54 protein-coding genes (2 of these 54 cut by a window edge) are annotated in these 56641 nt (G+C 74.1%); 42 read left to right on the top strand and 12 right to left on the bottom strand.

Annotated features, from left to right (window positions below; translation table 11 throughout):
* A protein-coding gene (locus DQE82_RS10000) for a DUF3040 domain-containing protein (RefSeq protein ID WP_030500228.1) crosses the window boundary here: on the top strand, positions 1 to 252 show its 3' portion. 147 nt of this gene lie to the left of the window's left edge; 252 of the gene's 399 nt are visible here — the last part of the coding sequence; its start codon lies off the left edge, out of view; it ends in the stop codon at positions 250 to 252.
* 748 nt (positions 253 to 1000) lie between these two features.
* Here DQE82_RS10000 and DQE82_RS09995 read toward each other — a convergent pair.
* Genes DQE82_RS09995 through DQE82_RS09985 form a run of 3 tightly spaced genes read right to left on the bottom strand, consistent with a single transcriptional unit; the run spans position 1001 to position 5841 of the window.
* Positions 1001 to 3469, bottom strand: a complete 2469-nt coding sequence (locus DQE82_RS09995) for a DUF3488 and transglutaminase-like domain-containing protein (protein ID WP_043329454.1) — start codon at positions 3467 to 3469, stop codon at positions 1001 to 1003.
* Positions 3470 to 3485: 16 nt separating this feature from the next.
* On the bottom strand, positions 3486 to 4784 hold the full coding sequence (locus DQE82_RS09990) for a DUF58 domain-containing protein (protein WP_030500230.1): 1299 nt from the start codon (positions 4782 to 4784) through the stop codon (positions 3486 to 3488).
* A 1-nt stretch (position 4785) separates the two neighbouring features.
* Complete coding sequence (locus DQE82_RS09985; RefSeq protein ID WP_043329458.1) at positions 4786 to 5841, bottom strand: MoxR family ATPase; 1056 nt, start codon at positions 5839 to 5841, stop codon at positions 4786 to 4788.
* A 400-nt stretch (positions 5842 to 6241) separates the two neighbouring features.
* Here DQE82_RS09985 and leuS point away from each other — a divergent pair, with 400 nt between their 5' ends.
* The gene (leuS, locus tag DQE82_RS09980; protein WP_069089023.1) at positions 6242 to 9082 is read left to right on the top strand and encodes a leucine--tRNA ligase; all 2841 of its coding nucleotides are present in this window, start codon (positions 6242 to 6244) and stop codon (positions 9080 to 9082) included.
* Positions 9083 to 9128: 46 nt separating this feature from the next.
* Here leuS and DQE82_RS09975 read toward each other — a convergent pair whose 3' ends face one another.
* Genes DQE82_RS09975 through DQE82_RS09965 form a run of 3 tightly spaced genes read right to left on the bottom strand, consistent with a single transcriptional unit; the run spans position 9129 to position 11795 of the window.
* Entirely contained in the window at positions 9129 to 9806 is a 678-nt protein-coding gene (locus tag DQE82_RS09975) for a TVP38/TMEM64 family protein (RefSeq protein WP_369830121.1), read from the bottom strand.
* A 29-nt stretch (positions 9807 to 9835) separates the two neighbouring features.
* A complete protein-coding gene (locus tag DQE82_RS09970) occupies positions 9836 to 10558 on the bottom strand; it encodes a type 1 glutamine amidotransferase (protein ID WP_043329464.1) in 723 nt (240 codons plus the stop codon).
* Positions 10548 to 11795, bottom strand: coding sequence for a MurT ligase domain-containing protein (locus DQE82_RS09965; RefSeq protein ID WP_064446416.1), 1248 nt, complete (start codon positions 11793 to 11795; stop codon positions 10548 to 10550). Before DQE82_RS09965 ends, DQE82_RS09970 begins: the two co-directional genes overlap by 11 nt.
* A gap of 355 nt (positions 11796 to 12150) precedes the next feature.
* Between DQE82_RS09965 and mraZ the strand changes: the two genes are divergently transcribed.
* The 25 genes from mraZ to DQE82_RS09840 all read left to right on the top strand — a co-directional run bounded on the left by mraZ (position 12151) and on the right by DQE82_RS09840 (position 38433).
* Entirely contained in the window at positions 12151 to 12582 is a 432-nt protein-coding gene (gene mraZ, locus DQE82_RS09960) for a division/cell wall cluster transcriptional repressor MraZ (RefSeq protein WP_013287610.1), read from the top strand.
* Positions 12583 to 12786: 204 nt separating this feature from the next.
* Positions 12787 to 13896, top strand: a complete 1110-nt coding sequence (gene rsmH / locus DQE82_RS09955; protein WP_043331095.1) for a 16S rRNA (cytosine(1402)-N(4))-methyltransferase RsmH — start codon at positions 12787 to 12789, stop codon at positions 13894 to 13896.
* Positions 13893 to 14474, top strand: a complete 582-nt coding sequence (locus DQE82_RS09950; RefSeq protein ID WP_043329466.1) for a hypothetical protein — start codon at positions 13893 to 13895, stop codon at positions 14472 to 14474. Before rsmH ends, DQE82_RS09950 begins: the two co-directional genes overlap by 4 nt.
* Positions 14475 to 14477: 3 nt before the next feature.
* Positions 14478 to 16691, top strand: coding sequence for a penicillin-binding protein 2 (locus tag DQE82_RS09945; protein WP_064445225.1), 2214 nt, complete (start codon positions 14478 to 14480; stop codon positions 16689 to 16691).
* A 52-nt stretch (positions 16692 to 16743) separates the two neighbouring features.
* Entirely contained in the window at positions 16744 to 18306 is a 1563-nt protein-coding gene (locus tag DQE82_RS09940; RefSeq protein ID WP_187694459.1) for a UDP-N-acetylmuramoyl-L-alanyl-D-glutamate--2,6-diaminopimelate ligase, read from the top strand.
* Positions 18303 to 19712: a UDP-N-acetylmuramoyl-tripeptide--D-alanyl-D-alanine ligase gene (murF, locus tag DQE82_RS09935; protein WP_043329471.1), complete on the top strand. Its 1410-nt coding sequence runs from the start codon at positions 18303 to 18305 to the stop codon at positions 19710 to 19712. Before DQE82_RS09940 ends, murF begins: the two co-directional genes overlap by 4 nt.
* Positions 19709 to 20836: a phospho-N-acetylmuramoyl-pentapeptide-transferase gene (gene mraY / locus DQE82_RS09930; protein WP_043329473.1), complete on the top strand. Its 1128-nt coding sequence runs from the start codon at positions 19709 to 19711 to the stop codon at positions 20834 to 20836. The genes murF and mraY overlap by 4 nt, the downstream gene beginning before the upstream one ends.
* Before the next feature lie 231 nt (positions 20837 to 21067).
* Positions 21068 to 22483: an FtsW/RodA/SpoVE family cell cycle protein gene (locus DQE82_RS09925; protein WP_176722845.1), complete on the top strand. Its 1416-nt coding sequence runs from the start codon at positions 21068 to 21070 to the stop codon at positions 22481 to 22483.
* The gene (gene murG, locus DQE82_RS09920; RefSeq protein ID WP_043329477.1) at positions 22483 to 23589 is read left to right on the top strand and encodes an undecaprenyldiphospho-muramoylpentapeptide beta-N-acetylglucosaminyltransferase; all 1107 of its coding nucleotides are present in this window, start codon (positions 22483 to 22485) and stop codon (positions 23587 to 23589) included. The genes DQE82_RS09925 and murG overlap by 1 nt, the downstream gene beginning before the upstream one ends.
* 31 nt (positions 23590 to 23620) lie before the next feature.
* Entirely contained in the window at positions 23621 to 25099 is a 1479-nt protein-coding gene (gene murC / locus DQE82_RS09915) for a UDP-N-acetylmuramate--L-alanine ligase (RefSeq protein ID WP_113972529.1), read from the top strand.
* The gene (locus DQE82_RS09910) at positions 25096 to 25914 is read left to right on the top strand and encodes a cell division protein FtsQ/DivIB (RefSeq protein ID WP_069089027.1); all 819 of its coding nucleotides are present in this window, start codon (positions 25096 to 25098) and stop codon (positions 25912 to 25914) included. Before murC ends, DQE82_RS09910 begins: the two co-directional genes overlap by 4 nt.
* Positions 25915 to 26141: 227 nt before the next feature.
* Entirely contained in the window at positions 26142 to 27257 is a 1116-nt protein-coding gene (gene ftsZ, locus DQE82_RS09905; protein WP_030500246.1) for a cell division protein FtsZ, read from the top strand.
* A gap of 9 nt (positions 27258 to 27266) precedes the next feature.
* Positions 27267 to 28013: a YggS family pyridoxal phosphate-dependent enzyme gene (locus DQE82_RS09900; protein ID WP_030500247.1), complete on the top strand. Its 747-nt coding sequence runs from the start codon at positions 27267 to 27269 to the stop codon at positions 28011 to 28013.
* 193 nt (positions 28014 to 28206) lie between these two features.
* Entirely contained in the window at positions 28207 to 28908 is a 702-nt protein-coding gene (locus DQE82_RS09895) for a cell division protein SepF (RefSeq protein ID WP_043329483.1), read from the top strand.
* Positions 28909 to 28936: 28 nt separating this feature from the next.
* Positions 28937 to 29242: a YggT family protein gene (locus tag DQE82_RS09890; protein ID WP_030500249.1), complete on the top strand. Its 306-nt coding sequence runs from the start codon at positions 28937 to 28939 to the stop codon at positions 29240 to 29242.
* A 41-nt stretch (positions 29243 to 29283) separates the two neighbouring features.
* Positions 29284 to 30090: a DivIVA domain-containing protein gene (locus tag DQE82_RS09885; RefSeq protein ID WP_043329484.1), complete on the top strand. Its 807-nt coding sequence runs from the start codon at positions 29284 to 29286 to the stop codon at positions 30088 to 30090.
* Between the two features lie 72 nt (positions 30091 to 30162).
* Positions 30163 to 30927 (top strand): hypothetical protein, encoded by a 765-nt coding sequence (locus tag DQE82_RS09880; protein ID WP_113972528.1) that lies wholly within the window; start codon positions 30163 to 30165, stop codon positions 30925 to 30927.
* Between the two features lie 2 nt (positions 30928 to 30929).
* On the top strand, positions 30930 to 31238 hold the full coding sequence (locus DQE82_RS09875; protein ID WP_043331102.1) for a DUF167 domain-containing protein: 309 nt from the start codon (positions 30930 to 30932) through the stop codon (positions 31236 to 31238).
* A gap of 22 nt (positions 31239 to 31260) precedes the next feature.
* Positions 31261 to 32766 (top strand): potassium/proton antiporter, encoded by a 1506-nt coding sequence (locus DQE82_RS09870; RefSeq protein ID WP_113972527.1) that lies wholly within the window; start codon positions 31261 to 31263, stop codon positions 32764 to 32766.
* Between the two features lie 224 nt (positions 32767 to 32990).
* Positions 32991 to 33410 (top strand): TraR/DksA C4-type zinc finger protein, encoded by a 420-nt coding sequence (locus DQE82_RS09865; protein WP_030500254.1) that lies wholly within the window; start codon positions 32991 to 32993, stop codon positions 33408 to 33410.
* A 66-nt stretch (positions 33411 to 33476) separates the two neighbouring features.
* Complete coding sequence (gene lspA / locus DQE82_RS09860; RefSeq protein ID WP_113972526.1) at positions 33477 to 34079, top strand: signal peptidase II; 603 nt, start codon at positions 33477 to 33479, stop codon at positions 34077 to 34079.
* Positions 34076 to 35020 (top strand): RluA family pseudouridine synthase, encoded by a 945-nt coding sequence (locus DQE82_RS09855; protein WP_064445235.1) that lies wholly within the window; start codon positions 34076 to 34078, stop codon positions 35018 to 35020. The genes lspA and DQE82_RS09855 overlap by 4 nt, the downstream gene beginning before the upstream one ends.
* A 2-nt stretch (positions 35021 to 35022) precedes the next feature.
* A complete protein-coding gene (locus tag DQE82_RS09850; protein ID WP_113972525.1) occupies positions 35023 to 35877 on the top strand; it encodes a hypothetical protein in 855 nt (284 codons plus the stop codon).
* A 140-nt stretch (positions 35878 to 36017) separates the two neighbouring features.
* Positions 36018 to 37556 carry a hypothetical protein gene (locus DQE82_RS09845; RefSeq protein ID WP_064445237.1) on the top strand — a complete coding sequence of 513 codons (1539 nt, stop codon included), beginning with the start codon at positions 36018 to 36020 and terminating at the stop codon, positions 37554 to 37556.
* A gap of 49 nt (positions 37557 to 37605) precedes the next feature.
* Positions 37606 to 38433 (top strand): DUF2567 domain-containing protein, encoded by an 828-nt coding sequence (locus tag DQE82_RS09840; RefSeq protein ID WP_064445238.1) that lies wholly within the window; start codon positions 37606 to 37608, stop codon positions 38431 to 38433.
* Here the strand turns inward: DQE82_RS09840 and DQE82_RS09835 are convergent.
* Positions 38399 to 39103, bottom strand: a complete 705-nt coding sequence (locus DQE82_RS09835) for an LON peptidase substrate-binding domain-containing protein (protein WP_043329490.1) — start codon at positions 39101 to 39103, stop codon at positions 38399 to 38401. The genes DQE82_RS09840 and DQE82_RS09835 overlap by 35 nt on opposite strands.
* Positions 39104 to 39211: 108 nt before the next feature.
* On the opposite strand from DQE82_RS09835, the gene hisD reads away from it, so the two are divergent.
* From hisD to hisF, 12 genes are all read left to right on the top strand, one after another.
* Complete coding sequence (gene hisD / locus DQE82_RS09830; protein WP_043329491.1) at positions 39212 to 40537, top strand: histidinol dehydrogenase; 1326 nt, start codon at positions 39212 to 39214, stop codon at positions 40535 to 40537.
* On the top strand, positions 40534 to 41607 hold the full coding sequence (locus DQE82_RS09825; protein WP_113972524.1) for a histidinol-phosphate transaminase: 1074 nt from the start codon (positions 40534 to 40536) through the stop codon (positions 41605 to 41607). Before hisD ends, DQE82_RS09825 begins: the two co-directional genes overlap by 4 nt.
* Positions 41604 to 42215 carry an imidazoleglycerol-phosphate dehydratase HisB gene (gene hisB / locus DQE82_RS09820; RefSeq protein WP_043329493.1) on the top strand — a complete coding sequence of 204 codons (612 nt, stop codon included), beginning with the start codon at positions 41604 to 41606 and terminating at the stop codon, positions 42213 to 42215. The genes DQE82_RS09825 and hisB overlap by 4 nt, the downstream gene beginning before the upstream one ends.
* A 5-nt stretch (positions 42216 to 42220) precedes the next feature.
* Entirely contained in the window at positions 42221 to 42382 is a 162-nt protein-coding gene (locus DQE82_RS30790; protein WP_166456842.1) for a hypothetical protein, read from the top strand.
* Positions 42382 to 43005: an imidazole glycerol phosphate synthase subunit HisH gene (gene hisH / locus DQE82_RS09815; RefSeq protein WP_043329494.1), complete on the top strand. Its 624-nt coding sequence runs from the start codon at positions 42382 to 42384 to the stop codon at positions 43003 to 43005. Before DQE82_RS30790 ends, hisH begins: the two co-directional genes overlap by 1 nt.
* A gap of 19 nt (positions 43006 to 43024) precedes the next feature.
* Positions 43025 to 43345 (top strand): hypothetical protein, encoded by a 321-nt coding sequence (locus DQE82_RS09810; protein WP_043329495.1) that lies wholly within the window; start codon positions 43025 to 43027, stop codon positions 43343 to 43345.
* A gap of 19 nt (positions 43346 to 43364) precedes the next feature.
* Positions 43365 to 44093, top strand: a complete 729-nt coding sequence (gene priA, locus DQE82_RS09805) for a bifunctional 1-(5-phosphoribosyl)-5-((5-phosphoribosylamino)methylideneamino)imidazole-4-carboxamide isomerase/phosphoribosylanthranilate isomerase PriA (RefSeq protein ID WP_069089036.1) — start codon at positions 43365 to 43367, stop codon at positions 44091 to 44093.
* Positions 44090 to 44512 (top strand): RidA family protein, encoded by a 423-nt coding sequence (locus DQE82_RS09800; RefSeq protein ID WP_043329499.1) that lies wholly within the window; start codon positions 44090 to 44092, stop codon positions 44510 to 44512. Before priA ends, DQE82_RS09800 begins: the two co-directional genes overlap by 4 nt.
* A gap of 80 nt (positions 44513 to 44592) precedes the next feature.
* A complete protein-coding gene (locus DQE82_RS09795) occupies positions 44593 to 45039 on the top strand; it encodes a MarR family winged helix-turn-helix transcriptional regulator (RefSeq protein WP_043331106.1) in 447 nt (148 codons plus the stop codon).
* 1 nt (position 45040) lies between these two features.
* Positions 45041 to 45466 carry an organic hydroperoxide resistance protein gene (locus DQE82_RS09790; protein ID WP_064445243.1) on the top strand — a complete coding sequence of 142 codons (426 nt, stop codon included), beginning with the start codon at positions 45041 to 45043 and terminating at the stop codon, positions 45464 to 45466.
* Positions 45463 to 46464 (top strand): NADP-dependent oxidoreductase, encoded by a 1002-nt coding sequence (locus DQE82_RS09785; protein WP_064445244.1) that lies wholly within the window; start codon positions 45463 to 45465, stop codon positions 46462 to 46464. The genes DQE82_RS09790 and DQE82_RS09785 overlap by 4 nt, the downstream gene beginning before the upstream one ends.
* An 86-nt stretch (positions 46465 to 46550) precedes the next feature.
* On the top strand, positions 46551 to 47318 hold the full coding sequence (hisF, locus tag DQE82_RS09780) for an imidazole glycerol phosphate synthase subunit HisF (protein WP_043329502.1): 768 nt from the start codon (positions 46551 to 46553) through the stop codon (positions 47316 to 47318).
* 7 nt (positions 47319 to 47325) lie between these two features.
* Here hisF and DQE82_RS09775 read toward each other — a convergent pair whose 3' ends face one another.
* Positions 47326 to 47787 carry a hypothetical protein gene (locus tag DQE82_RS09775; RefSeq protein WP_043329504.1) on the bottom strand — a complete coding sequence of 154 codons (462 nt, stop codon included), beginning with the start codon at positions 47785 to 47787 and terminating at the stop codon, positions 47326 to 47328.
* Positions 47788 to 47903: 116 nt separating this feature from the next.
* Positions 47904 to 48539 carry a YitT family protein gene (locus tag DQE82_RS09770; RefSeq protein ID WP_043329506.1) on the bottom strand — a complete coding sequence of 212 codons (636 nt, stop codon included), beginning with the start codon at positions 48537 to 48539 and terminating at the stop codon, positions 47904 to 47906.
* Positions 48540 to 48598: 59 nt separating this feature from the next.
* On the opposite strand from DQE82_RS09770, the gene DQE82_RS09765 reads away from it, so the two are divergent.
* On the top strand, positions 48599 to 50050 hold the full coding sequence (locus DQE82_RS09765; RefSeq protein WP_064445245.1) for a PLP-dependent aminotransferase family protein: 1452 nt from the start codon (positions 48599 to 48601) through the stop codon (positions 50048 to 50050).
* Between the two features lie 72 nt (positions 50051 to 50122).
* A complete protein-coding gene (locus DQE82_RS09760) occupies positions 50123 to 51430 on the top strand; it encodes a low temperature requirement protein A (RefSeq protein ID WP_181373758.1) in 1308 nt (435 codons plus the stop codon).
* Between the two features lie 71 nt (positions 51431 to 51501).
* Here DQE82_RS09760 and DQE82_RS09755 read toward each other — a convergent pair whose 3' ends face one another.
* From DQE82_RS09755 to DQE82_RS09745, 3 genes are all read right to left on the bottom strand, one after another.
* The gene (locus DQE82_RS09755) at positions 51502 to 53328 is read right to left on the bottom strand and encodes a long-chain fatty acid--CoA ligase (protein ID WP_043329509.1); all 1827 of its coding nucleotides are present in this window, start codon (positions 53326 to 53328) and stop codon (positions 51502 to 51504) included.
* Between the two features lie 139 nt (positions 53329 to 53467).
* Complete coding sequence (locus tag DQE82_RS09750) at positions 53468 to 54418, bottom strand: terpene synthase (protein ID WP_043331108.1); 951 nt, start codon at positions 54416 to 54418, stop codon at positions 53468 to 53470.
* Positions 54419 to 54546: 128 nt separating this feature from the next.
* Positions 54547 to 55176 (bottom strand): TIGR03085 family metal-binding protein, encoded by a 630-nt coding sequence (locus tag DQE82_RS09745; RefSeq protein WP_030500278.1) that lies wholly within the window; start codon positions 55174 to 55176, stop codon positions 54547 to 54549.
* A 193-nt stretch (positions 55177 to 55369) separates the two neighbouring features.
* Here DQE82_RS09745 and DQE82_RS09740 point away from each other — a divergent pair, with 193 nt between their 5' ends.
* Positions 55370 to 56641 carry the 5' portion of an ABC transporter ATP-binding protein gene (locus tag DQE82_RS09740; RefSeq protein WP_181373759.1) on the top strand. Its footprint extends 597 nt past the window's final position, so the window shows 1272 of its 1869 coding nt (coding positions 1-1272); the start codon lies at positions 55370 to 55372; the stop codon falls past the right edge of the window.

Below are 56641 nucleotides of genomic sequence, written 5' to 3'. Positions count from 1 at the left end.
GCTGGTCTGGCCCTGTTGATCTATGGTGCCGTGATCAAGATTCCCGCGGTGGCCGTGGCGGGTTTCGTCGTCATGCTGGCCTCGTTGGGCTACGCGGTGCAGTCGCACCGCCGATCCCAGTCGCCCGACCTGCACGTGGTCGGCGGCACAACGAGCCGGCGTCGTCCCCGTGGCCGCAGCAGTGGCCGCCGGGGCTCCTTCCTCGACCGGATGGAGGACCGCTGGCGGCAGCGCCCGGAGGGACACCGCTGACCGTGCTCCGCCCCGGACCGGGGCGGATGTCGCGGCGACGCCCGTCGGCGTGCGCTTCGTCGTGCCCGCTCCACGGCGGCGGGTGCGCGTAGCCGTCGATCGCGCCGTGCCTGTTGACGTCTGGTGCCGGCCGGTGTGGCGGTGGCCCTGGACTTCCCGGCCGCGGCGTGAGTGCGCCCCTCTCCGCGTACCAGCGACAGTGCCGATGTCTCCTCTGCCCGGTGCGCCGGCCGGCGCTTCGCAGCCGATCGTCATCGCCGCGCCCGACCTGCGTGGCGGCTCGGGTTCCCGGCAGTCGACCGGTGGTCGGCCTCCGCGTCGGCTCCGGCACCCGCGCCGCCCCGCCGCGTTTCGAAGTCACCGGTCAGCCCCCGTGGCGACGCCCTTCCTTGATCCGCTCGGCGAGTTGCCTGTTCCGGTGTGCCGGGGCGAGCGGCAAGGGCTCCGCGGTTGGTTCCACGGTGCATACTTCGCCGAAGTCGACCCCTGCCGCTCCTGACTATCCACGAGCAGAGATGGATCTCCCGAAGCGCGGGAAACGCGAAGATCTTGGTACGAAAGGGCTGTTATAGGGGCCGTTTCCTACCAAGATCTCAAGCGCCCTCGCTCCCCACCCCGCCAGCCCGCTGAGCAGTCGGTGATCAAGGAGTTTGTGTCCGGTCGGAGGCCTCGCGGAGACACAAACTCCTTGATCAACGGGCCGGGGGCCGGGGGCCGGGGGACGGGCCGGGGGGACGGGGCGGGGCGGTCAGCGGGCCGTGCGGCCCGCCAACAGGCGGCGTGGGCTCCAGCGCAGCATCTGCGTCCGGGCCTGCCCGCTCGTGGTGACGATCCGCGCCGACTGCTCGGCCAGGGCGGTCCGCCAACGCTGGATCACCGACGGGGGCAGCAGCGCGGCCAGCAGCCGGGTGCGGCGGTCCGCCCCGGCCGCGAGCGCGCCCCGGACCGTCCGCAGCGCCGGTTGCAACTCCGCGCCGGCGAGCGGGTCCCGCGCGTACCGGGCCCGCTCCTCGGCCCGGCCCAGCAGCCGTACCCCGGTTGCGGCGTCGCCGTTCTCGGTGAGCGCCTCCCGGGCCAGCCGCTCGGCGGTCGCGCGGGGGGTCTCCGTGCGGTCCACCCGGACGTGGAAGTCGACGAGCGTGTCGAGCAGCTCGTCCCAGGCGGCGTGCGCGTCGGCGCGGGCGGACTCGGCGTCCACGCCGACGACGACCTCCCGTGCCTCGCCCCGCTGGCCGGGCACCGCGAGCGCGGTGGCCGAGGGCGCCCGGACCCGGACGCGCCGGCGGCGGCGCAGGGTGGAGCGGCGCAGCCCCGGTACGGCGAACAGCGCCAGCAGCGCCAGCGCCGCGGCCAGCCACCACGGCCACACCCGGTTCTGCTCGGCCGGGTCACCTCCGCCCAGGGACAGGCCCTGGTCGGTGTCCTTGTCGAGCCGGTCCGCCTCGTTCGGGCCGGCCGACGGGTCGGCGGCGCCGGGAGCGACGGTGCTGCCGGGCGACGGGGTGACCTCCTCGGGGGCGTCGGTGTCCGGCGCCCAGGCGGAGCGGACCGAGCCCTGCACGCTCGCCGCCGGGGTGGCGTCGAACGGCACCCAGCCGATCCCGTTGCCGAAGTTGACCTCGGTCCAGGCGTGCAGGTTGCGGTTGGTCAGCACGTACGTGCCGCCGTCGGACTTGCTGCCGTTGGTGAAGCCGACAGCCACCCGGGCCGGAATGCCGGCGGCCCGGACAAGCCAGGCCATCGCCGCCGCGTACTGCTGGCAGTAGCCGACCTTGGTGGCGAGGAAGTCGGTGATGTCCTGCCCGCTGCTGCCGTCGCGGGTGGACAGCGAGTAGGTGAAGCCGTTCTCCACGGAGAAGTACTCGTAGATCGCGCGGACCTTGTCGTAGTCGTTCGACTTGCCCCTCACCAGCTCGCCGACGAGATCCTCGACCTCCGGGACCGACGGCCGCTCGGTCTGCTGGCGCTTCACCGGGCTGTCCGCGGGCAGGGACGGGGCGGCGCGCAGCGCCGCCGGGCTGAACGTCGAGCGCACGTACTCGAACGAGTAGCTCTTGCCGCGGGCGTTCTCCCGGTTGGAGAAGACGATCTGCTGGCTTGAGTCGTACAGCCAGTTGCCGTTGAGGTCGTCCGCCTTCACCGGATCGGCGTAGACCGGCAGCAGCGGCATGTTCAGGTTCTTCGACACCTCGACGGTGGCCTTGTAGCGCTGCCGCTCGACGCCACGCGGGGTGCGCTCGCTCGGGTCGGGCAGGCCGCGGGTGACCGGCCGCCCGGTGGGCACGCGCGCCTGGAAGCCGCTCGGCCGCAGGTCGTCGACCACGCCGAGGCGCAGGTAGAACGGGCTCGGCTCGTTGGTGCTGACCTTCACCAGCTCGGTTTCCTGGCTCTGGTTGAGCTGGCCGCTGAGCGCTGCGAACAGGTCGATCCGGCCCGGGCTGCCACCCTGGCCGGGCCGGCCGTTGCCCTCACCGGGCCCGGCGCCGACGTTGTTCATCAGCCCGCCGGTCATCCCGGGCACGGCCAGGGGCAGGGCCACCGCCACCGCCACGCCGACCACTGCCAGCCGGCGGCCCGCCGCGGCCAGCGGCGACGCCTCCCAGACGTCGACGTCGCGTCCCTCACCGGTGAACCGGCGGCCGAACCGGCGTACCCGGTCGACGTTGTCGGTGACCAGCAGCCACAGGTAGCCGGCGGCGCCCACCACGAACGGGGTGGCGGGGACGCTGTCCAGGTAGACCGCCACCGGCACCGAGTAGATGGCGAGCATCGGCAGGCCGGCCAGCGCCGGCCGGCGCAGCCCGACCGAGAGGACGTCCACCACCACGGCGACCGCGCCGATGCCGAGCACCGCGAGGAACAGCAGCGAGTCGACGTCGGGCACCTTCACGCCGTACGAGCGCATGTCCTCCAGCGACGCCTGCGTCAGCTCGCCGAAGTGGGCGAACGTGCCCGGGGCCGGGATGAACGCGAGCAGCTCGGCGCCGCTCGGGAAGATCCACGTCAGGCCCAGGGTCAGGCCGGCGAGCATCGCCAGCACCTGGCCCCACAGCGGCGCCCGGGCCAGCCGGCTCAACGCGGCCGAGCCGGCCACCACGGCGACCACGATGGTGGCCTGGATCAGCCACGTCCAGCGTTCGAAGATCGCCGACAGCGGGGCCGCCGCCAGCAGGGTCGCCGCCGCGGCGACGAACCCGATGTTGCGATGGGGGGTCACGGGAGCTTCCTTCCGGTCATCGCATGCCTCCGGCGACCGTCTCGGCCAGGGCCGCCCGCAGCGCGAATCCCTGCGATCCGCGCCCGGCCTGCGGCCACAGCACCGGCAGACGGCTGCCGTGCTCCACCCCGATGACCCGCCAGCCGCTCTGCAGCAGCGCGAGCGCGGCGGCGCCGTGCGCCCGTTCCGCCTCGGTGCGGGCCTTCGGCGGCAGGTTCAGCCAGGTGTTGCTGTCGAGCAGGAACGCCACACAGGTCGCCCCGTTGCCGCGCAGCCCGGCCAGCAGCTCCGCCTCGGCGGCGCCGAGCGTGCCGAGCAACGCGATGATCAGGCCGCCGTCGGCCCGCTGCCGGACCTGCTGCACCAGCGTGGTGATCTCGCCGCGCCGGTCCAGGTGCACGTCGGCGAGCTGGTCCAGGAGCAGGCCCTCACCGCCGGCCTCGGTCGCCGCGACGTCGGCGCCGTTGCCGGTGACCAGGCGCAGCTTGTAGCCGGCCTGGCGCAGGTGCACGGCGATGCTGGCGGCCGCCGAGACCGCCCACTCGAAGCTCGCCGTCGGTCCCTCGCCCCGGTGCCCGGCGGCCCGGGTGTCCAGCACGACGGTGGCGCGGCTCTCCCACGGCTGCTCCTCGCGGCGCACCATCAGCTCGCCGGTGCGGGCGGTCGACTTCCAGTGCACGCGGCGCAGGTCGTCGCCCATCCGGTACTCCCGGGTGGCGGCGTCGTCCTCGCCGTGTACCGCTACCGAGCGGGCCCGGCTGTCGCCGCTGCCGGCGTACTCGCCTGGTAGCCGCACCGACGGCAACGGAGTGACCTGCGGGATCACCGTGAGGTGGTCGGTGCTGGGGAACGAGCGGGTCAGCTCGCACAACCCGAACGGGTCGGTCAGCCGGATCACCAGCGGGCCCACCTCGTAGCGGCCGCGCACGTCCGCCCGGACGGTGTACGCCACGGAGCTGGCCTGGTGCGCGCCGAGCCGCTCCAGCACCACCCGGGGGCGGCTGCCCAGCGCGTACGGCAGGCGGTCCTCCAGCAGCAGCGTGCCGGTGGGCAGCCGGGACAGGTTCTGCAGCCGCAGCACCACGCGGGAGCTGGCCCCGACCGGCACCCGGTGCGGCTCCAGCGACCTGTTGCAGGCCAGCTTGTACCGGCTGCGCCCGACGTACGCGGCGGCCAGCAGCGGCAGGACGGCGAGCAGGACCGCCACCCGGAGCAGGTCCTTCTCGCCCAGGATGCCGGCGGAGATCGCCGCGGCCACCGCGGCCGCCAGGAAGGAGCGGCCGCGGGTGGTCAGCCCACGCAGGCCGTCGCGCACGTCACGGCCTCCGCGGCTCGTACGGCCCGCGGCCGTTGTTGCCGCCGCCGGGGCGGGTGTCGTACGGCGAACGCTGCCGGTCGTGCGGGAGCGGCAGGCGGTGCACCAGCTCGGAGACGATCGCGTCGGTGGTGCGCCGGGCCAGCTGGGCGTCGGCGGTCGGGATGATCCGGTGCGCCAGCACCGGCACCGCGAGGACCTGGAGGTCGTCCGGCAGCACGTAGTCGCGGCCCTCCAGGGCGGCCACCGCGCGGGCGGTGCGCAGCAGCTGGAGCGTGGCCCGCGGGGATGCGCCCAGGCGCAGGTCCGGCGCCTCCCGGGTGGCGGTGACCAGGTCGATCGCGTACTGCTTGACCGCGTCGGCGACGTGCACCTGCCGGACGTGACCGATCAGCCGGCGGACGGTGGCCGCGTCGGAGACCGGCCGCAGCCCCGACAGCGGGTCGGTGGCGCCGTGCCCGTCGAGCATGGCCAACTCGGCGCGCGGGTCCGGGTAGCCCATGGCGATGCGGGCGGTGAACCGGTCGCGCTGCGCCTCGGGCAGCGGGTACGTGCCCTCCATCTCGATCGGGTTCTGCGTCGCGATCACCATGAACGGCGTCTGCAGCTGGTAGGTGACGCCGTCGACGGTGACCTGGCGCTCCTCCATGCACTCCAGGAGCGCCGACTGGGTCTTCGGCGAGGCCCGGTTGATCTCGTCGCCGACCACCAGGTTGGCGAAGACCGCGCCGGGGCGGAACTCGAAGTCGTGCGTCTCCTGGTTGTAGACGCTCACGCCGGTGACGTCGCTGGGAAGCAGGTCGGGGGTGAACTGGATCCGCCGGACCGAGCAGTCGATGGACCGGGCCATCGCCTTGGCGAGCTTGGTCTTGCCGACGCCGGGCACGTCCTCGATGAGCAGGTGGCCCTCGGCCAGCAGCACCGCCAGGGCGAGCCGGACGGTGGCGGTCTTGCCCTCGATGACCTGCTCGATGTTGGCCACGATGGCCTCGCTGGCGGCGCGGAACTCGTCGTGCGGCAGCAGACCGCCCACCTCGTCCCAGGTCTGTTGTGTCACGGGCCTCCTCCTCGTCGCCTGGACGGCAGCTCTTTATAGAGCACCTGGACCCGCCGTTGGGTTCGCGACGCCGAGCCACGTCTGCCGCAGTAATCTCACTGGCCTCTCAGGCTAACCATGTTTGTCGTTACTGCCGACTCCCGCAGGTGGTCGGTCGGTTACGCCCGGAATATTCGCCGGACCGGGGGACCGGCCGCTCCGGGCGGAACGGGCGCGCCGCCGCCGAGGGCTGCGAGGTACACTGCCTGCATGGCCGGGTTCTTCCTGCTTCTTACCGAGCCGTGTTGATGCGCTGAACGCGCGACAGCACGGCCGCCCCTCCTGCGCGAGGGGCTTTTTTGTGCCCGCAGCAGACCGCCCACAATTTTTCGAATCGCCCGATCCGCGCCGAGGAGACGCCATGAGTGAGGCAGCCGCACCGGCGACCGACATTCCCCCGTTCCGGTACACCGCCGCACTGGCCGACGAGATCGAACACCGCTGGCAGGACACCTGGGAGCGGGACGGCACCTTCCACGCGCCGAACCCGACCGGCCCGCTGGCCGACCCGGGTCATCCGCGCGCGGGCGCCGAGAAGCTGTACGTGCTGGACATGTTCCCGTACCCCTCCGGCGCCGGCCTGCACGTCGGCCACCCGCTGGGCTACATCGGCACCGACTGCTACGCCCGCTACCAGCGGATGGCCGGGCGCAACGTGCTGCACGCGATGGGCTTCGACGCGTTCGGCCTGCCCGCCGAGCAGTACGCGGTGCAGACCGGCACCCACCCCCGCACCACCACCGAGGCGAACATCGAGCGGTACCGGGCGCAGCTGCGCCGGCTGGGGCTGGGCCACGACGAGCGGCGGTCGGTGGCGACCATCGACACCGACTTCTACCGCTGGACGCAGTGGATCTTCCTGCAGGTCTTCAACTCCTGGTACGACACGGACGCACGCAAGGCCCGGCCGATCGCCGAGCTGATCGCCGAGTTCGAGGGCGGCACCCGCGCCACCCCGGACGGGCGGCCGTGGGCCGAGCTGTCCGTGGGGGAGCGGCGGCGCGTCGTGGACGACCACCGCCTGGCGTACGTCTCGGAGGCGCCGGTCAACTGGTGCCCGGGGCTGGGCACCGTGCTGGCCAACGAGGAGGTCACCGCCGACGGCCGCTCCGAGCGCGGCAACTTCCCGGTCTTCAAGCGCAACCTGAAGCAGTGGATGATGCGGATCACCGCGTACGGGGACCGGCTGCTGGAGGACCTGGACACACTGGACTGGCCGGAGCCGATCAAGCTGCAGCAGCGCAACTGGATCGGCCGGTCGACCGGCGCGCACATCGACTTCCCGACCGCCGCCGCGCCGGTGCGGGTGTTCACGACCCGGCCGGACACCGTCTTCGGCGCCACCTACATGGTGCTGGCCCCCGAGCACGAGCTGGTCGACGTGCTGACGCCGGCCGCCTGGCCGGAGGGGACGAAGGACGCCTGGACCGGCGGGCACGCGAGCCCGCGTGAGGCCGTCGAGGCGTACCGGAAGGCCGCCGCGGCCAAGACGGACATGGAACGGCAGGCGGACAGCAAGGAGAAGACCGGCGTCTTCGTCGGCGCCTACGCGACCAACCCGGTGACCGGCGGGCAGATCCCGATCTTCATCGCCGACTACGTGCTGGCCGGGTACGGCACCGGCGCGATCATGGCGGTGCCCGCGCAGGACGAGCGGGACTGGGACTTCGCCGAGGTCTTCGAGCTGCCGATCGTGCGGACCGTGCAGCCGCCGGAGGGCTTCGCCGGCAAGGCGTACACCGGGGACGGCCCGGCGATCAACAGCGCCGCGCCGGAGCGCGGCATCGACCTGGACGGCCTGGGCGTCACCGAGGCCAAGGCGCGGATCATCGAGTGGCTGGAGGCGAACGGACACGGCGCCGGCGCGGTCACCTGGCGGCTGCGCGACTGGCTGTTCTCCCGGCAGCGTTACTGGGGCGAGCCGTTCCCGATCGTGTACGACGAGACCGGCGCGCCGATCGCGCTGCCCGAGTCGATGCTGCCGGTCGAGCTGCCCGAGGTGGAGGACTTCTCGCCGAAGACGTTCGACGCCGACGACGCCGACAGCAACCCGGAGACCCCGCTGTCGCGGCGGCGCGACTGGGTCGAGGTGGAGCTGGACCTGGGTGACGGGCCCAAGCGCTACACCCGCGAGACCAACGTGATGCCGCAGTGGGCCGGCTCCTGCTGGTACGAGCTGCGCTACCTGGATCCGACCGACTCGCAGCGCTTCGCCGACCCGGAGAACGAGGCGTACTGGATGGGGCCGCAGCGTCCGGGTGACTGCGGCGGCACCGACCTGTACGTCGGCGGCGCCGAGCACGCCGTGCTGCACCTGCTGTACGCGCGCTTCTGGCACAAGGTGCTGTACGACCTGGGCCACGTCTCGTCGTTCGAGCCGTTCCGCCGCCTGTTCAACCAGGGCATGATCCAGGCGTACGCGTTCGTCGACCCGCGCGGCGCGTACGTGCCCGCCGAGGAGGTCGTCGAGGTCGACGGCCGCTGGTTCCACGGCGAGACCGAGGTCCGGCGCGAGTACGGCAAGATGGGCAAGTCGCTGAAGAACGTCGTCACCCCGGACGACATGTGCGCGGCGTACGGCGCCGACACGTTCCGGGTGTACGAGATGTCGATGGGCCCGCTGGAGGTGTCCCGCCCGTGGGAGACCCGGGCCGTCGTCGGCTCGTACCGGTTCCTGCAGCGGGTCTGGCGCACCGTCGTCGACGAGCAGACCGGGGAGCTGCGGGTCACCGACGCGCCGGCCGACGAGGCGACCCGGCGGCTGCTGCACAAGGCGATCGACGGGGTCCGCGCCGACATGGACGGGATCCGGTTCAACACCGCCATCGCCAAGCTGATCGAGCTGACGAACGGCCTGACCCGGCTGGCGGAGACGCCGCGTGAGGTGGCCGAGCCGCTGGTGCTGATGGTCGCCCCGTTCGCCCCGCACATGGCGGAGGAACTGTGGCGCAAGCTGGGTCACGAGGAATCCCTGACGTACGCGGACTTCCCGGTCGCCGACCCGGCCCTGCTGGTGGCCGAGTCGGTCACCTACCCGGTGCAGGTCAACGGCAAGGTCCGGGGCCGGATCGAGGTGCCGGCCGACGCGTCCGAGGAGACGGTCCGCGCGGCGGCGCTGGAGGCGGTGGCCGGCGCGCTGGCCGGCAAGGAGCCGCGCAAGGTGATCGTGGTGAAGGGCCGGATGGTCTCGGTCGTCGTCTGACCCGGCGGGTGGGCGTGTCCACACGCGGGACACGCCCACCCGCCGGTCAGGTCGCGCGGCGTCGCCGTTCGGCCCGCCACCAGCGGTGGACGATCAGCACGCTGGCGATCAGGCCGAGGCTCGCAGGCGCCGCCGCGTACCAGTTGATCGACCCGGGCGTGGTCACCGCCGCGCCGATCGCCGCGTAACCGATGGCGGTGGGGGCGGAGGCGATCACGCTGCCGGCCAGGAACGGCCCCACCCGGGCGGCGGTGGTGCCGTAGCCGTAGCTGACCAGGCCGAACCCGGCGATCGGCAGCAGCCGGACGGTGATCACGCCGAAGACGCTCTGCCGGGCGAACCAGCCGTCGAGGCGGGCCAGCCGGCCGCGTACCCGCTCGGCGACGAAGTCGCGCCCGAGCACCCGCCCCACCGTGAAGCCGAGGGCCGCCGCCAGCAGCGCCGCGCCGAGCGCGTACGCGGCGCCCTGCACCGGGCCGAAGATCGCGCCCGCGGCCAGCGTGACGAACGTGCGCGGCACCAGAGCCACCAGCAGCAGCGCGCCGCCGAGAACCGCCGCGGGCGGGCCGTAGCCGCCGAGCGAGTCGGCGAGCCGGGGCAGGTCGGCCGGATCCGGCCGCGGCACCAGCAGCAGCGTCACGCCGAACCCGGCGAGCAGCAGCAGGAGCAGCCCGAACCGGCGCGCCGAGGGCTGCCGCAGCAACCCGGCGAGCCGGCGGGCCACCGGTCGCCGCCCCGGCCGGGCGGCGTCGGTCACGGCCTCGGGGCGGCGGCCACCGCGGTGCGGCGTTCGGAGCGGAGCCGGTCGGCCCAGGTGTCGTCGAGCGGCGGAAGCTGGTGGATGCCGGTCGCCCAGCGCAGCAACAGGTCGGCCAGGTCGGGGTTGCGCGCCAGCGCCGGGCCGTGCGAGTAGGTGCCCAGCAGCTTGCCCCGCCACGCGCCCTCGGTGGCGCCGTCGTTGCCGACGCCCGTGGTGACCCGGGCCAGCGGGGACACGCCGGGGCCGAGGTGGGTACGGCCGCCGTGGTTCTCGAACCCGGACAGGTGCGGGATGCCCAGCCGCGGGTCGACCTCGCCGGCCAGCTCGCCGACGGCCCGGGTGGGACCGCGGTCGGAGGAGAGGTCGAGCAGCTCCAGGCCGGCGCACTGGGTGCCCTTGGCGAAGAAGGAGGTGCCGAGCAACTGGTAGCCGGCGCAGACGCCGAACACCACCGAGCCCTGGGCCACCGCCCGGTGCAGGCCGCCGTCGGCGATCAGGCGCTGGGCGCCGAGCGCCTGCGGGCCGTCCTCGCCGCCGCCGAGCAGGTAGATGTCGGCGGTGGCGGGCAGCCGCTGGTCGGAGCGGACCTCCAGCACCTCGACCGGCATGCCGCGCAGCTGGGCCCGGCGGGCCAGGATCAGCGCGTTGCCCCGGTCGCCGTAGGTGGACAGCAGGTCGGGATAGATCCAGACGATGCGCAGGCTCTCAGTTGACACGGTCCAGCTCCGCTCGGATGTCCTGGAAGGCGGTGTAGTTGGCGATGACCTCCAGCCGGCCCGGCGGCACCGCGCGGACCGCCTCGTCGAAGCTGCGGACGTGCTGGAACGGCACGCCGTTGACCTCGAGCCGCACCGCCAGGTCGTACGCCCGGTCGCCGGTGATCAGCACCTGCCGGCCGGTCAGCGGGGAGAAGTCCACGTCGAACAGCCAGGACGTGTCCAGCCCGTCGGGGTCGCGGGCGTTGATGGACAGCAGTGTCGGCGCGACGTCGGCCATGTCGAACGCCTCCAGCCAGCTCGCCGGGTTCTTCGCCAGCAGCAGCCGGATGTTGCGCCCGTCGCGGTTCACCTGGGCGTAGCGCCCGGCCACCGAGGTGACGGTGCCGAGCCGGGAGACCGCGTCTACCGGGCGTACGCCGAACTCGGCGGCGACGGCCAGGGCGGTGGCCGCGTTGCCGAGGTTGACCTTGCCGGGGAGCTGAAGCTGGATCTTGTGCCAGGCGCCGGTGGGGTCGAGCACGCCGTCGTCCTCGACCGTCCAGTTCGGCTCGGGGCGGCGCAGCGGGCAGCCGGTGCACCACCACTGCTCACCGGAGCGCTGGATGGTGGAGCCGCACTCGGGGCAGACCCAGGAGTCGTCGTGCCAGCGCTGCCCGGCGCTGAACCAGGTGACGTGCGGCGGCACGTGGCCCTGGGCCGGGTCGGCCGGCGGGGTGGCGGCCCACACCACCATCGGGTCGTCGGCGTTGGCGACCACCCGTACCCGCGGGTGCCGGACCAGGGCGGCGCGCCAGAGCTGCGCCATCATGGCGACCTCCTTGGCGCGGTCGAGCTGGTCGCGGGAGAGGTTGAGCAGCGCCACCACGTGCGGCTCGGTCGCCTCCAGCACCTGGGCGAGGTAGTGCTCGTCCACCTCCAGCACCGCGTACGGCGTGCTGCCGGCCTTGGCGAGCGCCGAGGTGTGGCCGGTGGGCATGTTCGCGCCGAAGGAGTTGGTGGCGACCCGGCCCAGCACGCCGACCGCGGCGGTGGTGAGCCGGGTGGTGGTGGTCTTGCCGTTGGTGCCGGACACCAGGGCGATGGCGCGCCCGGCCGAGAGGTGGGCGAGCAGGTCCGGGTCGATCTTGAGGCCGATCCAGCCGCCGATCACCGAGCCGTCGCCACGGCCCGCGGCCCGCGACAGTGCCGCGGCGGTGCGCGACACGGAGCTGGCCACCTTTGCCCGCAAGGGCATCTTCGCGTCCGTCACGCGAGCGAGGTTACCGGACCGCCACCTCCACCAGATCGCCGCCGACGGCGAACCGTTCGGCCGGGGACGTTCCGGCGGACGGGTGGAGCGCGCGGGGCCGGACGGCGTCGGTCGATGTCGGGTAGCGGACGGTGCCGGGCGCGCCCCACCCCCTCCACTCCGCCCCACCCGCGTTGACGTGCGGTTTTGCGCGCGGAAACGCCACGCCGCGCGGGCGATTCTGGTTGCAGGTGGAGGGAAGTGGAGTAGAGTGGGGCGCGATGGTGAGGCCGGGAGGGCCACACCGGCCCGGGGGGTCAGCGGCGCCGCGAACGCCGCTCAGGGCGAGGGGGTTGGGCCGATGTTCCTCGGCACCCACACTCCGCGCCTGGACGACAAAGGCCGGTTGATCCTGCCGGCGAAGTTCCGGGACGAACTGGCGGGGGGTGTCGTGATCACCAAAGGGCAGGAGCGCTGCCTCTACGTCTTCCCGATGCCCGAGTTCCAGCGGATCGCCGACCAGTTGCGCGCGCAGCCGATGACGAGCAAGGCGGCCCGGGCCTACAGCCGGGTCTTCTTCGCCAGCGCGCACGACGAGGTGCCGGACAAGCAGGGGCGGGTCACCATACCCGGCCACCTGCGGTCGTACGCGGCACTGGACCGGGATCTGGTCGTGATCGGAGCGAGCACCCGGGTGGAGATCTGGGACAAGGCGGCCTGGGAGGCCTACCTCGCGGAGAGCGAAGACGACTTCGCCGACATCGAGGAGGGGGTGCTGCCCGGCGGTCTGTAGGGCGTGACGGCGCCCGACGTACTGCGAGATCTCCAGCCGCTTTCGAGTTCCTGGCACCCCTTCCCCGGTGCCAGGCGCACGATCCGACACGGAGGGCCGCGGCCTCCGGCGGGCGGGAGCGGATGGGGATCTGGCGGTATGGCGAGGCGTCGTGGCGACGACGGACACGTGACGGAACGGTTGGCGAACGGGGTGGGGGTCGAGATGGGGGAGCTACGCGGCACGCACGTGCCGGTGCTGCTCGAGCGGTGTCTCGAGCTGCTGGCCCCCGCACTGGGCCGGCCCGGTCGCACCGTCCACGTCGACGCCACGCTCGGCCTGGCCGGGCACGCCGAGGCGGTGCTCACGGCGCATCCGGACACGGTGCTGATCGGCCTGGACCGGGACACCGAGGCGCTCGCCCACGCGCGGGTCCGCCTGGCCCGGTTCGCCGACCGGATCCACCTGGAGCACGCCGTCTACGACGAGCTGCCCGAGGTGCTCGACCGGCTCGGTTACCCGGCGATCGACGGGGTGCTGTTCGACCTGGGCGTCTCGTCGCTGCAACTGGACGCGCCCGACCGCGGGTTCGCGTACGCGCAGGACGCGCCGCTGGACATGCGGATGGACCAGACCCGGGGGGTGACCGCCGAGGAGGTGGTCAACACCTACTCCCACCCGGACCTGGCCCGCCTGCTGCGGGTGTACGGCGAGGAGAAGTTCGCCGGGAAGATCGCCTCGGCGATCATCCGGGAACGGGAGCGGGCCCGGATCACGTCGTCGGCCCGGCTGGCCGAGCTGGTCCGGGAGAGCATTCCGGCGCCAGCCCGACGAACTGGCGGACACCCGGCAAAGAGAACGTTTCAGGCTTTACGGATCGAGGTAAACAGAGAACTGGCAGCGCTGGAGACAGCGCTGCCGGCCGCTCTGGACAAGCTCACAGTGGGCGGCCGCATGGTGGTCCTGTCCTACCACTCGCTGGAGGACCGGCTCACCAAGCACGCGCTCGCCGACCGGGTCCGCAGCAAGGGCCCGGTCGACCTCCCGGTCGAACTGCCCGGGTCGGGCCCGACGTTCCGGCTGTTGAGCCGGGGCGCCGAGCTGCCCGGGGAGGCGGAGGTGGCCGCGAACCCGCGCGCCGCCTCGGTGCGGCTGCGGGCAGCGGAACGGCTCGACCCGGAGGCGGCCCGGCAGGGGCGTACCGACCGCGAACGGTACCGCCGCCGGGTGAAGGCGATGCACCAACCGGGGACGGGGTCACCGGGGTCCGGGACGGACCCCGCGTCGGCTCCGGGGGACGGGATCGGGACGGACGAAGAGGGGGAGGGGACATGAACGTCGAGAAGCGCGACGGCCGGGGAGCCGTCGGGCAGCGCGCACCGCGGTCGGGGGGCCGGACCGCGGCGCAGCGCACCACGCGGGCCACGACGGCGACCGACCGCCGGGAGGACACTCGCGCCCGGGGGGCGCGCGAGTTCCCGACGCAGGGCAGCGCCGCTCTGCGGCCGGCCGAGCGGACCCGGGTCACCGGCACGCCGGCGCCGCGCCTGCGGGTCGCCCCGCCGGCGCCGATCCGGGTGCCCCGGGCGCCTTTCGTCGCACTGATCCTGGTTCTCGTGGTCGGTGGGGTGCTGGGCATCCTGGCCGTCAACACCAAGATCAATGAGAACGCCTTCAAGCTGGAGAGGCTCCAGCAGCAGCAGGCCAAGCTCGACGTGGACGAGCAGGAGCTCAAGAAGGAGATCGCCAACCAGAAGGCGCCCGGCAACCTGACCGCCAACGCCCGCAAGCTGGGCCTGGTCGAGTCCGAGGACCCGGCCTACATCCGGCTGCCGGACGGGCAGACCATCGGGGTGCCGCACCCCGCCCAGGGCGCCCCGTCGGTCACCAGCCAGCAGGGCAACGGAGGCTGAGCGGTGCCGCCGAGATCGGAGGATCCGCGCCGGGACGCCACGGGCTCCCGGCGCGGATCGTCGCGGGGGTCGGAGCCGCGCGAGCCGGGTCTCGGCGGGATCTCCGACGCCCGGGCGTACACCCCACGCGGACGGACCGTGCGCGAGGGCGGCGGCGCCGAGCAACGGCGTACCCCCCGCAGCACCCGGTCCGGCGACCCGTTCCGGCCCGCGTTGCAGGTGCTCGACGGCGGCCGGGCCGGGCGTGCCGGCACGCGCGAGCCCACGGGTGACGGCGCCCGGACCGGCCGCCGGGCCACCGCCGCGGGCGGCCGGGCCGGCGTGGTGCGGACCGTCTCGTCCCGGCCCGTGCGGGAGCCGTTCGACGACGAGGAGGACGCGCCGCCGCCGCGCCGCCGGTCCCAGCCGCGCCGTCCCGCCGCCCAGCCGCGCCGACCGGTCCGCAAGCCGCGCCGGCCCCCGCGGCTGGGGGACCCGCGCCGGCGGCTGCGCCTCGGCACGCTGCTGGCGCTGACGTTGTTCGCCAGCATCGGCGTGCGGCTGGTCTACCTCCAGACCGTCGACACCCCGGCGTACGCCGACGGCGGCCTGCCCAACCGGCTCGCCGTGGTCGAGCTGCCGGCCCCGCGCGGGGCGATCCTCGACCGCAACGGTGAGCCGCTGGCGCACAGTGTGGAGGCCCGGTACGTGTTCGCCGACCCGACCCGGGTCAAGGACCGCGCCGCCACCGCACGGGCGCTGTCCCCGTTGCTCGGCGTGCCCGCCTCGGACCTGGCCGAGAAGATGCGCGAGCGCAACCTGCCCGGCACCGACACCCCGTTGCAGTTCGTCTACCTGGCCCGGGGCGTCGAGATCGGCACCGCGAAGCGGATCATGGCACTCGACCTGGCCGGCATCAACGTGCACCGGGACGAGCGGCGCGAGGTGCCCGGCGGAGACCTGGCCGCGAACCTGCTCGGCTTCGTCGGCCAGGACATGAACGGCCTGGAGGGGCTGGAGGCCAGGTACGACGACGTGCTGCGGGGACAGGCCGGCAAGCGGACCTACGAGGTGGGCCAGGGTGACCTGGCCGCGCCCATCCCGGGCGGCTACAGCCGGACCACCCAGCCGAAGCCGGGCAGCTCGCTGCAACTCACTGTCGACCGGGACCTGCAGTTCATGACGCAGCGGATCCTGGCGAAGCAGACGGAGAAGGTAAAGGGCAGCGTCGGCGCTGCGGTGATCATCGAGATCCCCAGCGGCGAGGTGCTGGCCCAGGCCAGCCAGCCGACGTACGACGCGGCCAACCCCACCAAGGTCACCTCGCCGTCGGACCGGGACGACGCGGCCACCACGTTCGTGGTCGACCCGGGCTCGATCCACAAGGCGATCACGTTCGGCGCGGCGCTCCAGGAGGGCGTGATCACCCCGGACACCGCGTTCCCGGTCGCCAACACCATCGAGCGGGGCGGGGTCACCTTCCGCGACACCCACCCGGTCGACGGCCGCACCATGAGCATCCCCGGCATGCTCGCCTTCTCGTCGAACGTCGGCACGATCGAGATCGGCGAGAAGCTGGGCAAGGAACGGCTCTTCGACTACCAGAAGCGGTTCGGGCTGGGCCAGGTGACAGGCGAGGGCATGCCGGGTGAGGCGGCCGGCCGGCTGCTCCCGCCGGACCAGTGGAGCGGCTCGGCGTACGGGTCGGTGCCGATCGGGCACAGCGTGGACGCCACGCCGCTGCAGATGGCCGCCGCGTACGCGGCCATCGCCAACAACGGCACGTACGTGCAGCCGCACCTGGTCAAGGAGACGATCGGCGCGGACGGCACACGCAGCCCCGCCGCGACGCCGACCACCCGGTCCGTGCTCAGCCCCGCGAACGCGGCCGCGCTGCGCCGGATGATGGAGGCGGTCACCACCGTCGACGGCCCGGAGGGGCAGGCCACCGGGCTGGCCGCCGCTGTGCCCGGCTACCGGGTGGCCGGCAAGACCGGCACCGGGCTGCGCTACGACAACGGCAAGCAGCAGCCCGGTGAGGTCGGCTCGTTCATCGGCATGGCCCCGGCGGAGAACCCCCGGTACGTGGTGGCGGTCTTCGTGTGGAGCCCCGGCGGCGGTGGCGGCGCGGTGGCCGCGCCCGCGTTCCGGGAGATGATGGGCTTCACTCTCCGCCACTACCGGGTGCCTCCGTCGCTGACCAACAAGTCCCCGAAGTTCGAGGTCTTTCCGCGCTGAGCCGGGACGGCGGGACATCATCGGTGAGTGGCGACGAACCACCGGGGCGGCTGTGCGGTCGGAACCGGACGACCGGGTAGGGTCTGACGCCGTGCCCGGCAATCCACGTCCCGCCACCGTGCGTCCCGTACGGCTCGGCGACCTCGCCGCCCGCGTGGCGGTGACCCCGCCGGAGGGGGCCGCCGAGGTGGCTGTCACCGGCGTGACCCACGCCAGCCAGGAGGTCCGCCCCGGCGACCTGTACGCGGCCCTGCCCGGCGCGCGGCGCCACGGCGCGGAGTTCGCCGCCGCCGCCGCCGAGGCGGGCGCGGTGGCCCTGCTCACCGACCCGGCCGGCGTGGCGCTGGCCGCCGGCGCCGGCCTGCCCGTGCTCGTCGTCGACGACCCGCGCGAGGCGCTCGGCGAGGTGGCCGCGACGGTCTACGGCGACCCGACCGCCGGCCTGACCGTGATCGGCGTGACCGGCACCGCCGGCAAGACGTCCACCAGCTACCTGGTCGAGTCCGGGCTGCGCGCCGCCGGGCGCGTCACCGGCCTGATCGGCACCGTGGAGACCCGCCTCGGCGACCTGGTGATCGACAGCGTCCGGACCACCCCGGAGGCCACCGACCTGCACGCCATGCTCGCGGTGGCCCGCGAGCACGGGGTGGACACCGTGGTCATGGAGGTGTCCAGCCACGCCCTGGCGATGGGCCGCGTCGGCGGCGTCCGCTTCGACGTCGGCGGCTACACCAACTTCGGCTCCGACCACCTGGACTTCCACGCCGACGAGGCGGACTACTTCGCGGCCAAGGCCCGGCTGTTCGACGGCCGCTGCCGGGTCGAGGTGCTCAACCACGACGACCCGGCGCTGCGCCCGCTGTACAAGCCGGGCACGGTCACCTACTCGGCAGCCGGCGACCCGGACGCCACCTGGTGGGCCGAGGGCATCGACGGCGAGGGGTACGCGCAGCGCTTCACCCTGCACGGGCCGGACGGGCTCGCGCTGCCCACCGGGGTGGCGCTGCCCGGCCGGCACAACGTGGCGAACGCGCTGCTGGCCGTCGCGCTCCTGGTCGCCGTCGGGGTGGACGCGGAGACCGCGGCGCGCGGCGTGGCCGCCTGCGGCGGCGTGCCCGGGCGGCTGGAACTGGTCAGCGGCGACGCCCCGGTACGCGGGGTGGTCGACTACGCGCACAAGGCCAACGCGATCGAGGCGGTGCTGACCGCGCTGCGCGACCTGACCGGCGGCCGGCTGATCTGCGTGCTGGGCGCCGGCGGCGACCGGGACCGGGGCAAGCGGCCGGTGATGGGCGGCGTGGCCGCGCGCGGCGCCGACGTGGTGCTGGTGACCGACGACAACCCGCGGACCGAGGACCCGGCCGCGATCCGGGCCGAGGTGCTGGCCGGCGCGTACGCCGCCGCGACCCCGGCCCGCGTCATCGAGGTGCCCGGGCGGCGGGCGGCGATCGAGGAGGCGGTCCGGGTGGCCGAACCGGGTGACGTGGTGGCGGTGCTGGGCAAGGGCCAGGAACGCGGCCAGGAGATCGGCGGCGAGGTGCTGCCGTTCGACGACCGGGTGGAGCTGGCGGCGGCGCTGCGCGCCCGCTTCGGTGACCTGGTGGGTCAGCGGTGATCCCGCTGACGCTGGCCGAGGTGGCCACCGCCGTCGACGGCCGGCTCGTCGGCGCCGACCCGGACGCCCGGGTCACCGGCACCGTCGAGTTCGACTCCCGCAAGGTGAGCCGGGGCGGCCTGTTCGTGGCCTTCCCCGGCGAGCGGGTGGACGGCCACGACTACGCGGCCGGCGCGATCTCCTCGGGCGCGGTGGCGGTGCTCGGCACCCGGGAGGTGCCGGGCGTGCCGATGGTGCTCGTCGGCGACGCGCTCGACGCGATGGGCCGGCTGGCCCGCGCCGTCGTCGACCGGCTGCCCGGCCTGACCGTGATCGGGCTGACCGGCTCGTCCGGCAAGACCACCACCAAGGACCTGATCGCCCAGGTCGCGGTCCGGCTCGGCCCGACGGTGGCCCCGCCCGGCTCGTTCAACAACGAGCTGGGGCACCCGTACACGGCGCTGCAGGCCACCCCGGAGACCCGCTTCCTGGTGATGGAGAAGGGCGCCCGCGGGGTGGGGCACGTCCGGTACCTGTGCGACGTGGTGCCGCCCCGGATCTCGGTGGTGCTCAACGTCGGCGTGGCGCACCTGGGCGAGTTCGGCTCGGTGGAGGCCATCGCGCTGGCCAAGGGGGAACTGGTCGAGGCGCTGCCGTCCGACGGGCTGGCGGTGCTCAACGCCGACGACCCGCGGGTGGACGCGATGTCGACGCGTACGCAGGCCCGGGTGGTGCGGTACGGCGAGTCGGAGCGCGCCGACGTGCGCGCCGTGGACGTGACGCTCGACGGCCGGGGCCGGCCCTCGTACACGCTTGTCACCCCGGAGGGGAGCGCGCCGGTGCGGCTCGGGCTGACCGGCCGGCACCAGGTCTCCAACTCGCTCGCCGCGGCGGCGGTCGGGCGCGAGCTGGGCCTGCCACTGCCCGACCTGGCGGCGGCGCTGAACGAGCTGGGCCTGGTCTCCACCCGGCGGATGGACGTCTTCGAGCGCCCCGACGGGGTGACCGTGATCGACGACTCGTACAACGCGAACCCGGCCTCCACCGGCGTGGCGCTGCGGGCGTTGGCCAGCATGCGCGGCGAGGGGCGTACGGTCGCGGTGCTCGGCTACATGGCCGAGCTGGGTGACTTCGAACTTCAGGGGCATCAGCAGGTCGGCCGGCTCGCGGCCGAGCTGGGAGTGGACCGGCTGCTCGTGGTGGGCGAGCCGGCGGCGCCGATCCACGAGGGCGCGACAGCGGTAGGCAATTGGGGAGGAGAGTCGGTGCTGCTCAGCGATCAGGCGGCGGCCGTCGAGGTGCTGCGGAGCGAGCTGCGTCCGGGAGACGTGGTGCTGGTGAAGGGCTCCCGGTACCGGACCTGGGAGGTGGCCGACGCGCTGCGCGCGGACGCCCGCGAGGGTGCGACGGAGGGCGGCGCCGCATGAGGGCGGTCATCGTCGCCATCGGGGTCGCGTTCCTGATCTCGCTGTTCTGCACCCCGATCGCGATCAAGGTGTTCGCCCGGCTGAAGGCCGGCCAGCCGATCCGGTCGAACCTCGGGCTCGCCAGCAACGAGGGCAAGAAGGGCACGCCGACGATGGGCGGCGTGGTCTTCATCCTGGCCACTGTCATCGCGTACGTCGCCGGGCACCTGGCCCTGACCACGCTGCCGGACGCGCAGATCGCCCAGGTCGAGCCGACGATCACGGCGCTGGTGCTGCTGGGGCTGATGGTGTTCTCCGGCGCGGTCGGCTTCATCGACGACTTCCTGAAGGTGCGCAAGCGGCACAGCGGCGGCCTCAACAAGCGGGGCAAGCTGGCCGGGCAGATCCTGGTCGGCGCGGTCTTCGGCGCGGTGGCGGTCTACTTCCCGTCGAGCATGACCGACGCCGGCGGCAACGCGACGAACACCGAGACGGTGGCCAGCACCACGCTGAGCTTCATCCGGGACATCCCGGCGCTGGAGATCGGCAAGATCGGCTCGGTGATCGTCATCATCATGGTGGTCATGGCCGCCACCAACGGCGTCAACCTCACCGACGGCCTGGACGGCCTGGCCACCGGCGCCTCGGTGATGGTGCTCGCGGCGTACGCGCTCATCGCGTTCTGGCAGTACCGGCACTGGTGCGCCGACCCGAACTACACCGAGGCGTACTGCTACACCGTGCGCGATCCGCTGGAGATCGCGCTGATCGCCGGCGCGGCGGCGGGCGCCTGCGTGGGCTTCCTGTGGTGGAACACGTCCCCGGCGCGGATCTTCATGGGTGACACCGGCGCGCTCGGGCTGGGCGGCCTGATCGCCGGCATGGCGATGTCCACCCGCACGATCCTGCTGCTGCCGATCCTGGGCGGCCTGTTCGTGATCATCACGATGTCGGTGGTCATCCAGATCATCTCTTTCCGTACCACCGGCAAGCGGGTGTTCCGGATGTCGCCGTTGCAGCACCACTTCGAGCTGGCCGGCTGGAGCGAGGTCAACATCGTGGTCCGGTTCTGGATCATCGCCGGCATCGGCGTGGCCATCGCGCTGGGCCTGTTCTACAGCGAGTTCCTCGCCGCGGTCAGCTAGGTGTAAGGAAGGGCCCCTTATTAACAGACGTCTGTTAATAAGGGGCCCTTCCTTCAGATCCGACACGCCGACCGGGCGGTTGCGCCACGGGCGGGCGGGGCGAGCGGCAATGATGGGCCTGTGGGGGAGGGACGAGACATCCAGGTGACCAGCGACCCGCCGGCCCGCCGTGCGCCGGCGGCCACGCCTCCGGCCGAACCGCCGGCGGCGCGCTGGGATCCGGCCGGTGGGCTGGCCGCGCTGCGTGGCCTGCTGGCCCGGCCGCTGGCCTCGTACTACCTGCTGCTGTCCAGCGTCGGACTGCTGCTGCTGATCGGCCTCACCATGGTCTTCTCCGCGACCAGCGTGAAGGACTTCGCCGAGGGCGGCGACGCGTCCGCGTCGCTGACCAAGCAGGCCGTGTTCGCGGTGATCGGCATCGGCGCGTTCTGGGCCTGCCAGCGGCTGCCCGCGCGCACGTTCCGGGCGGTCAGCCGCCCGGCGCTGGGGGTGGCGGTCGCGCTGCTGCTCCTGCTCAACCTGCTCGTCGCGATGGGCTCGCTGTTCGGGGTGACGTCGATCGGGCCGTTGCGGGCCGAACTCCTCTCACTCTCGCTCGGCCCGATCTCGCTGCAACCGGTCGAGGTGGCGAAGTTCGCGCTGGTGCTGTGGGCGGCGCACGTGCTGGCCCGCAAGGGCGCGGTGCTGGGCTGGTGGAAGGAACTGGCCACGCCGCTGTTCCCGGTGGTGGGCCTGCTGTTCGTGCTGGTCGGCTACAACGACCTGGGCAGCATGCTGTGCCTGCTCGCGCTCGTGGTCGGCATGCTCTGGGCGGCGGGCGTACGGACCCGGGTCTTCGCCGCGCTCACCGCGATCGGCCTGGCCGGCATCGGCCTGCTGGTGGCCGCGGCCTCGCTCGGCGCCGGCTCCGGCTCCCGGGGCGCCGACAACTACCGGCTCGGCCGCCTCACCATGTGGCTCGACCCGCCCTCCCCGCGCACGTGTTTCGAGCAGGAGCTGCCGAACTGCTACCAGCTCGTGCAGGCCCGCTACGCGATCGGCAACGGCGGCTGGTTCGGCGTCGGCCTGGGCCAGAGCTCGCTGAAGTGGAACTGGCTCCCCGAGGCGCACAACGACTTCATCTTCGCCATCGTCGCGGAGGAACTGGGCGTGGTCGGCTGCACCGTGATCCTGGTGCTGTTCGCCGTGCTCGCGTACACCGGGCTGCGCATCGCCCGCCGGGTCGAGGACCCGTTCCGCCGGCTCGCCGCCGCCGGCGTGACCGCCTGGCTGGTCGGCCAGGCGGTCATCAACATCGGTGGCGTGACCGGGCTGCTGCCGCTGACCGGCGTACCGCTGCCGTTCATCTCCGACGGCGGCAGCGCCCTGGTGGTGACGCTCGCCGCGGTCGGCATGCTCGCCTCGTTCGCCCGCGCCGAGCCGGACGCCGCGCGAGCGCTGCATGCCCGTCCGCCCGCCCGATGGGTCCGACTAGTGTGGGCCCCGTTGCCGCCGCTTCCCGGCCGGCGCCGCAAGCCGGCGTCGCCGCCGGCCGACCGAGGGTCCGTGCCCCGGTCCCGGCAGCGGCGGCAGGACGATCAGGCCGCGCCCCGCGGCGCCCGATCCGACCGGGCGCGCACCGGCGCGGCGAGCGAGAGGAGACGCTGATGGGTCCGCTGCGTTCGGTGGTGCTCTGCGGAGGGGGTACGGGCGGGCACATCTACCCGCTGCTCGCCTTCGCCGACTGCCTGCGCCGACACGACCCGAGCGTCCGGATCACCTGTCTGGGCACACCGAAGGGGCTGGAGAACGAGCTGATCCCGCCGGCCGGCTACGACCTGCGGCAGATCCCGGCGTACCAGCTTCCCCGGTCGGTGAACATGAGCCTGGTGCGCACCCCGGACCGGATGTGGAAGGCGGCCCGCGCCGCGGGCAAGGTGATCGACGAGGTCCAGGCCGACGCCGTGGTCGGCTTCGGCGGGTACGTCTCGGTGCCCGGTTACCTGGCCGCGTGGCGGCGGGAGCTGCCGATCGTCATCCACGAGGTGAACGTGCCGCCGGGCGTGGCGAACCGGCTCGGGATGAAGTTCACCAAGAACGTCGCGGTGGGCTTCCCGCACCAGCCGGCCCAGGCCGAGGCGCTGCGCGACGCCCGGGTGGTGGGCGTGCCGCTGCGCCGGGGCATCGCCGGGCTGGACCGGGCCGCCCTGCGTGACGCCGCCCGCGCCCACTTCGGACTCCGTCCCGACCTGCCGGTGCTCTTCGTCGCCGGTGGCTCGCAGGGCGCCCGCTCGATCAACCTGGCCGTGTCCGGCGCGGCGAAGGAACTGGCCCGCAACGGCGTGCAGGTGCTGCACGTCATCGGCGCCCGCAACGAGCCGGTCTCGGTGCCCACCGACCTGCCGGTGCCGTACGTCACGCTGCCGTACCTGTCCGAGATGGAGCTGGGCTACGCCGCCGCCGATCTGATGCTGGCCCGGGGCGGCGCGATGACCTGCGCCGAGGTGGCCGCGATCGGACTGCCCACCGTCTACGTGCCCTACCCGCACAGCAACCAGGAGCAGAAGCGCAACGCGCTGCCGGTGGTGGAGGCGGGCGGCGGTCTGCTGGTCGACGACGCCGAGATGACCCCGGCCTGGGTGGAGCGGACGGTGATCCCGCTGATCCGGGACCCGCAGCGGCTCTGGGCGATGAGCCAGGCGGCAGCCGGCTACGGCCGCCGCGACGGCGACGTGGCGCTGCTGAACTTCGTCTACGAGGCGGTGGCCCGCTGATGAGGGAAACCGCGACGGGAAGGTACGTCTGATGAACACCGCGCAGTTCACGCCCGCCGGCACCATGACGGCGGAGGACCTGGGCCGGATCCATCTGATCGGCGTGGGCGGGGTCGGGATGGCCGGGCTGGCCCGGCTGTTCCTCACCCGGGGTCTGCCGGTCTCCGGCAGCGAGCTGCGGGAGTGGCCGTCGCTGGCCGGCCTGCGGGCGCTCGGCGGCACCATCCACTCCACCCACGAGGCGTCCAACCTCGACGGCGTGGACACGGTCGTCTACTCCTCGGCGATCCCGCAGGACCACCTGGAGATGGTGGAGGCGCGCCGGCGGGGCCTGCGGGTGCTGCACCGGTCCGAGGCGCTCGCCGCGGCGATGACCGGCCGCCGTACGGTGGCGGTGGCGGGCACCCACGGCAAGACGTCCACCACCTCGATGGTCACCATGGTGCTCCAGCAGGCCGGCACCGATCCGTCCTTCGTGATCGGCGGCGAGATCTCCGAGGTCGGCTCCGGCGCGCACCACGGGACCGGCGAGCACTTCGTGGTCGAGGCGGACGAGAGCGACCGCTCCTTCCTCATCTACCGCCCGTTCGTGTCGATCATCACGAACATCGAGGCGGATCACCTCAACACCTACGGCGACCTGGCCACGCTGGAGGCGGCGTTCGCCGAGTTCGCCCGGCTCACCGACCCGGCGGGGTTCGTGGTCACCTGCGCCGACGACCCGGGCGGGCGGCGGCTGGCCGAGACACTGCGCACCGAGGGCCGCCGGGTCTGGACGTACGGCGAGTCCGCCGACGCGGACCTGCGGATGAGCGACGTCGTCTCGTCCGCGCACGGGGTGCGCTACCAGGCCGAGATCGAGGGCCGGGCGTTCGGCGAGTTCCGGCTGCCCGTACCGGGGCGGCACATGGCGCTCAACAGCGCCGCCGCGGTGCTCGCCGCGTACCTGCTGGAGCTGCCGGTCCCGGCGGCGGAGGCCGCGCTCGGCGCGTTCCCCGGCGTGCGGCGCCGCTTCGAGCGCAAGGGCGTCGCCGACGGTGTGCTGGTCTACGACGAGTACGCCTACCACCCGACCTCGATGACGTTGGCGCTGCAGACGCTGCGCGAGGTGGCCGGCGACGGCCGGCTGATCGTGGTGTTCCAGCCGTACCGGCTCTACCGGACCCGGGACAACCAGGCGGAGATCGCCGCCGCCCTCGGCATCGCCGACGAGGTGGTGCTGCTGGAGGTGTTCGGTCCCGGCGAGACGCGCCGCCCCGGCGAGGGCTCGGCCGCGCTGATCCAGGACGTGCCGCTGCCGGACGAGCGCAAGGTGTTCGTCGAGGCGTGGGACGACGTGCCGGCCGAGGTGGCCCGCCGGGCCCGGGCCGGCGACGTGGTGGTGACCATGGGCGCGCCGCCGATCTCGCTGATGGGTGACCAGTTGCTCGACGCCCTGCTGGCCCGCTCGGGCGGCACGGGGCTGGACGCCGGCGTCGGCCCGGACGGCGCGGCGGCCACCGCCGGATGAGTCCCGGTCCGGCCCGCGGCCGTACCCCCGGCCCGGACGGCGGAGGTGGCCGGCGCAGCCCGGTGCGGCGCTGGCAGCTCGTGCGGGCCAACGCGGACGCCGTGCCGCCGTCGGCCCGCCGGTTCATGGCCCGGGCCCGGCAGCGGCGGATGCGGGCCGCGCTGCCGTGGGCGGTCGCCGCCGCGGTGCTCGCCGTCGTGGGCCTGGTGGCGTGGACGGTGCTCGGCACCGGCCTGTTCGGCGTACGCGAGGTGCGGGTGGTCGGCGCGCGGCTGGTCACGCCGGTGCAGATCCGCGACGCCGCGGCGGTGCCGGACAACGAGCCGCTGGCCCGGGTGGACCTGGCCGCGACCGCCCGCCGGGTCGGCACGCTGCCGCCGGTGGCCAGCGCCACTGTCGAGCGGGAGTGGCCGGGCACGCTGGTGATCCGGGTACGGGAGCGCACCGCGGTGGCGGCGGTGCCGCAGGGCGACGGGTTCGTGGTGGTGGACGGCTCGGGCGTGGTCTTCCAGCGCCTGGACCGGGCGCCGGACGGGTTGCCGCTGGTCAAGGTGGCCCGGCCGGGCCCGGACGATCCGGGTACGCGGGCCGGGCTGGCGGTGCTCGCCGCGCTGGGGGAGAAGCTGCGCGCGGAGCTGGTCGCGGTGGACGTGGCCGGCCTGGCCCGGATCACGTTGCAGCTGCGCGGCGAGCGTCAGGTGTTCTGGGGCGACGCCTCCCGGGGCGCGGACAAGTCCACCGTGGCGACCGCGTTGCTGAGCCGCAAGGCGGACCGGATCGACGTCAGCGCGCCGGACGTGGTCACGTTCGAGTGACCGGCGGCTCAGCGAGCGGACGCTGTGTCCCCTGTCGCTCGGTCGCGACACGCCGGAACAGGTCCTTGGCTCCTGGCGCGGCGGCGCATACGTTGCCCCGAAGAGATCAGTGGTTGACATAACTCTAAGCCTCTAGTAGAGGGTGAGGGTTCAGCCGTCGGAGGCCGCTGATCCGGCCAAGCCGTGTGGGGTCGGCCCATGCCAATCTCGAAGGGAAAGGACCGGAGATGACACCTCCGCACAACTACCTGGCGGTCATCAAGGTCGTCGGCATCGGGGGCGGCGGAGTCAACGCCGTCAACCGGATGATCGAGGTTGGGCTCAAGGGCGTCGAGTTCATCGCGATCAACACCGACGCGCAGGCGTTGCTGATGAGCGACGCCGACGTCAAGCTCGACGTGGGCCGGGAGCTGACCCGGGGACTGGGCGCGGGCGCCAACCCGGACGTCGGCAAGAACGCCGCCGAGGACCACCGCGACGAGATCGAAGAGGTCCTCAAGGGCGCCGACATGGTGTTCGTGACCTGCGGCGAGGGCGGCGGCACCGGCACCGGCGGCGCGCCGGTCGTGGCGAACATCGCCCGCAAGCTCGGCGCGCTCACCATCGGCGTGGTGACCCGGCCGTTCTCGTTCGAGGGCAAGCGCCGGCAGGTCCAGGCCGAGGCGGGCATCGAGGAGCTGCGCAACCAGTGCGACACGCTCATCGTGATCCCGAACGACCGGCTGCTCGCGCTCGGTGACCGCAACATCTCCATGATGGACGCGTTCCGCACGGCGGACCAGGTGCTTCTCTCCGGTGTCCAGGGCATCACCGACCTGATCACCACGCCGGGTCTGATCAACCTGGACTTCGCCGACGTGAAGAGCGTGATGAGCGGCGCGGGCAGCGCGCTCATGGGCATCGGCAGCGCCCGGGGCGAGAACCGCGCCGTCGAGGCGGCCGAGGCGGCCATCTCCAGCCCGCTGCTGGAGCAGAGCATGGACGGCGCGCGCGGTGTGCTGCTGTCCATCGCCGGCGGGTCGGACCTCGGCCTGTTCGAGATCAACGACGCGGCGCAGCTGGTCACCGACGCGGCCCACCCGGACGCGAACATCATCTTCGGCGCGGTCATCGACGACGCGCTCGGCGACGAGGTGCGGGTCACCGTGATCGCGGCGGGCTTCGACGGGGGCGCGCCCGCGTACAAGGCGGTCGAGCCGCCGCGCAAGAGCAACCAGAACCCGCCGGCCCAGCCGAACGCGCCGGTGAGCCCGCCGGCCACCATGCCGGCGCCGCAGCAGCCGTCGCGGCGGGTGCTCTTCGACGACGTCGACGTGCCCGACTTCCTCAAGAACGGGTCCTGAGCCGCGCCGATGACGGAGTCACAGACGGCGGTGCGGCCCGAGCGGCGCGCCGAGCTGGCGGCCGGGCTGGCCCGGGTCCGGGCCCGCATCGCCGACGCCTGCGCGGCGGCCGGGCGGCAGCGGGACGCGGTCACCCTGGTCGCGGTGACCAAGACGTACCCGGCGTCGGACGTGGTGGCGCTGGCCGGGCTGGGCGTGACCGACGTCGGGGAGAACCGCGACCAGGAGGCGGCGCCGAAGGCGGAGGCGGTCGCCGACGCCGGCGCCGCGCCGCGCTGGCACTTCATCGGCCAGCTGCAGCGCAACAAGGCCCGGTCGGTGGTCCGGTACGCCGACGTGGTCCAGTCGGTGGACAGCGTCCGGCTGGCCGCCGCGCTGGACGCCGCCGCGGGCGCGGTCCGGGACCGGCCGCTGGACGTGCTGGTGCAGGTGAGCATCGACGGCGACCCGGCCCGGGGCGGGGCGCTGCCGGGCGCCGCCGATCCGCAGCGCGGGCTCGACCCGGTCGCTGCGGCGGTGGCCGGCGCGGACGGGCTGCGGCTGGCCGGCCTGATGGCCGTGGCGCCGCTGGGCTGGGAGCCGGACCGGGCGTTCGCCCGGCTGGCCGAGGTGGCGGCGGCGCTACGGGCCGACCATCCGGGCGCCACGGTGCTGTCGGCGGGGATGAGCGGCGACCTGGAAAGCGCGATCGGGCACGGCGCGACACATGTCCGTGTCGGCAGCGCGTTGCTCGGAATGCGCCCTGCGCTGCGGTAGCCTCACCACGACGGAAGCAAATTACATCAGTGTTGTTCAGGACGGCGTCCCCGTAGCCGGGGGCCGTGACGGGCGGACCGCGAACCGCACGTCAGGGGATTGCCGATCCGGTCCGGTGGGCATGATCGTCCACTCGTGATCAAGCGACACGGCACGGGGGCGCGTGCCGCACGGCGGACGGAAGGGCGCGGGGATGGGTGCACTGCGCAAGGCGGGGGTCTGGCTCGGTCTGGTCGAGGAGGACGACGAGCGGGCGTACGAGGACGGTGGCTACGACAAGGGTGGCTACCGGGACTCGTCGCGCTACCGGTCGAGCCGGTACGCCGAGGAGTTCGCCGACGAGGACGACGACGAGGCCGACGAGCCGCCGGCGACGCGGTCCCGCCTCAGCGACCGGGGCCGGCTGTCCGAGCGCGCCTCCAGCCGGTCGGTCGACACCGACCGGGGCGACGTGGAGCGCCCGGAGCGGGTCGAGCGCTCCAGCGTCCGGTCGATCACCCGGTCCTCCGCCGGCGAGACCTCGGGCGCCCTGACCTATCACACGCGGGACAATCTCGCGCTCGCGCCGCAGGCCCAGCCGCGCGAGCGGGAGCGGGTGGCGCCGGAGGACGAGCAGCGCTACCAGATCACCACGCTGCACCCGACCACCTACCGCGAGGCGCGGACCATCGGCGAGCACTTCCGGGACGGCGTACCGGTGATCATCAATCTCACCGAGATGGACGAGGCGGACGCCCGCCGCCTTGTCGACTTCGCCGCCGGGCTCGCGTTCGGCCTGCGCGGTACGATCGAGCGCGTGACCAACCGGGTGTTCCTGCTCTCACCGGCCAACGTCCAGGTCACCGCGGAGGACAAGGCCAAGATCGCTGAGGGCGGCTTCTTCAGCCTGAGCTGACCCACATGACCGAGGGACGTCGCCTGCCGTGTTGTCGATCCTGTTCCAGGTGCTCTACCTGCTGCTGTACATCTTCCTAATTGTCCTTTTGGCGCGATTTGTTATGGGGGCGGTGCTGGCCTATGGTCGCCGCTGGCAACCGGGCCGGGGAGCGTCGGCGGGACTGGAAGTCGTGTGGAGCGTCACTGATCCGCCCCTGCGAGCGTTGAGGCGTGTGATCCCGCCACTGCGAATTGGTACCGTGAGCATCGACCTGGCCTCCCTTGTGCTCCTGGTTATCCTGTTCGTGCTGATGGAGTTCGTGTTTAGGCGCCTGATCTTCGCGTTTGCCTGACCAGAGCGCTTTCGCGGCCGCAACTGACCCGAGGAGTTTCGATGCCGCTGACCCCGGCCGACGTTCACAACGTCGCCTTCAAAAAGCCGCCGATCGGCAAGCGGGGGTATGACGAGGAGGAGGTCGACGCCTTCCTGGACGAGGTCGAGCGCGAGCTGGCCCGTCTGATCGAGGAGAACAACGAGCTGCGCGCCCAGGTGGAGCGCGGCGGTCGGGGTGGCGCTCCCGCCGGCCCCGGCGGTGACGCCCGCCTCGCGGCGGAGCTCAACGACGTCAAGGCCCAGCTCGACCGGGTGCAGCGCGACAAGGCGGCCGCCGAGCAGGCGGCCCGCGCGATGCAGGCCGAGCTGGAGCAGGTCCGCACGCAGGGCGGCCCGGCCGGGGTGACCGGGGACGGCGAGCAGCAGGCGCTGCGGGTGCTCATGATGGCCCAGCGCACCGCCGACGACCACGTCTCCGACGCCCGTCGCGAGGCCGACCAGCTGCTCTCCGAGGCCCGTTCGAAGGCCGAGGAGGTCACCCGGGAGGCGCGCGCCAAGGCCGACGCCCTGGAGCGGGACGCCCGCCAGCGGCACCAGGAGGCCATGGGCGGCCTGGACGCCAAGCGCACCGCGCTGCAGAAGCACATCGAGGAGCTCAAGCAGTTCGAGCGCGAGTACCGCACCCGGCTCAAGGCGTACCTGGAGAGCCAGCTGCGTGACCTCGACGGTCGCGGCCAGGGCCTCGAGGTGGAGATGAACCGCGCCGAGGGCACCCGTGCCGCCGGCAGCAACGGTCTCGCCGCGGCCGGCCTCGCCGGCTCCTACGGCGGTGGCCGCGGCGCCGGCTCGCTCGAGTCCGGCCGCTGATCCCGCGTCGGTGGCCGTCCCCGTGACGGCCACCGACCGCCCAGACCGACACGACGCGGCCGGGGGTGAGCCGTGGTAGCCGCCAGCATCCTGCTCATCGTCGTCGCGGTCGTGCTGCTGGTCGCCGGGCTCGCCGGCGGATCCAGCCTCCTGCTCATCGTCTCGATCGCGGCCAGCGTCCTGTCCGCCGTCGTCTTCGTCGCGTTCGCCCGCCAGGCGGCCGCGGCGCGGGCCACGGCCGGCCGGGCGACCGGGCCGCGTACCCGGACCGCGCACACCGTCCCGTCTCCGGACGACCCGGTGAGCCCGGTCCCGCACCACACGTCCACGGTCGACGCCGGCGGATCCGGGTGGCGGCAACCGCCCGGGTCGCCGGTGACCGAACCGGACGACACCCCGCCGCCCGCCGCGTACTCGCCGCCGGCCGATCCGTTCGACGCCGATCCGTACACCGCGCCTTACGAGCCGGCGACCGCCGAGTCGTACGAACGCGTCGCCGCCGAGCCGGTGAGCGACGCGGAACCGACGCCCTACTCACCGCCCGGCCAGCGCGCCTCGGACGCCACGCGGCCCACCTCGCCCGCGCCGGGCGATGCGTTCGACGGTGACCCGCCGGCCGAGTACCTCTCCGCCGGGCAGGTGGCCCGGCTGGTGCGGCTGCCCGGCGAGGTCCTGGTGGTCGACGGCCACCCCCGCTTCCACCTGCCCGGCTGCCCGCATCTGGTGGGCCGGGAGGACGAGCCCGTTCCGGTCGCCGAGGCGGTCGGCCTGGGCTTCACCCCGTGCGCGCAGTGCGCCGCCGCCACCACCCTGCTGGCCGAGGCCCGGCCCCGCTGACCATGACGATCGCGGACGACACGCTCACCGTCGCGGTGCGGGTGAAGCCCGGCGCGGCCCGGACCCGGGTCGGCGGCCGGTACGACGGGCCGCTGGGTCCCGCGCTCGTCGTCGCGGTGCACGCGCCGGCGGTGGACGGCCGCGCGACCGAGGCGGCCCGGAGGGCGCTCGCCGAGGCGCTCGGCGTCCGGCCGGCGACCGTGTCGCTGCGCTCCGGCGCGGCCAGCCGGGACAAGCTCTTCCTGGTGGAACGCCCGCACGCCGAACTGCCCGGGGTGCTGCGGCGACTGCGCGACGGCAGCACGCCGTGAGATCCGCCCGGGCCGGTCGGCGATGACCCCCGGGCTGGACGTCGCGTTGCTGGTGGGCGCCGCCGTGCTGCTGGTGGCGGTGGGCGCGGTACGCTTCTCCACCCGGCTCGGCGTGCCGAGCCTGCTGGTCTACCTGGCGCTCGGGGTGCTGCTCGGCGAGGCCGGGCTGGGCATCCGCTTCGACGACGTCGAGCTGACCCGGGTGCTCGGCTTCTGCGCGCTCATCGTGATCATCGCGGAGGGCGGCCTGACCGCCCGGTGGAGCACGCTGCGGCCGGTGCTCGGGCTGGCGGCCACGCTGTCCACCGTCGGCGTGGTGGTCAGCATCGTGGTCGTCGGCGTGGTGGTGCACCTGCTGCTCGACCTGGACTGGCGGCTGGCGCTGCTCTACGGCGCGGTGCTCTCCTCGACCGACGCGGCGGCGGTGTTCGCCACGCTGCGCCGGTTGCGTCTGCCGCCCCGGCTGGTGGCCGCGCTGGAGGCCGAGTCCGGGGTGAACGACGCGCCCGTCGTGCTCGTGGTGCTGCTGCTCTCCCGCGCCGGAGCGGAGGTGGCCCACCCGTGGTGGTACGAGGCGCTGCTGCTCGGCTACGAGCTGGGCGTCGGCGCGGCGGTCGGGGTGGGCGCCGGGCTGGCCGGGCGGTACGCGCTGCGCCGGGCCGCGCTCCCGTCGGCCGGCCTGTACCCGATCGCGGTGGTCGGCTTCACCGTGCTGGCGTACGCGGCCGGCTCGGTGGTGCACGCCTCCGGCTTCCTCGCCGTGTACGTGGCCGGCGTGCTGCTCGGCAACTCCCGCCTGCCGCACCGGCAGGCCATCCTCGGCTTCGCCGACGGGCTGGCCTGGCTGGCCCAGATCGGCCTGTTCGTGCTGCTCGGCCTGCTGGTCTCGCCGAGTCGGCTGGAGACCGCGGTGCTGCCCGCCGTGATCACCGGGCTGGCCCTGCTGCTGCTCGCCCGGCCGTTGTCGGTGGCGGTGTCCGCGCTGGCGTTCCGGGTCAATCTGCGCGAGCAGCTCTTCCTGTCCTGGGCGGGTCTGCGCGGCGCGGTGCCGGTCGTGCTCGCCACCATCCCGCTGTCGCTGCACGTGCCGGGGGCGGACCGCCTCTTCGACGCGGTCTTCGTGCTGGTGGTGATCTTCACGTTGCTCCAGGCCGGCACGCTGGCGCCGGCGGCCCGCCGGCTGGGCGTGATCGCGCCGGCCGAGCCGAACGAGATCATGCTGGAGACCGCCCCGCTGGAGCGGATGCGCGCCGACCTGCTCCAGCTGGAGGTGCCGGACGGGTCCCGGCTGGCCGGGGTGCACGTGGACGAGCTGCGGCTGCCGGTGGGCGCCGCGGTCACGCTGGTGCTGCGCGACGGCGTCGGGTTCGTGCCCGGCGCGGACACCCGGCTCAAGGTCGGGGACAGCCTGCTCATCGTCGCCACCGCCGGCGTACGGGACGAGACCGAGCGGCGGCTGCGGGCGGTGAGCCGCCGGGGCCGGCTGGCGCGGTGGTTCGGGGAGTACGGCGAGGAGACGGCCCGCTGATCTGCTACCGTTCCTTTTGCCCCGATTGATGGCAGTCCGGGGCGGATACGTGGGACGACGGTGCGGCACGTTGTCGGACGCCTGTACGTTCCGTATTCTTGCCAACCTCCGGAGTGCACGGCGGGCCCGCTCGCCGTGCACCCTTCCGTACGCGGAGATGCCGACGACGGCGTCCCCGCCCACGTACCGCTGACCGCCGCGCCACGCGGCTGAGGGAGCTGACGATGGCGAAGCCAGCCGACACCAGGACCGCCGGCCGCAAGCCCGCGCCGAAGGCCACCCGCAGCGCGGCGGAGACCGAGAAGATCCGGGCCGCCCTGGCGGCGCGGCGGGACGAGCTGAACGCCGAGTACGATCAGACGCTGAGCGAGATCACCGAGCTGCAGCGCGACCGGCTGACCGACTCGGCCGGGGACGACCAGGCCGACACCGGCACCAAGACGTTCGAGCGGGAGCAGGAGATCTCTCTCGCCAACAGCATCAAGGAGCGGATCACGCAGGTCGAGCGCGCGCTGGAGCGCCTCGACGAGGGCGGCTACGGCTGGTGCGAGCGGTGCGGCAACCCGATCCCGGTGGAGCGGCTCGCCGCGTTCCCGTCGGCCACCCTCTGCGTGACCTGCAAGCAGCTGGAGGAGCGGCGCTGATCACCGCTCCCCGGCGGCCGTACGGCAGACGGTGACCACGCCGTCGCAAGCGTCGATGGGGAGCAGATGACCGCAGCACCGCCCGCCGGTTCCGGCACCACCGAGTCGGGTGCCGGCGCGCCCCGCCGCAGGGCCGTCGGCCTGCTGCTCGGCGTGTCCCTGTTCTCGCTGCTGGCGGATCTGGGCACCAAACAGCTCGCGCTGGCCGAGCTGACCGGCCGGGAGCCGGTGTCGGTGCTCGGCGGCGCGGTCTACTTCAGCCTCACCCGCAACAGCGGCGCCGCCTGGAGCATCGGCTCCGACCACACCTGGGTCTTCCCGATCATCACGTTCGTGGTGATCGGGTGGATCGCGTGGATGGCGCTGCGGCTGCGCTCGCTGCCGTGGGCGGTGTCGCTGGGCCTGGTGCTGGGCGGCGCGCTGGGCAACCTGATCGACCGGATCTTCCGCGCGCCCGGGCACTTCGTCGGCCACGTGGTCGACATGATCAGCCTCTTCGACCCGTACGGCCAGGTCTGGCCGGTGTTCAACCTGGCCGACAGCTCGCTGGTCTGCGGCGTGGTGCTGGCGGTCTTCCTGGAGCTGACCGGCCGGCAGCGCGACGGCTCCCGGCTGCGCGACGAGAAGCGCGACGACGCCGCCCCGGCCGAGCAGCGGGAGACCGCGTGACCTCCGCGTTCGCCGCCGGCGGCGACACCCGCTCCCTGCCCGTCCCGGACGGCCTCGACGGCATGCGCCTGGACCAGGCCGTGTCCCGGCTGTTCGGGCTCTCCCGCACCGCCGCCGCCGGCCTGATCGACGCCGGGGACGCGCTCGTCGACGGCGTGGCCCGGCCCAACTCGCACAAGGTCAAGGCCGGCTCGTGGCTGGAGGTCACGCTGCCCGCGCCGCCCGCCCCGCCGACCGTGGTGCCGCAGGCGGTGCCCGGCCTGACAGTGGTGTACGCCGACGACGACATCGTGGTGGTGGACAAGCCGGTCGGGGTGGCCGCGCACCCGAGCCCCGGCTGGACCGGCCCGACGGTGATCGGCGGGCTGGCCGGCATCGGCCACCGCATCTCCACCAGCGGCGCGGCCGAGCGGCAGGGCGTGGTGCACCGGCTCGACGTGGGCACCACCGGGATCATGGCGGTGGCCAAGAGCGAGCGCGCGTACACCGCGCTCAAGCGGGCGTTCAAGGAGCGCGAGGTGGAGAAGCGCTACCACGCCGTGGTGCAGGGCCACCCGGACCCGCTGCGCGGCACCATCGACGCGCCGATCGACAGGCACCCGCACCACGACTACCGGTGGGCGGTGGTCTCCGGCGGCAAGCCGAGCATCACCCACTACGACACACTCGAGGCGTTCCCCTCCGCCAGCCTGCTCGACGTACGGCTGGAGACCGGGCGCACGCACCAGATCCGGGTGCACTTCTCCAGCATGCGGCACCCCTGCGTGGGCGACCTGACCTACGGGGCGGACCCGACTCTGTCGGCCCGGCTCGGGCTGTCCCGGCAGTGGCTGCACGCCCGTTCGCTGAGCTTCGCGCACCCGGGCACCGGCGACGAGGTGACGTTCGTCAGCGACTACCCGGAGGATCTGGCCCGGGCGCTGGAGATCCTGCGCGACTGACCATGAGCGACGACACCGCGCCGCCGCGCCGGTCCCGGTTCACCACGCTGACCTGGCTGGCGCTGGCCTGCGCGCTGGTGGTGCTGGTGGTAGCGGTGGCGCAGCGGCGGGACCGTCCGGTCAGCGACCGCACTGTCGGCGAGGTGACCCGGGTCGGGGTGGCCGCCGGCGCGAGCGTCCCGGCGTACCTGCGTGCCGCCGGGGAGGAGCTGGCCGCCCTCGACGCGCCCGACGCCTACGCGCTCGTCTCGTTCGCCGGCTACCTGACCCCGGCGCGGGCGGCCGCCGCGCTGGACGGCGCGCCGGTCTCGGCGGTGGTGGCGCGGGTGCCGCTGTCCGGCCGGCAGACCGAGATCGTCCGGATCGCGGCGCTGCGGCTGCCGGACGACGTGCTCGCCGGGATGGCCGACGTCGCCGGGCGCAAGGACCGGGAGGCCGCCGACTACCGGTCGCGCGCCGCCGCCCCGGCGGCCACCGCCGATCCGGAGCTGCGCCGGGTGTACGAGAGCGGGGCCGAGGTCGCGGCCCGGGAGGCGGACGCCTACCGGACCGGGTGCGCCTGCGTGTACGCCGCGGTGGTCCGTGCCGCGCCGGACGCGTTGCGCGCGCTCGCCGGGCGCCCGGGTGTGCGGGCGGTGGACCCGGCGCCGGAGGTCACCCGGCTCGACCGGACGGTGTTCACCCCGCCGCTGCCGGAGCAGCGTGACGTGGCCCGGCCGCCGGCGGACAGCGCGGCGGCCCGGGGCGGCGGAATGGGCGATTCGTCGGAAGCTGCACGGACGGTGAGCGGACCTTCACCGACCGCCCGTGCGCCGGTCCCCGGATCCGGGCCACCCAATCCCGCTCCCACCTCCTGAGACATCAGCGGGCGCGGCCACCCGGTCGATCCCACCGTGCGGCGGGTCACCGGGCGATGTGCGGCGCGGGGAGTGGTCCGAATAGGGTTTCGTTCGTAGCCTGTCAGGCGGAGATCGATGGGCTGGGGGAGGGCGAATCCTTGGACGGCAGCGAGACCGGCTGGGGTCGGCAGGGCGAGCCGGCACCGCGGTGGCGGGCGCTGCTCGACCGGGCCCGGCTCGGCGGTCGCGGCGCGGAGCACGCCGACGCCGACCGGCACGTCGAGGACCACCACGCGCCGCCGCCCGACCCGCTGCCACGCCGCGCCGCCGGCACCGGCTGGACCGGGCGCGCCGCCGCCGTCGGCCGCGCCCCCGACGGGTCGTACGGCGCCGAGCCCGGTTACCGGGCCGAGGCCACGTTCCGGGTCGACCCCGCCTTCCGCGCCGACCCCCGCCAGGAGGGTGAACCGGCCTACCGGGCCGAGCCGGCGTACCGCACCGACCCGGAGCCGTCCTGGCGCGCCGGGCAGCCCTATCCGGCCGAGCCGTCCTGGCGCGCCGAGCCGTCTGTCGCGCCGGACCCGTCCTTCGCCGCCGAGCCCCGGCCGGAGCCGTCCTGGCGCGCCGAACCGGCGCTGCCGGAGCCGCGCGGCCGGGCCGAGGCGCCGGCCGAGTCGCGCTACTCCCTTCTCGACGGTGGCTACCGGCCCGCGCCGCCGCCGGCCGAGTCCCGGTACGCCCTGCTCGACCGGGGCCGCTACCGGCCGGACGTCCCGCCCGCGCCGGAACCGGTGGTGCCCGCGCCGCGCAGCCCGCTGGAGGGCCGCTCCGGCCGCGCCGGGCGGGTCGCGCCGGCCCAGGCGCAGTGGCGTGCCCCCGAGCCGGACGCCGAGCTGGAACGCGCCACCAGCGTGCTGCGCCGCGAGCTGGGCACGCCCCGGGTGCTCGCGTTCGCCAACCCCAAGGGCGGGGTGCACAAGACCACCGCCACCGTGCTCGCCGCGGCGACGGTGGGCAGCGTCCGCGGGCGCGGCGTGCTCGCCTGGGACGACAACGAGCTGCGCGGCACGCTCGGGCTGCGGGCCGGCAGCGCCCGGCACGCCCGCACCATCCGGCACCTGATCCACGACCTGGCGCAGATCGAGATCCTCGAGGGCAACCGGCTGCTGTCCCACCTCGACGACTACCTGCGGCACGCCTCCGACGGCTCGTACGACGTGCTGGCCGGCGAGGAGAGCCCGCGCTTCGCCCAGCGGCTCGACCAGTTCACCGTCAAGCGGGTGCTGGAGCTGCTGCGCCGCACCCACGAGGTGGTCTGCGTGGACACCGGCAACAACGTGGAGAGCCCGAACTGGCGCACCGTGATGCAGGCCGCCGACCAGCTCGTGGTGACCACCGTGCCGCGTGAGGACGCGGCGTTCAGCGCGGACTGGATGCTCGACCTGCTGCACGAGGAGGGCATGGGCGACCTGGCCGACAACGCGGTCACGTTGATCTCCTGCCCGACGCCCGGCCGGACCTCCCTGCAGGACGACCTGGAACGGCACTTCGCCACCCGGACCCGGGCGGTGGCGGTGGTGCCCTACGACCCGGCGCTGGAGACCGGCTCCTCGATCGAGTACCACCAGCTCCAGGCCGAGACCCGCAACGCCTGGCTCAAGGCCGCCGCGGTGATGGTGGAACCGTTCGCGCGCTGAGGCGGCGACCACCGCCCCGCGCCGTGCCCCGGCCTGAGAGGATCAACGGGTGACTCCGGACACCCCTGATCCCGAGCGGACGCGCGAGCGTGCCGACGGCGCCGAGGCGCGGCCCGAGCGCGAGCAGCCGCCTGCCTGGCCCGGCGGACCACCCGGCTGGCCCGGCGGACTGCCGGTGCCCGCCGGCACCCCGGTCACCGCGCCCGGCGCCGACCCGCTGGCCGGGCATCCGGGCGTCGTGACGCAGCTCCCCGGTGCGTCGCCCGCGTCCCGGCGATCCGCCGGCCGGGTGGTGGCGACCACCCTCGGCGTGGCCGCGCTGCTCACCGCGCTCGGCGCGCCGCTCGGGCTGCTCTGGGTGTGGGCGGCGCCGGCCACCCCGGTACGGCAGACGCCGGCCGGCGCGGTCTACGCCACCACGCAGCCGGAGCAGCCGATCGCCGCGGACGGCTGGTTCAGCCTCCTGACCCTCGGCTTCGGCGTGCTCGCCGCGATCACCCTGTGGGTGGTGCTGCGCCGCCGGCGTGGTCCGGCGGGCCTGCTCGCGGTCACCCTCGGCGGTCTCGGCGCGGCGGTGGTGGCCTGGCAGGTCGGCCGCCGGATCGGCCTGTCCACGTTCCAGCGGCTGGTGGAGACCGCGCCGCCGGGTACCGCCTTCACCAAACCCGTCGACCTGCGCGCCGGCGGCGTCGACTGGTTCGGCCCGCTCCCGCTGCCGCACGGCAACCTGCTGCTCGCCGCGTTCGGCGCCGCAGTCACGTACACGCTGCTCGCGGGCTGGTCGCGGTGGCCGTCGCTGCGGCCGGAGCCGGAGTTCGACGGCGGGTGGCCGCCGCCGGGGTTCAGTTCGGCGCCGGGAGACCCGCCAGCTCGCTGAGCGGCACCGGCACCGCCCGGACCTGCCGCAGCAACGCCGTCTCCCGGTTGAGCAGGCGCAGCTCGGCCCGCAGGCGGGCGGCGGTGTCGTCGATGGCGAGCAGCCGCTGCCGGTCGTCCACGGTCAGCGCGGCGGTCGCGGCCACCAGGTGCGACAGCACCGTCGGGTCCTCCGGCAACTGCTCGGAGATCTCCTGCTGGTCCGGCCGGATCAGGCCGAGATATTGCCGGAACACCGAGATCACCCGGGCCGCCAGCAGGTCGGCCGTCTCGTCCGGGCCGCCCGGCTCGGGCAACCACTCCACCTCCGCCGTCAGGTAGGGCTCGGCGGAATGGTCGACCTCGGCGAGGCGGAACCGGCGCCGCCCCACGGTGACGATGTCGAACCCGCCGTCGGCCAGCTCGGTGACCTGCCGCAGCTCGGCGGTGCAGCCCACCTCGTGCAGCGTGACCTCGCCGGCGGTCAGCCCGAAGCGCCCCGGCGGCCCGGCCGGCGCCACCTCCCAGCCGGCCCGGATCGCGACCACGCCGAACTCGCGCGGCGCGCCCTCGGGCAGCGCCACCAGGTGGCGTACCAGCGCCCGGTAGCGCTCCTCGAAGATGTGCAGCGGAAGGACCAGCCCGGGGAAGAGGACGGTCCCGAGCGGGAACACCGGCAGCCGTGCGCTCACGCGATCGAGCGTATCCCCAACGCGCCCGCCCGCGCGTGTCCCGGCTCACCGTCCCGGCGTGCGGGCGGCCCGGGCCGGTCGCCGCGGCGGCGGCCTAGACTCGCAGGCGTGCTGAATCGGATCGACCTGCGCGGCGGGGCACGTGACCCGCGCCGCCTGCTGCCCCGTGCCCAGCTCGACGTCTCCGTGGCGGTCGAGCGGATCCGCCCGCTGGTCGAGGCGGTCCGGGAGCATGGGTACCCGGCGATCCGGGAGGCCAGCGAACGGTTCGACGGTGTGTCACCGGAGCGGCTGCGGGTGCCGGTCGAGACGATCCGCGCCGCCGAGGACGAGCTGGACCCGCAGGTCCGCGCCGCGCTGCTGGAGTCGATCACCAGGGCCCGCAAGGTGCACGCCGACCAGCGCCGCACCGACCACACCACGACCGTGGTGCCCGGCGGCACGGTCACCGAGCGGTGGGTGCCGGTCGACCGGGTCGGTCTCTACGTCCCCGGCGGCCTGGCCATGTACCCGTCGACGGTGGTGATGAACGTCGTCCCGGCCCAGGCGGCCGGGGTGCGCTCGCTGGTGGTGGTGAGCCCGCCGCAGAAGGACAACGACGGCCTGCCGGACCGCCGGGTCCTGGCGGCCTGCGCGCTGCTCGGCGTGGACGAGGTGTACGCCGTCGGCGGCGCCCAGGCCGTCGCCATGCTCGCGTACGGGGCGGGCGCCGACCCGGCCGGGGACGAGCGCTGCGAGCCGGTCGACATGATCACCGGCCCGGGCAACATCTGGGTCACCGCCGCGAAGCGGCTGCTGCGCGGCGTGGTCGGCATCGACGCCGAGGCCGGCCCGACCGAGATCGCGATCCTGGCCGACGACACCGCCGACCCGGCGCACGTCGCCGCCGACCTGATCAGCCAGGCCGAGCACGACCCGCTCGCGGCCAGCGTGCTGGTCACCCCGTCCACCGCGCTGGCCGACGCGGTCGACGCGGAGCTTGCCCGGCAGGCGCCCGCGGCCAAGCACGCCGAGCGGATCGGCACCGCGCTGCGCGGCGAGCAGAGCGGCGTGGTCCTCGTCGACGACCTGGAGGCGGGCCTGCGGGTGGTCGACGCGTACGCGGCCGAGCACCTGGAGATCCAGACCGAGAACGCCCGTGAGTGGGCGCTGCGGGTCCGCAACGCCGGTGCGGTGTTCGTGGGCGCGTGGTCGCCGGTGTCGCTCGGCGACTACTGCGCGGGCTCCAACCACGTGCTGCCCACCGGCGGCTGCGCCCGGCACTCCTCCGGGCTGTCCGTGCAGTCGTTCCTGCGCGGCGTCCACCTGGTCGAATACACGCAGGAGGCGCTGCGCGACGTGGCCCCGCACGTGGTCACGCTGGCGACCGTGGAGGACCTGCCCGCGCACGGCCAGGCGGTCAGCGTCCGGTTCCCCGAGGGCGGGGCGTCGTGACCACGCTCGACGACCTGCCGATCCGCGACGACCTGCGCGGGCGCACGCCGTACGGCGCGCCGCAGCTCGACGTGCCGGTGCGGCTGAACACCAACGAGAACTCCTACCCGGTGCCCGAGCCGGTGGTCGAGGCGATCGGCAAGGCGCTCGCCGCCGAGCTGCGTGACCTCAACCGCTACCCGGACCGGGACGCGGTGGCGCTGCGCGCCGACCTGGCCGCCTACCTGGGGCACGGGCTCACCGCCGACCACGTGTGGGCGGCGAACGGCTCCAACGAGATCCAGCAGCAGCTGCTGCAGGCGTTCGGCGGTCCCGGGCGCACCGCGCTCGGCTTCACCCCGGCGTACTCGATGCACCCGCTGCTGGCGCTCGGCACCGGCACCCGGTGGGTGCCCGCCCGGCGCGGCGCGGACTTCGGGCTCACCGCCGACGAGGCGGTGGCCCAGGTCCGCGAGCACCGGCCGGACGTGGTGTTCCTCTGCTCGCCGAACAACCCGACCGGCACCGCGCTCGACCCGGCCGTGGTCGCCGCCGTGCTGGACGAGGCGCCCGGCATGGTGGTCGTGGACGAGGCGTACGCCGAGTTCGCCCGGCCCGGCACGGTCAGCGCGCTGGCGGTGCTGCCCGGCCACCCGCGGCTGGTGGTGACCCGCACCATGAGCAAGGCGTTCGGCTTCGCCGGCGGGCGGCTCGGCTACCTGGCCGCCGACCCGGCGGTGGTGGACGCGGTGCAGCTGGTCCGGCTGCCGTACCACCTGTCCGCGCTCACCCAGGCCGCCGCCCGCGCGGCGCTGGCGCACCGGGACGCCCTGCTCGGCACCGTGGCCGCGATCATGGCGCAGCGGGACCGGATCGTCGCCGAGCTGCGCGCCCGGGGCCACCGGGTGGCCGACAGCGACGCGAACTTCGTGCTGTTCGCCGTCGACGGGGACCAGGCGGTGGCCTGGCGTACCCTGCTCGATGCCGGCGTGCTGGTGCGCGACGTCGGCCTGCCCGGCTGGCTGCGCGTCACCGCCGGCACCCCGACCGAGACCGACGCCTTCCTCACCGCGATGGAGAACGTTTCATGAGCCGGATCGCCCGGATCGAGCGGGTCACAAACGAGACCAAGGTGCTCGTCGAGATCGACCTCGACGGCACCGGCCAGGCCGACATCTCCACCGGCGTCGGCTTCTACGACCACATGCTCAACCAGATCGCCCGGCACGGCGGCTTCGACCTGACCGTGCACACGGTCGGCGACCTGGAGATCGACGCGCACCACACGATGGAGGACACCGCGCTGGCGCTGGGCGCCGCGTTCGACCGGGCGCTGGGCGACAAGGCGGGCATCCGGCGGTACGGCTCGGCCACCGTCCCGATGGACGAGGTGCTGGTCCGCGCCGCCGTCGACCTGTCCGGCCGCCCGTACGTGGTGCACGACGAGCCGGCGCTGGCCCCGTACATCGGGCCGGTCTACCCGACGAGCATGACCCGGCACATCTGGGAGTCGTTCGGCCAGTCGGCCCGGATCACGCTGCACGTGGACGTGCTGCGCGCGGCCCGGCCGGGCGGTCACCCGGACGCGCACCACGTGGTCGAGGCGCAGTTCAAGGCCGTCTCCCGCGCGCTGCGCGAGGCCACCGCGCTGGACCCGCGTAACGCCGGTGTGGTGCCGTCCACGAAGGGCGCTCTCTAATGAAGGTGCTGCCCACTCTCGTGTTGATCCTGGCCGGGCTGCTGGTCGGCGGGACGTGGTCGCTGCTCAAGCAGGGCGCGCCGCGCGCCGCCGTGGTGGTCACCGGGCTGCTGGCCGTACTGGCCACCGTCGCCGGGGTGCTCTGGCTGCTGCCGGGGGAGAGCTGATGACGCGGCGCGTGGTGGTGCTCGACTACGGCTCGGGCAACCTGCGGTCGGCCGAGCGCGCGGTGGCGCGGGCCGGCGCCGACGTGACCGTCACCGACGACCTGGACGCCGCCGCGTCGGCCGACGGCCTGGTGGTGCCGGGCGTGGGCGCGTTCGCCGCCTGCATGGCCGGGATCGAGGCGCTGGGCGCCGGGCCGGTGATCGCCGAGCGGGTCGCCGCCGGGCGGCCGGTGCTGGGCATCTGCGTCGGCATGCAGATCCTCTTCGGGCACGGCGAGGAGCACGGCGTGGTCACCAAGGGGCTCGGGCTGCTGCCCGGCGGCGTGACCCGGCTGCCCGCGCGGCGGCTGCCGCACATGGGCTGGAACACGGTGCGGCCGCCGGCCGGCTCGACGCTGTTCGCCGGGCTGCCGGAGGGCACCCGGTTCTACTTCGTGCACTCCTACGGCGTGACGGACCCGGCGGCGCTGGCCGAGGCGGGCGCCACGGTGACCACCGCGCACCACGGCACGGACTTCGTGGCCGCGGTGGAGCGGGGCGCGCTGTCGGCCGCGCAGTTCCACCCGGAGAAGTCGGCCGACGCCGGTGCGGCGCTGCTGCGCAACTGGCTCGGCACGCTGTGACCGGCCCGCTGGCGTCGGCGTGAGCAAGGAGCGGGCCCGCCGCCGCGCGGAGCGCGAGGCCGAGCAGGAGCGTGCGCGCGCCGTCCGCGCCCGCCGGGTGGCCCGCCGGGAGCGGCGTCGTTCCCTGGTACGCCGGCTGACGCCGTCGCTGCGGCGCGGCCGTACCGGCCGGCTGCGCCGGCACACCCGCCGGGAGCGGGCGACGATCCTGGTGCTCACCGCGGTGGCGGTGGTCGGCATCTGGAGCCTGGTGGACGACCTGGCGCTGCGGCTGGTGCTGGTCGCGTTGTTGTTGCTGGTCCTGCCCGCGATCGTGGTGATCGCGCTGGACCGTCGTTGAGGACCCGAGGAGAGAAGCGTTGAGCCTCACCCTGTTGCCCGCCGTGGACGTCGCCGACGGCCAGGCCGTCCGGCTCGTGCAGGGCGCCGCCGGTAGCGAGACCGCGTACGGCGACCCGCTGGACGCGGCGCTGGCCTGGCAGTCCGACGGCGCGGAGTGGATCCATCTGGTGGATCTGGACGCCGCGTTCGGGCGGGGCTCCAACGCCGCGCTGCTGGCCGAGGTGGTCGGCAAGCTGGACGTGAAGGTGGAGCTGTCCGGTGGCATCCGCGACGACGAGTCGCTGCGGGCGGCGCTGGCCACCGGGGCGGCGCGGGTGAACATCGGCACCGCCGCGCTGGAGGATCCGCAGTGGTGCGACCGGATCTGCGGCGAGTACGGCGACCGGGTGGCGATCGGGCTGGACGTGCGCGGCCGTACCCTGTCGGCGCGCGGCTGGACCCGCGACGGCGGTGACCTGTACGAGGTGCTGGCCCGGCTGGACGCGGCGGGCGCGGCGCGGTACGTGGTCACCGACATCACCAAGGACGGCACCATGCGCGGGCCGAACCTGGACCTGCTGCGCGAGGTGTGCGCCCGCACCGACGCCCCGGTGATCGCCTCCGGCGGCGTGTCCACGCTCGACGACCTGCGGGCGCTGGCCACGCTGGAGCCGGTGGGCGTGGAGGGCGTGATCGCCGGGAAGGCGCTCTACGCGGGCGCGTTCACCGTCGCCGAGGCGCTGGCGACGCTGCGGGCCGACGCATGACCGCCGCGCCGCCCGAGCCGCCGGCGGACGCCGGTGTGGTGACCCGGCTCGGCTCGGGCGGCCCGTGGGAGGCGCTGTACGGCTACTCGCGGGTGGTCCGGGCCGGTTCGCTGGCGATCACGGCCGGCTGCACCTCCACTGTGGACGGCCGGGTGGCGCACGCCGGCGACGCGGCGGCGCAGACCGCGCAGGCGATCCGGATCGGCCTGGACGCGCTGGCCGAGGTGGGCGCCGGTCCGGGCGACGTGGTGCGGACCCGGATGTACGTGACGGATCGGATCTTCGCCGACGAGGTGGGCCGGGCGCACAACGCGGTGTTCGGCCCGGTACGCCCGGTGGCGACGATGGTGGTGGTGGCCGGGCTGATCGACCCGGACCTGCTGGTCGAGGTCGAGCTGGAGGCGTACCTCCCCGCCTGAGGCGTTCCGGGGTGCCTCGCGCGCCCCGGACCACACGCCGATCGGTTGTGCACAACCTAATTGTGCGTTACGGTTTCGCGGTGACCGATGATCTGGTGCTGCGCCGGCAGGTGTGCTTCGCCCTCTACGCGGCGTCGCGCGCCATGACCGACGTCTACCGGCCCATCCTCGACGAGCACGGCCTGACCTACCCGCAGTACCTGGTGCTGCTGGTGCTCTGGGAGCGTGACGACGACGCCCCCACGGTCTCCGAGCTCGGCGCCGCGCTCCGGCTCGACTCCGGCACGCTCTCCCCGCTGCTCAAGCGGCTGGAGGCGGCCGGCCTGGTGGTGCGTACCCGCTCGGCTGCCGACGAGCGCCGGGTCGAGGTGGGCCTCACCGGCCAGGGCCGGGCCCTGCGGGAGCGGATGTGTGACGTGCCGCGGCAGGTGGCCACCGCCACCGGGCTCACCGAGGCCGAACTGGTCTTCCTCCACGGCATCCTCACCCGGGTCACCGAGACGATCCACCGACAGAAGGAGCAGTGACATGCAGGTGCTCTACACCGCCTCCGCCCGCGCCACCGGCGACGGCCGCGACGGTCACGTCCGCACCTCCGACGGCACGGTCGAGCTGGACCTCGCCGTACCGAAGGAGATGGGTGGCGCCGGCGGCGCGGCCAACCCGGAGCAGCTCTTCGCGGCCGGCTACGCGGCCTGCTTCCACTCCGCGCTGCGCGTGGTCGCCCGCAAGGCCAAGGCGGACGTCTCCGGCTCGGTGGTCGAGGCCGAGGTGGGCATCGGCCCGAACGGCAGCGGCGGCTTCGGCCTCGCCGTGACGCTCGTGGTGGACCTGCCCGCGGTCGAGCGCGCGGCCGCCGAGCAGCTGGTCGACGCGGCCCACCAGGTCTGCCCCTACTCCAACGCGACCCGGGGCAACGTCGAGGTCACCCGCACGGTCCGCGAGGCCCGATGAGCGGGATGAACCGGGAGATCCATCTGGCGTCCCGGCCGCAGGGCTGGCCGACCGCGGAGAACTTCCGGCTGGTCACCACCGAGGTGCCGACGCCGGGCCCGGGACAGGTGGTGGTCCGCAACCGGTTCATGTCCGTCGACCCGTACATGCGCGGGCGGATGAACGACGTCAAGTCGTACGTGCCGCCGTTCGCGCTCGACGCCCCGCTCGACGGGGGCGCGATCGGTGAGGTGGTGGCCGGCGAGGCCGGCGGCGTCAAGCCCGGCGACACGGTGCTGCACGGGCTGGGCTGGCGCGAGTACGCGCTGGTGGACGCCAAGGGCGCGCGCAAGATCGACCCGGACCTGGCACCGGTGACCGCCCATCTGGGCGTGCTCGGCATGACCGGGCTGACCGCGTACGCCGGGCTGCTCGACGTGGCCGCCATGAAGCCGGGGGAGACCGTCTTCGTCTCCGGCGCGGCCGGCGCGGTGGGCAGCATGGTCGGCCAGATCGCGAAGCTGCGCGGCGCCGGCCGGGTGATCGGCAGCGCCGGCTCCGCGGCGAAGGTGGAACGGCTCACCGCGCTCGGCTTCGACGCCGCGTTCGACTACCACGACGGCCCGGTGTCCAAGCAGCTCAGGGCGGCCGCGCCGGACGGCGTCGACGTGTACTTCGACAACGTCGGCGGCGACCACCTGGAGGCCGCGATCGGGGCGATGAACGTGCACGGCCGGGCCGCCATCTGCGGCATGATCGCCCAGTACAACGCCACCGAGCCGCCCGCCGCGCCGCGCAACCTGGCGCTGGTGATCGGCAAACGCCTGACGCTGCGCGGCTTCCTCGTCAGTGACCACGGTCACCTGCGGGAGCAGTTCGTGCAGGAGGTGGCGGGCTGGCTGCGCGAGGGCCGGCTGTCGTACGACGAGACGATCGTCGACGGCATCGAGCAGGCCCCGGAGGCGTTCCTCGGCCTGCTGCGCGGCGAGAACCTCGGCAAGATGCTGGTCCGTCTCTGACCGGCGCGAACCCGTACCACCACGGGCGGTGGTGACCGGCCTCACCGGCGGGTCACCACCGCCCGCGCGTTGGCTAGGCTCGGGGCATGACGGTGGCGGTACGGGTCATCCCGTGTCTGGACGTGGACGCCGGGCGCGTGGTCAAGGGGGTCAACTTCCTCGACCTGCGCGACGCGGGCGACCCGGTGGAGCTGGCGGCGGCGTACGACCGGGCCGGCGCGGACGAGCTGACCTTCCTCGACGTCACCGCCTCGTCCAGTGACCGCGGCACCATGCTCGACGTGGTGCGGCGTACCGCCGAGTCGGTCTTCATCCCGCTCACCGTGGGCGGCGGCGTCCGCCAGGTCGCCGACGTCGACACGCTGCTGCGGGCCGGGGCGGACAAGGTGGGCGTGAACACCGCCGCCATCGCCCGCCCGGAGCTGATCGCCGAGATCGCCGACCGGTTCGGCAGTCAGGTGCTCGTGCTCTCACTGGACGTGCGCCGCGCGCCCGACGGCACGACGCCGAGCGGTTTCGAGGTGACCACGCACGGCGGGCGGCGGGGCACCGGGCTGGACGCGGTCGAGTGGGCGGCGCGCGGCGCCGAGCTGGGCGCGGGGGAGATCCTGCTCAACTCGATGGACGCCGACGGCACCAAGGCCGGGTTCGACCTGCCGCTGATCCAGGCGGTCCGGGAGGTGGTCGACGTGCCGGTGATCGCCAGCGGCGGCGCGGGCGAGGTGGCGCACTTCCCGCCGGCCGTCGGCGCGGGGGCGGACGCGGTGCTCGCGGCGAGCGTCTTCCACTTCGGTGAGCTGACCGTCGGCGAGGTCAAGGACGCGCTGCGCGGCGCCGGGCACCCGGTGCGCTGAGGCGCGCTCACTGCCGGCCGGAGTGCCCCTCGGGGGAGCGGCGCGGCATCGGGATCGAGCGGACCACGTACTCCTGCACGGCGGCGGCGTGGTCGTCCTCGTCGAGCTGCCACTCGGACTCACCGGGCGGGTGCCGGCGGGTTAGCACGCCCTGCACCGTGTCCACAGTGGTGCCGAGCCCGGCGCTGGGGCGGGTGCGCCAGAGCCGCTCACCGTCCGGTGTGACCCGGAACCAGCCGTCGGCGACGCTGACCAGGCCCGCGCCGACGAGCCGCCGGACCGCGCCCTCCACCTCGTGCCGCTCGGGGATGGCCTGGTTGAGGTGGTCGGCGGTGGAGAGGACGTCGGCCAGTCGTACGCCTTCGGGGCGGCGTGTCGACGCGGACCGCCGGTGCCGGCCGGCGCCACTGGCGATGACAAGCGCGACGAAGATCCAGGCGTCGCTCCAACGCCATCCGTTCTCCCCCATGCAGGAATGATGCCCGGCCGCGACGGCGGAGGAAACACCTGGTTTTGCTGTTCTTCGTCACCGCAGCTCAGCGCGTTGCGGATCGCTTCGGGCCGTGGCGGTCGGCCCGGCGCCGGTCACGTAGCGTAAGCGCCGCTCGCCGGCCGTGCGGGCAGCGCGAAGACCGGGATGAAGAACTGGGCGAGCGGGCCGATGGTCAGCGCGTACGCCACGGTGCCGAGGCCGACGGTTCCGCCGAGCAGCCAGCCGAGGGCCAGCACGGTGACCTCGATGCTCGTGCGGACCAGCCGCACCGAGAAGCGGGGATGACGGGCGACGAATCCGGTCATCAGACCGTCGCGGGGCCCGGGGCCGAGCCCGGCGCCGAGATAGAGCCCGGTGGCGGCGCCGTTGGCGACGATCCCGGCCACGAGCATCGCGGCACGCGCCGGCATGCCCTCACCGGGCGGCAGCACGGCCAGGGTGGCGTCGACGACCAGGCCGATGACCACGACGTTGCTGACCGTGCCGAGGCCGGGCCGCTGCCGCAGCGGGATCCAGAGCAGCAGCACGAGAGCGCCGACGGCGATGGTGACGGTGCCGAAGGAGAGGCCGGTCTGCCGGGCGAGCCCCTGGTGGAACACGTCCCACGGGTCCAGCCCCAGCTCCGACCGGATCATCAGCGCCATGCTGAGGCCGTACAGGACGAGCCCGGCGTAGAGCTGGGTGAGTCGTCGCGCCGAACGGTGCCCGAGATTGCCAAGCGGTGCCATGCATGCCACCCTAGGGGCCAATTGCAGGACGTAAGGGGTCCAATTCCGGAGGTGTGGCCATGACCAGCCAGGTGCGCGGCGTCCAATTGGCGCGACTCCTCGGCCAGTGGCATGCACTGCCGGGCCGCCGCCGCAGCCCCGACTACGCCGCGCTCGCCGGCGCCGTCCGGGGCCTGCTCGCCGACGGCCGGCTGCCCCTGGGGGTACGCCTGCCGGCCGAGCGGGAACTGGCCGAGGCGCTGCGGATCAGCCGGACCACTGTCACCGCCGCGTACCGGGAACTGCGGGAGAGCGGCCACCTGGCCAGCCGCCGGGGCGCCGGGAGCTGGACCATGCTGCCCGGCGGCCACCGGGTCGCCAGCACCGGGCTGTGGACGCCGCTGGACGACCGCGACATGATCGACCTCGGCGTGGCCGCGCTGTCCGCGCCGCCGCAGCTCGTCCCGGCCGCCCGGGCGGCCGCCGAGGACCTGCCCCGCTACCTCGGCGGGGCCGGCTACCACCCGACCGGCATCATCGAGCTGCGGGAGGCGGTGGCCCGCGGGTACACCGAGCGCGGGCTGCCCACCAGCCCGGAGCAGATCATGGTCACCAGCGGCACCCAGCACGCGCTGGACCTGGTGCTGCGGCTGGCCCTGTCGCCCGGTGGCGCGGTGCTCGTCGAGTCACCCACCTACCCCAACGCGCTGGCCGCGCTGGCCGCCCGGCGCGCCCGGATCGCCACGCACGGCCTGTCCGACGAGGGCTGGGACGCCGAGCTGCTGCTCGGCAGCATCCGGCAGACCCGGCCGAAGCTCGCGTACGTGATCCCGGAGTTCCACAACCCGACCGGCCACCTGATGGCGGCCGACCTGCGCGAACGGCTGGTCGGCGCGGCCCACGCGGCCGGCACCGACCTCGTCGTCGACGAGTCCTTCGTCGACCTGCCGCTGGACGGCACCCCGCTGCCGCCGCCGGTCGCGGTCTTCGACAGGCACTCCCGGGTGATCAGCATCGGCGGGATGAGCAAGCCCTACTGGGGCGGCCTGCGGATCGGCTGGGTCCGCGCCTCCGCGCCCCAGGTGCAGCGGCTCGCCGCGGCCCGGGTCGGGGTGGACATGGCCAGCCCGGTGCTCGACCAGCTCGTCGCCGTGCACCTGCTCGCCGAGGCGCCGGCCATCGTGGCCGCCCGCCGGGCCCAGCTCGCCGCGCAGCGCGACGCCCTGGTCGCGGCGCTCGCGGAGCAGCTGCCCGACTGGCGGGTCACGCCGCCGCGCGGCGGCGTGACGCTCTGGGCCGAGCTGGACGGCCCGATCTCCAGCGCGCTGGCCCGGGCCGCCGAGGAGGTCGGCGTACGGCTGGCGCCCGGACCCCGGTTCGGCCTGGACGGGACGCTCGAGCGCTTCCTGCGGTTGCCCTTCACGCTGCCCGCCGAGGAACTGGTGGAAGCGGTGGGCCGGCTCGCCGCGGTGCGCTACGACCTGGACCGCACCAGCCGCCCGCAGTGGCGCGAGCCGAGCGTCATCGCCTGACCGCCCGCCCGATCCGGTGGTGAACCGCCCGAACCACAGCTGCGGGCGGGTCCGCGCCCGCACACTGCCCGGGTGGGAGACGGGGACGCGGTCCGGTGGTCGTGGGCGGTGCGGCGCAGCGCGCCGGGCTCCCGCACCACCCGGCTGGAGCTCTTCTACGACCTGGTCTTCGTCTTCGCGTTCCTGAGCGTCACCACGCTCACCGCCTCGGTGCTCACGCCCGCCAACCTCTACCGGTTCCTGCTGGTGCTGGCGCTGCTCTGGTGGTCGTGGACCGGCTTCGCCCGGATGGGCAACGCGTTCCGCGCCGACCAGGGGATGCTGCCGCTGATCGGCGTCGTCACCGTGGCGGCCACGTTCCTGCTCGTGCTCAGCACGCCCAGCGCGTTCGCCAACAGCGGTGGCTGGCTGCCCGGGCCGCTGGTCTTCGCCGCGTGCTACTTCGTGATCCGGACCGCCCAGCTCACCGTCTTCGCCTGGGCCGACCGCGCCGACCCGGCCCGGCGCCGGGGACTGCGGATGCGCTTCCTGGCCCCGACGGTGGCCACGGCGCTGCTTGTCGTCGCCGGCACACTCCCCGGCCGGCTGCCGCAGGAGCGGTTCGCGGTCGGGCTGCAACTGGCGCTCTGGACGCTGGCGCTGCTTGTCGAGTACGTCGCCGGGACGGTCCTGGGCCAGCAGTGGTGGGTGGTGCTCTCGGCCGGGCACTGGGCGGAACGGCACGCGCTCATCGTGCTCGTCGCACTCGGCGAGTCGATCATCGCGCTGGGGCTCGGCCCGAAGCGCGGGCTGCCGCTCACCGGCCCGGTGGCGATCGCCGCGTTGCTCGGCATCACGGTCGTGGCGGCGCTGTGGTGGGCGTACTTCGACACGCTGGCGTTCGCCATGGAACAGGTCCTGCACCAGGCCCGGGACCGCGCCACACGGCTGCGGCTGGCCCGCACCGCGTACACGTTCCTGCACCTGCCGATAGTCGCCGGGATCATCCTCTACGCGCTCGGCCTCAAGGACCTGCTGGCCGAGGCCGCCGATCCGCACACGCCCGCCTGGGGGCTGCCGCTCGGCGACTTCTGGGGCGCGATCCTGTTCGGCGGGGTCGCGTTGCACCTGCTCGGCGTCGCCGGGTGCTGGTGGGTGGCGCTGCGCGAGATCCACTGGCGGCTGCTGACCACCGTGGGGGCGCTGACCGCGGTCGCCCCATTCGTGTTCCGTGTGCCGGAGCTGGTCGCGCTGATCGTGCTGGCGGTGGTCACCGGCGCGGGAGTGGCCTGGGAGACCCGGGGCGAGAACGGTCACCGGCGCCGGGTACGCCAGCTCGCGCTGGAGGAGCAGATCGCCGCCGAGGCCGAGCAGAGCCGCTGGCGGCAGCAGCACCTCTGACCGGCGCCGACGCGAACGGCCGTGCCCCGGGACGGTGGGGCACGGCCGGCGCTACCGGCTGGCGGTGCGGGTCACAGCTCGGCGAGCGTGCCCTCGTACATCTTGTCGATCTCGGAGGAGAAGTTCGTCTCCACGCTCCGGCGCTTGATCTTCAGCGACGGCGTGACCTCGCCGTCCTCGATGGTGAGGTCACGGGGGAGGATCGTCACCTTCTTGATCGTCTCCCAGCGGTTGAGCTTGGCGTTCAGCTCGGCGACGTACCCCTCGACCATCTCCCGCGCCTGCGGCGAGGTGACGATCGTGGTGTAGTCGCTGCCCTCCAGCGGGGTGCCGGCGGCCCAGCCCTTGATCGCGTCCGGGTCCAGCGTGACGAGCATGGTGCAGTAGTTGCGCGCCTGCCCGATCACCACCGCCTGCGAGGTGTACGGGCAGACCGCCTTGAACATGCCCTCGATGTGCGACGGCGCGACGTACTTGCCGCCGGACGTCTTGACCAGGTCCTTCTTGCGGTCGGTGATGCGCAGGTAGCCGTCGTCGTCGAGCGTGCCGATGTCGCCGCTGCGGAAGAAGCCGTCCTCGGTGAACGCGGCGGCGGTCTCCTCGGGGAGGTTGTGGTAACCCCGCATGACCGGCTTGCCCCGCATCAGGATCTCGCCGTCGGTGTCGATCCGGCACTCCAGATCACCCATGGCCCGGCCCACGCTGCCGATCTTCAGCCCGTCGGGCGGGTTCACGAACGCGCCGGCGCTGGTCTCGGTCAGGCCGTAGCCCTCGGAGATGGGCAGGTTGGCGGCGGCGAAGAAGGTGGCGATCTCCTTGCTCAGCGGCGCCGCGCCGGAGACCAGCACCCGCATCCGGCCGCCGAGCCGGGCCTGCAGCTTGCTGAACACCAGCTTCTCGGCCAGCGCGTACTTCATCCGCAGCCCGGCCGGCACCGGCTTGCCGGCCTGCTCCAGCGCGACCTTCTCCTTGCCGACCTCGACGCCCCAGGCGAAGATCTTGGCCTTCGCGCCGCCCGCGCCCTGCGCGGTGGTGACCGCCTTGTTGTAGACCTTCTCGAAGACCCGGGGCGCGCCGCACATCAGCGTCGGCCGGATCACGCCGAGCAGGTCGACCAGCTTGTCCACCCGGCCGTCGACGTACGTGGGCAGGCCGACGTGGGTGGCGCCGCAGAGCAGCGTCTTGCCGAACGAGTGCGACAGCGGCAGCCACAGGTACTGCAGGTCGTCGGTGCGCAGCAGGCCCAGCTCGGCCTGCGCCACGCCCTCCCAGCACCAGCCGCCGTGCAGCAGCTCCACGCCCTTCGGGCGGCCGGTGGTGCCCGAGGTGTAGATGAGCGTCGCCAGGTGGTCCGGGCCGATGCCGGCCACGAGCATGTCGATCAGGTCGGGCTCGGCGCTCAGCGCGGCGGCGCCGCGCTCCTCCAGCTCGGCCAGGGTGAGCTGCGGGACGGCGGCGGCCGGGTCCGGCGCGCCGTCGAAGAGCACCACGTGGGTCAGCGCGGGCAGGTCCGCTCCGGCGATCTTCGCCGCCTGGGCCGGGTTCTCCGCGAACAGCACCTTCGAGCCGGAGTCGGCGATGATGTAGACCGCGTCGTCGGGCTCGGTGGTCGGGTAGACGGTGGTGGTGGCCCCACCGGCGCACATGATGCCGAAGTCGGCAAGCACCCACTCCAGCCGGGTGTTGGCCAGGATCGCCACCGGGTTCTCCAGGCCGACACCGAGCCCGTGCAACCCGGCGGCGATCGCCTTCGCGCGCTGCCCGACCTGCTCCCACGTCAGCCAGACCGGGCCCGAGTCGTCGGGTGCGGGGTGAGCGAACGCCTGGCGGTCGGGGGAGTCCGCCACGCGCTTGAGGAACATGTCGGGTACGGAACGGTACGGTACATCGAGAGCCATCGCTGTAGCCGCCTTCAGGGGTGGAGGGACGTGACGGGGGTCACGCCGGTCTGCGGTTACCGAAGGGTATTGCCTGTACCCGGCCAGCGGCTAGCCCTGATCGGCCGAGTCGCCACCGGTCCCGACTTCTGGAATCGGATCAGGCGTATCGGCTGGCGGCGCGGGACCAGTCGTAGGTGGCCCGGATCCAGTCCCGGCGGGTGTCCAGGAACGCCCGCATCCCCTCGTCGGCCCCGGCGCTCAACGCCGCGTCCCGCTCCGCGTACGAGGCGAGGGCCGCGTTGAAGCGGTTCGCCGCCGCGTTCAGCGCCGCCGACTCGTCCTGCCCGGTCTCGCCCGCGATCGTGGTCACCAGGTTGTGCGCGTCCGGGGTGACGCCCCGCTCCTTGCCGTAGGAGAACACGTCGTTGCACCAGCAGACCAGGTCGGTGGCGAGGGCGTCCAGCGCGGTGAGCGCCGGGGTCGCCCGCTGGTCGGCCCGGGGCAGGGACGGGCGGGCCAGGTCGGTCACCGTGAAGCTGGGGCGTACGCCGCCGGTGTGGCGGCGCATCTGCACGTACTCGGCGACCCCCGGCACGCGCCGGCGCTCCCGGTTCGCCGCCTCCCACAGCAGCGCCAGCAGGTACTCCCGCAACTGGCTCACCAGCCGCATCAGGTGCGCCGGCCGGCCCCGGCCGCGCGCCCGCCGGCACAGATCGTGCAGCGCCAGGCCCATCGGGCCGGCGTCGGTGGGCGCGGGCGCGTCCGGGTCACCGTGCCGGTCGAGCACTTCCAGCAGCGCCGCCAGGGTGGGCGCGAGCACTGTCGGCGCGGCGCCCAGCCCGTCGTCGTCGCAGGCGTCGTCCACCACGAACAGCCAGTTGATCAGGTCGGTGAGCAGCCGCAGACCGGCCGGGGACGCCTCGGGGCAGGCCCGTCCGGCCAGCTCCGAGGCATGGGCGCCGGCCAGCCGCAGCAGGCCGGCCTGGGTCTTGACCAGGCCGAAACCGCGCACCCAGGCGACGCTCTGCGCGGCCACCTCGTCCGCGGCCGGGTGACACCGGGAGGGAAAGGGCGGCTCGTGCAGCGCCGAGAGCGCGAAGTCCCGCATCGTCGTCCCCTGTCCGCCGCCCCGCAGGGTCGGGCCGGTGCGCAGGAGCGTACGGCAGCCGGCGAACGTTATCGAACGCCGGGTGTCCACATTCTACGATCGCCTGGGTGGACGGGCGGAAACGTCTGTCACAGGCCCAGTTCGGCGGTACGCAGACGCTCGGCGCGCTCGGCCGGACCGTCCACCTGGACCCGGGCCACCCGCTGCCGCCCGGTGAGGAACAGCACGAGTTCCCCCGGCGCGCCGACCAGCCGCAGCCGCTCGCCGCCGCCACCGGCCCGCAGCTCGCCGTGCCCCGGCGCCTGCACCAGCACCTCGGCCGGGAAGCGCCGCAGCGCCATCCGGGCCAGCAGGGCGACCCGCTTCCAGAGCACCGCCTGCTGCCCGGCCGGCAGGTCACGCGGCTGCCAGCCCGGCCGGGCCCGGCGGACGTCCTCGTGGTGGATGAAGAACTCCATCCCGTTCGCGATCTCGTCGGTGAGCGGGTTGCTCACCGGGCTCCACACCGGGGGACGGCGGACCCGGGCGATCAGGTCGGCGTACGGCCCGGCGGCGATCCGCCTGCGGACCGACTCGCCGTAGCCGCGCAGCGGCGGCAGCAGGATCCCGCCCGCCGCGTCCGGCCGGCGCTCCCGCACCAGCAGGTGCGCCGCCAGGTCGCGGGTGGTCCACCCCTCGTTCACAGTCGGCGCGTCCGGTCCCAGCTCCAGCATCAGGTCGGCGAGCGCCTCGCGCTCCGTTCGGGCGTACCGCGGCATGGCCCGATCGTAGGCCCGTCGCGGCCGATCGGCGCGCCACGCCCGGCGCTACGGCGGGCCGCGAGCATCGAGGGCCGGTGTCCGCCCAGGTCCGGTGCGAACGTGACGGCGGACATATCCCGGCCGGGTCGGCGGAGCTGGCGGCGAGCGGTAAGGATGGGGGAGAAAATTGCGGCTTACGGCGGGGGCGAACGTGGCGAGCGGGACAAGTCGGGACGTGCTCGGCAGAGGGCTACGGGTGCTCGGCCGGGCCATCCGGGAACAGCCGCGGATCTTCGCGGTGGCGGTCAGCGGCAGCGTGCTGTTCGGCCTCCTGGTGATCGCCAGCGCGTACGTGGTCGGCGGGGTGGTCGGCAAGGTCGTCGTGCCCGCGGTCGAGCGCGGCGAGGTGGCCCGCGGGACCCTGGCGCTGGCCGCGGCGGCGCTGCTCGGCATCAGCGTGCTGCGGGTCGTCGGCATCTTCGGCCGGCGGCTCGGCGCCGGTTACATGCAGTACCGGCTCCAGGCCGCCTACCGCCGCCGGGTCACCCGCCGCTACCTGGAACTGCCGCTGGCCTGGCACCACCGCAACTCCACCGGCACGCTGCTGTCGAACGCCAACTCCGACGTGGAGGCGGCCTGGTACCCGATCGCGCCGCTGCCGTTCGCGGTCGGCACGCTGGTGATGCTGGTCGGCGCGGTGGCGTCACTGTTCGTCACCGACTGGGCGCTGGCCCTGGTCGGCCTCGCCGTGTTCCCCGCGCTGTTCGCGCTCAACGTGGTCTACTCCCGCCGGATGGCGCCCCGGCAGGCCCGGGCGCAGCGGCTGCGCGCCGAGGTCAGCGGCATCGCGCACGAGAGCTTCGACGGCGCGTTGGTGGTCAAGACGATGGGCCGCGAGGCCCAGGAGACCGCCCGTTTCGCCGCCCGCGCCGGCGAGCTGCGGGACGCGCTGATCTCGGTCGGCCGGCTGCGCGGCGTCTTCGACCCGATGCTGGAGACGCTGCCCAGCCTCGGCACGCTCGCCGTGCTGGTGGTCGGCGCGATCCGGCTGCGGCAGGGCGCGATCACCGTGTCCGAGCTGGTCAGCGTCGCGTTCCTGTTCACCGTGCTGGCCTTCCCGGTGCGCGCCATCGGCTGGGTGCTGGCCGAGCTGCCGCGCAGCGTCGCCGGGTGGGACCGGGTGCGCCGGGTGCTCGACGCGACAGGCGAGATGCCGTACGGCACGAGGACGCTCGACCCGGCCACCCGTACGCCGGCCACGCTCGCGTTCCACGACGTGCACTTCGCGTACGAGCCGGCCGAGGCGCACCTGCCCGGCGCCCAGGTGCTCGGCGAGGTGACGTTCACCGTGCCGGCCGGGAAGACCGTCGCCCTGGTCGGGCCCACCGGTTCGGGCAAGTCCACGATCGCGTCGTTGGCCGTGCGCCTGGTCGACCCGGGCGCCGGGCGGGTCACGCTGGACGGCGTGGACGTGCGGGAACTG

Origin of the sequence: Micromonospora sp. LHW51205 (assembly GCF_003315815.1) — a bacterium.
Taxonomy (GTDB): Bacteria; Actinomycetota; Actinomycetes; order Mycobacteriales; family Micromonosporaceae; genus Micromonospora; species Micromonospora chalcea.
The sequence above is the reverse complement of the archived record's forward strand: the minus strand, read 5'-3'. Positions and strand labels throughout refer to the sequence as shown.

What these genes read in the sequence shown, in the direction of transcription:
- DQE82_RS09850 (WP_113972525.1), top strand. Translation starts at nt 35,023, where the DNA reads ATGAGCGACGACACCGCGCCGCCGCGCCGGTCCCGGTTCACCACGCTG.
- DQE82_RS09800 (WP_043329499.1), top strand. Translation starts at nt 44,090, where the DNA reads ATGACCGCCGCGCCGCCCGAGCCGCCGGCGGACGCCGGTGTGGTGACC.
- DQE82_RS09895 (WP_043329483.1), top strand. Translation starts at nt 28,207, where the DNA reads ATGGGTGCACTGCGCAAGGCGGGGGTCTGGCTCGGTCTGGTCGAGGAG.
- DQE82_RS09745 (WP_030500278.1), bottom strand. Translation starts at nt 55,176, where the DNA reads ATGCCGCGGTACGCCCGAACGGAGCGCGAGGCGCTCGCCGACCTGATG.
- mraY (WP_043329473.1), top strand. Translation starts at nt 19,709, where the DNA reads ATGAGGGCGGTCATCGTCGCCATCGGGGTCGCGTTCCTGATCTCGCTG.
- DQE82_RS09765 (WP_064445245.1), top strand. Translation starts at nt 48,599, where the DNA reads ATGACCAGCCAGGTGCGCGGCGTCCAATTGGCGCGACTCCTCGGCCAG.
- DQE82_RS09750 (WP_043331108.1), bottom strand. Translation starts at nt 54,418, where the DNA reads ATGCGGGACTTCGCGCTCTCGGCGCTGCACGAGCCGCCCTTTCCCTCC.
- murG (WP_043329477.1), top strand. Translation starts at nt 22,483, where the DNA reads ATGGGTCCGCTGCGTTCGGTGGTGCTCTGCGGAGGGGGTACGGGCGGG.
- mraZ (WP_013287610.1), top strand. Translation starts at nt 12,151, where the DNA reads ATGTTCCTCGGCACCCACACTCCGCGCCTGGACGACAAAGGCCGGTTG.
- hisB (WP_043329493.1), top strand. Translation starts at nt 41,604, where the DNA reads ATGAGCCGGATCGCCCGGATCGAGCGGGTCACAAACGAGACCAAGGTG.
- DQE82_RS09865 (WP_030500254.1), top strand. Translation starts at nt 32,991, where the DNA reads ATGGCGAAGCCAGCCGACACCAGGACCGCCGGCCGCAAGCCCGCGCCG.
- DQE82_RS09900 (WP_030500247.1), top strand. Translation starts at nt 27,267, where the DNA reads ATGACGGAGTCACAGACGGCGGTGCGGCCCGAGCGGCGCGCCGAGCTG.
- murC (WP_113972529.1), top strand. Translation starts at nt 23,621, where the DNA reads ATGAACACCGCGCAGTTCACGCCCGCCGGCACCATGACGGCGGAGGAC.
- DQE82_RS09875 (WP_043331102.1), top strand. Translation starts at nt 30,930, where the DNA reads ATGACGATCGCGGACGACACGCTCACCGTCGCGGTGCGGGTGAAGCCC.
- hisF (WP_043329502.1), top strand. Translation starts at nt 46,551, where the DNA reads ATGACGGTGGCGGTACGGGTCATCCCGTGTCTGGACGTGGACGCCGGG.
- DQE82_RS09870 (WP_113972527.1), top strand. Translation starts at nt 31,261, where the DNA reads ATGACCCCCGGGCTGGACGTCGCGTTGCTGGTGGGCGCCGCCGTGCTG.
- DQE82_RS09950 (WP_043329466.1), top strand. Translation starts at nt 13,893, where the DNA reads ATGAACGTCGAGAAGCGCGACGGCCGGGGAGCCGTCGGGCAGCGCGCA.
- DQE82_RS09910 (WP_069089027.1), top strand. Translation starts at nt 25,096, where the DNA reads ATGAGTCCCGGTCCGGCCCGCGGCCGTACCCCCGGCCCGGACGGCGGA.
- DQE82_RS09965 (WP_064446416.1), bottom strand. Translation starts at nt 11,795, where the DNA reads ATGCCCTTGCGGGCAAAGGTGGCCAGCTCCGTGTCGCGCACCGCCGCG.
- DQE82_RS09755 (WP_043329509.1), bottom strand. Translation starts at nt 53,328, where the DNA reads ATGGCTCTCGATGTACCGTACCGTTCCGTACCCGACATGTTCCTCAAG.
- DQE82_RS09770 (WP_043329506.1), bottom strand. Translation starts at nt 48,539, where the DNA reads ATGGCACCGCTTGGCAATCTCGGGCACCGTTCGGCGCGACGACTCACC.
- rsmH (WP_043331095.1), top strand. Translation starts at nt 12,787, where the DNA reads ATGGGGGAGCTACGCGGCACGCACGTGCCGGTGCTGCTCGAGCGGTGT.
- leuS (WP_069089023.1), top strand. Translation starts at nt 6,242, where the DNA reads ATGAGTGAGGCAGCCGCACCGGCGACCGACATTCCCCCGTTCCGGTAC.
- hisH (WP_043329494.1), top strand. Translation starts at nt 42,382, where the DNA reads ATGACGCGGCGCGTGGTGGTGCTCGACTACGGCTCGGGCAACCTGCGG.
- DQE82_RS09790 (WP_064445243.1), top strand. Translation starts at nt 45,041, where the DNA reads ATGCAGGTGCTCTACACCGCCTCCGCCCGCGCCACCGGCGACGGCCGC.
- DQE82_RS09775 (WP_043329504.1), bottom strand. Translation starts at nt 47,787, where the DNA reads ATGGGGGAGAACGGATGGCGTTGGAGCGACGCCTGGATCTTCGTCGCG.
- ftsZ (WP_030500246.1), top strand. Translation starts at nt 26,142, where the DNA reads ATGACACCTCCGCACAACTACCTGGCGGTCATCAAGGTCGTCGGCATC.
- DQE82_RS09785 (WP_064445244.1), top strand. Translation starts at nt 45,463, where the DNA reads ATGAGCGGGATGAACCGGGAGATCCATCTGGCGTCCCGGCCGCAGGGC.
- lspA (WP_113972526.1), top strand. Translation starts at nt 33,477, where the DNA reads ATGACCGCAGCACCGCCCGCCGGTTCCGGCACCACCGAGTCGGGTGCC.
- DQE82_RS09885 (WP_043329484.1), top strand. Translation starts at nt 29,284, where the DNA reads ATGCCGCTGACCCCGGCCGACGTTCACAACGTCGCCTTCAAAAAGCCG.